Annotated in this window: 56 protein-coding genes (1 of these 56 only partly in view); 7 read left to right on the forward strand and 49 right to left on the reverse strand. The window is 65.5% G+C overall.

The annotated features are described in order from the left end of the window. Nucleotides 1-167 precede the first annotated feature (167 nt). The 3 genes from VGM71_RS12730 to VGM71_RS12740 all read left to right on the forward strand — a co-directional run bounded on the left by VGM71_RS12730 (nt 168) and on the right by VGM71_RS12740 (nt 8,456). Nucleotides 168-2,768 carry a glycosyltransferase gene (locus tag VGM71_RS12730; RefSeq protein WP_331545688.1) on the forward strand — a complete coding sequence of 867 codons (2,601 nt, stop codon included), beginning with the start codon at nt 168-170 and terminating at the stop codon, nt 2,766-2,768. Nucleotides 2,769-2,928: 160 nt separating this feature from the next. After that, entirely contained in the window at nt 2,929-4,695 is a 1,767-nt protein-coding gene (locus tag VGM71_RS12735) for an autotransporter assembly complex family protein (RefSeq protein ID WP_331545690.1), read from the forward strand. An 11-nt stretch (nt 4,696-4,706) separates the two neighbouring features. Further along, nucleotides 4,707-8,456 (forward strand): translocation/assembly module TamB domain-containing protein, encoded by a 3,750-nt coding sequence (locus VGM71_RS12740; protein ID WP_331545692.1) that lies wholly within the window; start codon nt 4,707-4,709, stop codon nt 8,454-8,456. A gap of 59 nt (nt 8,457-8,515) precedes the next feature. On the opposite strand, the gene VGM71_RS12745 is transcribed toward VGM71_RS12740, so the two are convergent. The 49 genes from VGM71_RS12745 to VGM71_RS12985 form a co-directional block, all read right to left on the reverse strand. After that, entirely contained in the window at nt 8,516-9,052 is a 537-nt protein-coding gene (locus tag VGM71_RS12745) for a YaeQ family protein (RefSeq protein WP_331545694.1), read from the reverse strand. An 80-nt stretch (nt 9,053-9,132) separates the two neighbouring features. Next, nucleotides 9,133-9,543, reverse strand: a complete 411-nt coding sequence (locus tag VGM71_RS12750) for a DUF2802 domain-containing protein (RefSeq protein ID WP_331545696.1) — start codon at nt 9,541-9,543, stop codon at nt 9,133-9,135. Between the two features lie 62 nt (nt 9,544-9,605). Then, nucleotides 9,606-10,055, reverse strand: a complete 450-nt coding sequence (locus VGM71_RS12755; protein ID WP_331545698.1) for a chemotaxis protein CheW — start codon at nt 10,053-10,055, stop codon at nt 9,606-9,608. Continuing rightward, complete coding sequence (locus VGM71_RS12760) at nt 10,052-10,615, reverse strand: chemotaxis protein CheW (protein WP_331545700.1); 564 nt, start codon at nt 10,613-10,615, stop codon at nt 10,052-10,054. The genes VGM71_RS12755 and VGM71_RS12760 overlap by 4 nt, the downstream gene beginning before the upstream one ends. An 8-nt stretch (nt 10,616-10,623) precedes the next feature. Further along, nucleotides 10,624-11,412, reverse strand: coding sequence for a ParA family protein (locus tag VGM71_RS12765; RefSeq protein WP_331545702.1), 789 nt, complete (start codon nt 11,410-11,412; stop codon nt 10,624-10,626). Then, nucleotides 11,412-12,314 (reverse strand): flagellar motor protein MotD, encoded by a 903-nt coding sequence (gene motD / locus VGM71_RS12770; protein WP_331545704.1) that lies wholly within the window; start codon nt 12,312-12,314, stop codon nt 11,412-11,414. The genes VGM71_RS12765 and motD overlap by 1 nt, the downstream gene beginning before the upstream one ends. Continuing rightward, entirely contained in the window at nt 12,311-13,051 is a 741-nt protein-coding gene (locus VGM71_RS12775) for a flagellar motor protein (RefSeq protein WP_331545706.1), read from the reverse strand. The genes motD and VGM71_RS12775 overlap by 4 nt, the downstream gene beginning before the upstream one ends. Nucleotide 13,052: 1 nt before the next feature. Next, nucleotides 13,053-15,092 carry a chemotaxis protein CheA gene (locus VGM71_RS12780; protein WP_331545708.1) on the reverse strand — a complete coding sequence of 680 codons (2,040 nt, stop codon included), beginning with the start codon at nt 15,090-15,092 and terminating at the stop codon, nt 13,053-13,055. 7 nt (nt 15,093-15,099) lie between these two features. Further along, entirely contained in the window at nt 15,100-15,741 is a 642-nt protein-coding gene (locus VGM71_RS12785; RefSeq protein ID WP_331545710.1) for a protein phosphatase CheZ, read from the reverse strand. Nucleotides 15,742-15,750: 9 nt separating this feature from the next. Beyond that, the gene (gene cheY / locus VGM71_RS12790; RefSeq protein WP_331545712.1) at nt 15,751-16,152 is read right to left on the reverse strand and encodes a chemotaxis response regulator CheY; all 402 of its coding nucleotides are present in this window, start codon (nt 16,150-16,152) and stop codon (nt 15,751-15,753) included. Between the two features lie 31 nt (nt 16,153-16,183). Further along, the gene (locus tag VGM71_RS12795; RefSeq protein ID WP_331545714.1) at nt 16,184-16,915 is read right to left on the reverse strand and encodes an RNA polymerase sigma factor FliA; all 732 of its coding nucleotides are present in this window, start codon (nt 16,913-16,915) and stop codon (nt 16,184-16,186) included. Further along, nucleotides 16,912-17,787 (reverse strand): MinD/ParA family protein, encoded by an 876-nt coding sequence (locus VGM71_RS12800; RefSeq protein WP_331545716.1) that lies wholly within the window; start codon nt 17,785-17,787, stop codon nt 16,912-16,914. Before VGM71_RS12800 ends, VGM71_RS12795 begins: the two co-directional genes overlap by 4 nt. Before the next feature lie 50 nt (nt 17,788-17,837). After that, a complete protein-coding gene (gene flhF, locus VGM71_RS12805; RefSeq protein WP_331545718.1) occupies nt 17,838-19,175 on the reverse strand; it encodes a flagellar biosynthesis protein FlhF in 1,338 nt (445 codons plus the stop codon). A 90-nt stretch (nt 19,176-19,265) separates the two neighbouring features. Next, on the reverse strand, nt 19,266-21,377 hold the full coding sequence (gene flhA / locus VGM71_RS12810) for a flagellar biosynthesis protein FlhA (RefSeq protein WP_331545720.1): 2,112 nt from the start codon (nt 21,375-21,377) through the stop codon (nt 19,266-19,268). A 2-nt stretch (nt 21,378-21,379) separates the two neighbouring features. Further along, on the reverse strand, nt 21,380-22,522 hold the full coding sequence (flhB, locus tag VGM71_RS12815; protein WP_331545722.1) for a flagellar biosynthesis protein FlhB: 1,143 nt from the start codon (nt 22,520-22,522) through the stop codon (nt 21,380-21,382). A gap of 4 nt (nt 22,523-22,526) precedes the next feature. Beyond that, entirely contained in the window at nt 22,527-23,294 is a 768-nt protein-coding gene (gene fliR, locus VGM71_RS12820; protein WP_331545724.1) for a flagellar biosynthetic protein FliR, read from the reverse strand. Beyond that, entirely contained in the window at nt 23,294-23,563 is a 270-nt protein-coding gene (gene fliQ, locus VGM71_RS12825; RefSeq protein WP_331545726.1) for a flagellar biosynthesis protein FliQ, read from the reverse strand. The genes fliR and fliQ overlap by 1 nt, the downstream gene beginning before the upstream one ends. Further along, on the reverse strand, nt 23,560-24,312 hold the full coding sequence (gene fliP, locus VGM71_RS12830) for a flagellar type III secretion system pore protein FliP (RefSeq protein WP_331545728.1): 753 nt from the start codon (nt 24,310-24,312) through the stop codon (nt 23,560-23,562). The genes fliQ and fliP overlap by 4 nt, the downstream gene beginning before the upstream one ends. Beyond that, nucleotides 24,309-24,725: a flagellar biosynthetic protein FliO gene (fliO, locus tag VGM71_RS12835; RefSeq protein WP_331545730.1), complete on the reverse strand. Its 417-nt coding sequence runs from the start codon at nt 24,723-24,725 to the stop codon at nt 24,309-24,311. Before fliO ends, fliP begins: the two co-directional genes overlap by 4 nt. A 5-nt stretch (nt 24,726-24,730) precedes the next feature. Beyond that, the gene (gene fliN, locus VGM71_RS12840; protein WP_414675127.1) at nt 24,731-25,066 is read right to left on the reverse strand and encodes a flagellar motor switch protein FliN; all 336 of its coding nucleotides are present in this window, start codon (nt 25,064-25,066) and stop codon (nt 24,731-24,733) included. 249 nt (nt 25,067-25,315) lie between these two features. Further along, on the reverse strand, nt 25,316-26,332 hold the full coding sequence (gene fliM, locus VGM71_RS12845; protein ID WP_331545732.1) for a flagellar motor switch protein FliM: 1,017 nt from the start codon (nt 26,330-26,332) through the stop codon (nt 25,316-25,318). 13 nt (nt 26,333-26,345) lie between these two features. Beyond that, complete coding sequence (locus VGM71_RS12850; protein WP_331545733.1) at nt 26,346-26,837, reverse strand: flagellar basal body-associated FliL family protein; 492 nt, start codon at nt 26,835-26,837, stop codon at nt 26,346-26,348. Between the two features lie 96 nt (nt 26,838-26,933). Then, a complete protein-coding gene (locus VGM71_RS12855) occupies nt 26,934-28,049 on the reverse strand; it encodes a flagellar hook-length control protein FliK (protein ID WP_331545735.1) in 1,116 nt (371 codons plus the stop codon). Between the two features lie 52 nt (nt 28,050-28,101). After that, nucleotides 28,102-28,536 (reverse strand): flagellar export protein FliJ, encoded by a 435-nt coding sequence (fliJ, locus tag VGM71_RS12860; protein ID WP_331545737.1) that lies wholly within the window; start codon nt 28,534-28,536, stop codon nt 28,102-28,104. Next, nucleotides 28,536-29,897, reverse strand: a complete 1,362-nt coding sequence (gene fliI / locus VGM71_RS12865; RefSeq protein ID WP_331545739.1) for a flagellar protein export ATPase FliI — start codon at nt 29,895-29,897, stop codon at nt 28,536-28,538. Before fliI ends, fliJ begins: the two co-directional genes overlap by 1 nt. Then, nucleotides 29,894-30,550 (reverse strand): flagellar assembly protein FliH, encoded by a 657-nt coding sequence (locus tag VGM71_RS12870; protein ID WP_331545741.1) that lies wholly within the window; start codon nt 30,548-30,550, stop codon nt 29,894-29,896. The genes fliI and VGM71_RS12870 overlap by 4 nt, the downstream gene beginning before the upstream one ends. Further along, nucleotides 30,550-31,563, reverse strand: coding sequence for a flagellar motor switch protein FliG (fliG, locus tag VGM71_RS12875; RefSeq protein WP_331545743.1), 1,014 nt, complete (start codon nt 31,561-31,563; stop codon nt 30,550-30,552). The genes VGM71_RS12870 and fliG overlap by 1 nt, the downstream gene beginning before the upstream one ends. Next, entirely contained in the window at nt 31,553-33,262 is a 1,710-nt protein-coding gene (gene fliF, locus VGM71_RS12880; protein ID WP_331545745.1) for a flagellar basal-body MS-ring/collar protein FliF, read from the reverse strand. The genes fliG and fliF overlap by 11 nt, the downstream gene beginning before the upstream one ends. A 36-nt stretch (nt 33,263-33,298) precedes the next feature. Beyond that, the gene (gene fliE / locus VGM71_RS12885; RefSeq protein WP_331545747.1) at nt 33,299-33,628 is read right to left on the reverse strand and encodes a flagellar hook-basal body complex protein FliE; all 330 of its coding nucleotides are present in this window, start codon (nt 33,626-33,628) and stop codon (nt 33,299-33,301) included. Between the two features lie 59 nt (nt 33,629-33,687). Then, a complete protein-coding gene (locus tag VGM71_RS12890) occupies nt 33,688-35,106 on the reverse strand; it encodes a sigma-54 dependent transcriptional regulator (RefSeq protein ID WP_331545749.1) in 1,419 nt (472 codons plus the stop codon). Nucleotides 35,107-35,395: 289 nt separating this feature from the next. Further along, complete coding sequence (locus tag VGM71_RS12895) at nt 35,396-35,977, reverse strand: PilZ domain-containing protein (RefSeq protein ID WP_331545751.1); 582 nt, start codon at nt 35,975-35,977, stop codon at nt 35,396-35,398. Between the two features lie 31 nt (nt 35,978-36,008). Beyond that, complete coding sequence (locus VGM71_RS12900) at nt 36,009-36,302, reverse strand: flagellar protein FliT (protein WP_331545753.1); 294 nt, start codon at nt 36,300-36,302, stop codon at nt 36,009-36,011. After that, the gene (gene fliS, locus VGM71_RS12905; RefSeq protein WP_331545755.1) at nt 36,299-36,715 is read right to left on the reverse strand and encodes a flagellar export chaperone FliS; all 417 of its coding nucleotides are present in this window, start codon (nt 36,713-36,715) and stop codon (nt 36,299-36,301) included. Before fliS ends, VGM71_RS12900 begins: the two co-directional genes overlap by 4 nt. 18 nt (nt 36,716-36,733) lie before the next feature. Beyond that, a complete protein-coding gene (gene fliD / locus VGM71_RS12910; RefSeq protein ID WP_331545757.1) occupies nt 36,734-38,113 on the reverse strand; it encodes a flagellar filament capping protein FliD in 1,380 nt (459 codons plus the stop codon). A gap of 138 nt (nt 38,114-38,251) precedes the next feature. Next, a complete protein-coding gene (locus VGM71_RS12915; protein WP_331545759.1) occupies nt 38,252-39,658 on the reverse strand; it encodes a flagellin in 1,407 nt (468 codons plus the stop codon). A 320-nt stretch (nt 39,659-39,978) separates the two neighbouring features. Beyond that, on the reverse strand, nt 39,979-41,307 hold the full coding sequence (locus VGM71_RS12920) for a flagellin (RefSeq protein WP_414675129.1): 1,329 nt from the start codon (nt 41,305-41,307) through the stop codon (nt 39,979-39,981). Nucleotides 41,308-41,493: 186 nt separating this feature from the next. Further along, nucleotides 41,494-42,240: a hypothetical protein gene (locus VGM71_RS12925; protein WP_331545761.1), complete on the reverse strand. Its 747-nt coding sequence runs from the start codon at nt 42,238-42,240 to the stop codon at nt 41,494-41,496. Nucleotides 42,241-42,475: 235 nt separating this feature from the next. Then, nucleotides 42,476-43,675 (reverse strand): flagellar hook-associated protein FlgL, encoded by a 1,200-nt coding sequence (flgL, locus tag VGM71_RS12930; protein WP_331545763.1) that lies wholly within the window; start codon nt 43,673-43,675, stop codon nt 42,476-42,478. Between the two features lie 2 nt (nt 43,676-43,677). Further along, nucleotides 43,678-45,552 (reverse strand): flagellar hook-associated protein FlgK, encoded by a 1,875-nt coding sequence (flgK, locus tag VGM71_RS12935; RefSeq protein ID WP_331545765.1) that lies wholly within the window; start codon nt 45,550-45,552, stop codon nt 43,678-43,680. Nucleotides 45,553-45,589: 37 nt separating this feature from the next. Continuing rightward, nucleotides 45,590-46,540, reverse strand: coding sequence for a flagellar assembly peptidoglycan hydrolase FlgJ (flgJ, locus tag VGM71_RS12940; RefSeq protein WP_331545767.1), 951 nt, complete (start codon nt 46,538-46,540; stop codon nt 45,590-45,592). Between the two features lie 46 nt (nt 46,541-46,586). Next, a complete protein-coding gene (locus VGM71_RS12945) occupies nt 46,587-47,711 on the reverse strand; it encodes a flagellar basal body P-ring protein FlgI (protein ID WP_331545769.1) in 1,125 nt (374 codons plus the stop codon). After that, a complete protein-coding gene (flgH, locus tag VGM71_RS12950; protein WP_331545771.1) occupies nt 47,711-48,391 on the reverse strand; it encodes a flagellar basal body L-ring protein FlgH in 681 nt (226 codons plus the stop codon). Before flgH ends, VGM71_RS12945 begins: the two co-directional genes overlap by 1 nt. Nucleotides 48,392-48,399: 8 nt before the next feature. Further along, nucleotides 48,400-49,185, reverse strand: a complete 786-nt coding sequence (gene flgG, locus VGM71_RS12955) for a flagellar basal-body rod protein FlgG (protein ID WP_331545773.1) — start codon at nt 49,183-49,185, stop codon at nt 48,400-48,402. 63 nt (nt 49,186-49,248) lie between these two features. Then, nucleotides 49,249-49,989 (reverse strand): flagellar basal-body rod protein FlgF, encoded by a 741-nt coding sequence (flgF, locus tag VGM71_RS12960; RefSeq protein WP_331545775.1) that lies wholly within the window; start codon nt 49,987-49,989, stop codon nt 49,249-49,251. A 40-nt stretch (nt 49,990-50,029) separates the two neighbouring features. Beyond that, entirely contained in the window at nt 50,030-51,256 is a 1,227-nt protein-coding gene (gene flgE, locus VGM71_RS12965) for a flagellar hook protein FlgE (RefSeq protein WP_331545777.1), read from the reverse strand. Nucleotides 51,257-51,277: 21 nt separating this feature from the next. After that, nucleotides 51,278-51,925 (reverse strand): flagellar hook assembly protein FlgD, encoded by a 648-nt coding sequence (locus VGM71_RS12970; RefSeq protein ID WP_331545779.1) that lies wholly within the window; start codon nt 51,923-51,925, stop codon nt 51,278-51,280. 10 nt (nt 51,926-51,935) lie between these two features. Further along, nucleotides 51,936-52,349 carry a flagellar basal body rod protein FlgC gene (gene flgC / locus VGM71_RS12975; protein ID WP_331545781.1) on the reverse strand — a complete coding sequence of 138 codons (414 nt, stop codon included), beginning with the start codon at nt 52,347-52,349 and terminating at the stop codon, nt 51,936-51,938. Next, a complete protein-coding gene (gene flgB / locus VGM71_RS12980) occupies nt 52,346-52,765 on the reverse strand; it encodes a flagellar basal body rod protein FlgB (RefSeq protein WP_331545783.1) in 420 nt (139 codons plus the stop codon). Before flgB ends, flgC begins: the two co-directional genes overlap by 4 nt. 183 nt (nt 52,766-52,948) lie before the next feature. Next, the gene (locus tag VGM71_RS12985) at nt 52,949-53,866 is read right to left on the reverse strand and encodes a chemotaxis protein (protein WP_331545785.1); all 918 of its coding nucleotides are present in this window, start codon (nt 53,864-53,866) and stop codon (nt 52,949-52,951) included. A gap of 249 nt (nt 53,867-54,115) precedes the next feature. Here VGM71_RS12985 and VGM71_RS12990 point away from each other — a divergent pair, with 249 nt between their 5' ends. The 4 genes from VGM71_RS12990 to VGM71_RS13005 all read left to right on the forward strand — a co-directional run. Beyond that, nucleotides 54,116-55,423 (forward strand): methyl-accepting chemotaxis protein, encoded by a 1,308-nt coding sequence (locus tag VGM71_RS12990; RefSeq protein WP_331545787.1) that lies wholly within the window; start codon nt 54,116-54,118, stop codon nt 55,421-55,423. A gap of 194 nt (nt 55,424-55,617) precedes the next feature. Continuing rightward, on the forward strand, nt 55,618-56,229 hold the full coding sequence (flgA, locus tag VGM71_RS12995) for a flagellar basal body P-ring formation chaperone FlgA (RefSeq protein WP_414675131.1): 612 nt from the start codon (nt 55,618-55,620) through the stop codon (nt 56,227-56,229). A 104-nt stretch (nt 56,230-56,333) separates the two neighbouring features. Then, nucleotides 56,334-56,642, forward strand: a complete 309-nt coding sequence (gene flgM, locus VGM71_RS13000; RefSeq protein ID WP_331545789.1) for a flagellar biosynthesis anti-sigma factor FlgM — start codon at nt 56,334-56,336, stop codon at nt 56,640-56,642. After that, nucleotides 56,639-56,805, forward strand: partial view of a flagellar protein FlgN gene (locus VGM71_RS13005; RefSeq protein WP_331545791.1) — the 5' portion only. 277 nt of this gene lie beyond the right edge of the window; 167 of the gene's 444 nt are visible here — the first part of the coding sequence; its start codon is at nt 56,639-56,641; its stop codon lies off the right edge, out of view. Before flgM ends, VGM71_RS13005 begins: the two co-directional genes overlap by 4 nt.

Below are 56,805 nucleotides of genomic sequence, written 5' to 3' on the forward strand. Positions count from 1 at the left end.
GCGCCAGGTTGCGGACAGGCGCGAAAACACGTCGCGCGCAGGGCGCGCTCCTACAACCCCTGCTGACCGGCCGACCCGCCGTCCGTTGAGCAGTTACGCCCCGTTCGCTAAGCTCCCCCGGTTACCTCACTGATAGCACACGGGGGCCGACCGGTCCGGGGATTGTTTTGAGCGCTGCCGCCACGACCGAACGAAGCCATCCGATCCTCGCCGCGCTGATCCTTGCGATCCTCGTTGCGGCGCTGAATTTCGGGCTGTGGCTCGTCGCGAACCTGCCCAACGGCCCCGACGACTGGCACGGTCCGGTGCCCGGGTTCGCGTTCACCGCGTACCAGCGCTACCAGAACCCGATCAAGGGCGACGTCTCCACCGACGCGGAAATCGACAGCGACCTGCGCCTGATCAAGCGCTACTCGCCGCGCATCCGTACCTATTCGATGCTGGAGAACCCCCAGGTCATCCGCCTGGCTGACAAGGAAGGTCTCAATGTGATGGCGGGCGCCCTGATCGACGCCCGCCTGGAGAGCAACGAACGCGAGATCGAGGCCCTGATCGCCCAGGCCCACCGCTATCCCAAGACCATCACGCGCGTGATCGTGGGCAACGAGGTGCTGTTCCGCGGCGACCTCAAGCCCGAGCAGATGATGGCCTACCTCGACCGCGTGCGCGCGGCCGTGCGCCAGCCGGTGTCCATCGCCGAGCCGTTCCATATCTGGCTGCAGAACCCGGAACTGGCCAACCACGTCGATTTCATCACCGTCCACCTCTTCCCTTACTGGAACGGCATCGAGGCCCGCGCGGGCGTCAACGACTCCATCCAGAGCTACAAGGCCTTGCGCGCGCAGTTCCCGGGCATGCACGTGTCCATCGGCGAGATCGGCTGGCCCTCGAACGGCGATCGCTACAAGTACGCCTACCCCAGCGTCTCTAACGAGGCGATCTTCCTGCGCACGTTCTTCAACCAGGCCAAGGCCAACGGCATCGACGACTACTATGTCCTCGAAGCCATCGACCAGCCGTGGAAGGAAAACCTGGGCGAAGGCCGCACCGGCGCGTACTGGGGTATGTTCAACGCGGATCGGCAGCTGAAATTTCCCTTCACCGGGCCGGTAACGGAAGACGTGGGCTGGCCGTGGAAGGCCTTCGCCGCCTCCCTGCTCGCTTTCGTGCCCATGCTGTGGTTCGGCATCCGCTTCGGCCGCTTCAAGCTGATGGGCCGCCTGTTCTTCATGGCGCTGATCCAGCTGGCCTGCGGCCTGATCGTCTGGTCGGCCACCCTGCCCTTCAATTTCTACCTCAGCCCGTTCGACTGGGCGATGCTGATCCTGCTGTTCCCGGCACAGATCGCCATCCTGGGCATCCTGCTGATCAACGGATTCGAGTTTACCGAAGTGCTCTGGCGGCGCAGCTGGGTGCGCCACGCGGACATGCTGCCGCCCGATCCGGTGGAGAAGCAGCCCTTCGTGTCCATCCATCTGGCCTGCCACAACGAGCCGCCCGAGATGGTGCGGATCACCCTCGACTCGCTGGCCGCGCTGGATTACGGGAACTACGAAGTCCTGGTGCTGGACAACAACACCAAGGATCCCGCGGTGTGGAAGCCGGTGGAGGAGTATTGCAAGCAGCTGGGCCCGAAGTTCCGCTTCTTCCACCTGGAGCCATGGCCGGGCTACAAGGCGGGTGCGCTCAACTTCGGCCTGACCGCGACGGACGAGCGCGCCGACGTCGTGGCTGTGATCGACGCCGACTACGTGGTGCGCGAAGACTGGCTGTCCTCGCTCACCGGCTACTTCCACGACGCGAAGGTGGCCGTGGTGCAGTGCCCGCAGGCCCACCGCGATTTCGAGAAGAACCGATTCCGCCGCATGACGGCCTGGGAATACGACGGTTTCTTCCGCATCGGCATGCACCACCGCAACGAGCGCAATGCGATCATCCAGCACGGCACCATGACGATGGTGAGGCGGTCGGCGCTGGAAGGCACGGGCGGCTGGTCGGAGTGGACGATCTGCGAGGACGCCGAGCTCGGCCTGCGCCTGATGCATGCCGGCTACGAGCTGGTCTACGTCGACGAGTTGATGGGCAAGGGCCTCACCCCCGCCGACTTCAAGGCGTACAAGAGCCAGCGCTACCGCTGGGCATTCGGCGCCATGCAGATCCTCAAGGGTCGCTGGACCTGGATGACGCGCAAGGGTCCGCTCTCGGCAGGCCAGCGCTTCCACTTCCTCACCGGCTGGTTCAGCTGGTTCGCCGATGCGCTGCATTTCGTGTTCACGATGATGGGCCTGTTGTGGACCGCCGGCATGATCTACGCGCCGGAATACTTCAACCTGCCGATGCAGCTGTTCCTTATTCCGGTCATCGGGTTCTTCTTCGCCAAGGCGATCTTCGGCGTGGTGCTCTACCGTGCACGGGTCCCATGTAGCTGGTACGACACCATCATGGCCTCCGTCGCCAGCATGGGCCTGTCCCACGCCATCGCGCGCGGCATCCTGCACGGCCTGACCCGCGAGAAGACGGCCTTCGTGGTCACGGCCAAGAGCCGGCGCATGGGCGGCAGCAGCTTCGCGGCCTTCGCGCCCGTGCGTGAGGAAGGTCTCATGGCGATCGCCCTGCTGTGCGCGGTCGTCGGCATGGCGCTGCACTACGGCACGAACTACATCGAGAGCGAACTGTGGATGTTCATCCTGGGCGCGCAATCGATTCCCTACGTGTCGGCCCTGGCCGGTGCCTGGATCGCGCACCGCGCCGGCGACGAAGCGGGTTGACCGAAAAAACATAACGAACCTGGCTGCACGTTCACATTCGTGTATCGACCTCGCGCGCCGCGCGCGGTAAGTTACGCCAAGACCTGACGTCCGAGGCTGCGCACCGCCTCCCGCTGTGGCCGCACCCCCGGCCTTGGATCACGAACGGAACGGGACGCTCATGCGCCGAACCAGACGCCATGGACTGCTGCTTCTGCCGTGGTTCCTCCTGCCCACGATCGCCCATGCGGGCGTCGTGCTCCATGTCGACGGCGTGAACGAGAACCTGCAGAACGCGGTTGCCGCCGGCGTCGAGCTGAACCAGTACGCGCATCGCGACGTCACTGCCGCGCAGGTCCGTCGCCTTTACGAGAAGGCGCCGGACGAAGTCCAGGCCGCGCTCCGGCCCTACGGCTACTACGAGGCCACCGCCACCGGCGACCTGAAACAGGTCGGCACGGACTGGCAGGTAAACCTGCACGTGGTGCCGGGACTTCCCGTGACGGTCACCTCGGTGAACGTCGGGATGAACGACGACGCCGGCGAGGTACCGGCGGTACGGCGCGCCATGCGCGGCGTGGACAACCTGAAGGACAAGCCACTCAACGACGGTGCCTACGACGGGGCGCGCGACGCCGTGGGCGGGGCGCTCACCGCCACGGGCTTCCTCGACGCGAAGCTGGTGACCCACACCGTTGAAGTGAATCGCGCAGAACACCGCGCGACGGTGAACCTCACGTGGGAAGCGGGACAGCGTTACCGCTACGGCCGCATCCACTTCAGGAACTCGCAGTTCCGCGGCGGTTTCCTGGACCGCTACGTGCCGTTCAAGAGCGGCGACTACTTCTCGCAAAACCAGCTCCTCGAGCTGCAGCAGGCGCTCAACGGCGCCGATTACTTCGCCGTCGTCAACGTCATCCCCGATACGGATAAGGCGAAGGACGGCACCATCGACATCGACGTGGAACTTGCGCCGGCGAAACGCACGATCTACACCGGCGGCCCGTTCTTCGGCACCGACACGGGCGCGGGCCTGCGCGGCGGCATCGAGAAGCGCTGGATCAACGACCGCGGGCACAAGTGGAAGAACGAGCTGGTGCTCGCACAGCGCCTGAAGACGCTGTCCACGCTGTACCAGATCCCCATGCCGGGCCCCAACCAGCGAAGCTTCAACTTCGGCGCCAACTTCCGCGACGCGGACACCGTCACCTCACAGTCGCGCACGCTGCAACTGGTCGCGAACGAGACGCGGCTGTGGCACGGCTGGCAGCGCACCATCGGCATCAACGCGCTGTCTGGCACGTTCACGGTCGGCAAGCGCGGCGGCGAAGGCGACAATGCGGAAGGCCTCGAGCGTGGTCGCAGCACGCTGCTCTATCCCGAAATCACGCTGAGCAGGAAACGCGGCGACAACCCCACCTTCGTCCGGCGTGGCTGGTCGTTGACGCTGACCGCGCGAAGCACGGCCGGTCCCCTCCTCTCGGACGCCAGCTTCTCCCAGGTGATCGGCGACGTGAAATGGATTCGCCAGTTCTGGGGCAACAACCGCCTGATCCTGCGCGGCAGCGCGGGAAAGATCTGGACCAGCGACTTCAGCGACCTTCCGCCGCAACTGCGTTTCTTCGCCGGTGGCGATCGTTCCGTGCGTGGTTACGACTTCGAGAGCATCGGTCCACGCAACGCGTTCAACCGCGTGATCGGCGGCGAGGGGTTGCTCGTGGGCAGCACCGAGGTCGAGCATTACTTCACTCGCAACTGGGGCATGGCTGCCTTCGTGGATGCCGGCAACGCCTTCACCGGCACCGATTACAGTCCTCGCGTGGGCGCGGGTCTGGGCGTACGCTGGCTGTCGCCCGTCGGCATGATTCGCTTCGACGTGGCGGTGCCGGTCGGCGACAAGAACGAACACGGCATCCACCTGCATGTCGTCATCGGGCCCGATCTATGAGTAGCGCCGGCATGAAATGGACGATCCGCGTCGGTGTGGCACTGGGCGTGCTGCTCCTGGTTATCGTGCTTGCCGTGTGGTGGCTCGTCGGAACGGCGTCGGGACTGCGCTTTGCCCTGGCCCGCGCGCAGGACCTCACGGATAACGCGCTCACCGTCGAGAAGGCGGAAGGCCGGCTCGCGGGGCCGCTCGACCTTGGCGGCCTGCGCTATCGCGACGGGAGGGACATGGACCTCCATGTCGCCACCGCGCACCTGGACTTCTCGTTCGGCTCGCTGCTGCGCAAGCGCGCGCATGTGTACGAACTCTCGGCTGACGGCATCGACGTCGCACTGGGGCCGCCAAAGCCCGAGCCAGAGACACCGTCCGAACCCTTCTCGCTGAAGCCGCCGCTCGATATCGTGCTCGACAAGGTGAAAATCGGCCACGTGCGTGTCACGCAGGAAGGCAAGCCGTTATTCGAATCGAACTCGCTCGACCTCGCCGCGTCCTGGACCGGCAACGGTATCGCCGTGAAATCGCTGGCGCTGCGCGCGCCGGACGGACAGGCGGACCTCGGTGGCACGCTCGCCGTCGGCAAGGGTTACAAGGGCGACGGCAAGGCACGTTTCCGCTGGAAGGTCGGAGAGATCGACTACGCCGGCGAGGTCGAAGCGCATAGCGATGGCGCGAGGGCGCATACCATCGTGAAGCTCACCCTGCCCTTCGTGGTGCAGGTCGACGCGAATCTCGTGCAGAGCGGTGATTACGCCTGGACCGCAACCATCGATGCCCCCCGTTTCGACCCCAAGCCGCTGCTTGGCGAAGGCTCGCTGGAATCGCTGGGACTCGCCTTGCAGGGCAGCGGCGACCGCTATAGTGCCAACCTTGACGGCGACGTCGACCTCAACGATTACCGCGTGCGCCTGTCGCCGATCAAGGCGGCGTTCGATCACGAATACAAGCGCCTCACGCTCGACGACCTCACGGTGGGCTCGCCACAAGTGAAAGGCTCCCTGACCGCGAAAGGCACGGTGGAAATCGCCACCCAGCCGGTAGCGGCCGACCTCGCGCTCCACTGGAAGGATGTGCTGGTCCCCGCGAACGTGGCGGGCCAGGACCTTGCGAGCACGGGCCAACTCACCTTCAAGGGCAGCGCGGATGCTTACCACGCGGAAGGCGACGTCGATATCGGACCGCCCGGCCAGATCGGCAAGTTCTTTCTCGACGTCGACGGCAAGCCAGACCTCATCACCCTGCACAACGTTCAGCTGAAGCAGCCCAAGGGCAGCCTCGCCGCCAGCGGCACGCTCACGTTGCAACCGGCCATGGCATGGAAGCTCGATGTGAAGGGCGAGCGCTTCGACCCCGGCCAGCTATTCGCCGAGTGGCCCGGCACGCTCGACCTCGACCTCGCCACCGAAGGGTACATGGCGCATGACGAGCCGCTCGGCACGCTCGATCTGCGCAAGCTGGACGGCACGCTGCGCAAGAGGCCGCTGCGTGGCGACGGCAAGCTCACGCTGAAGCCGCACGAGGTAATCAACGGCCAGCTCGATCTGGCGTCCGGCGGCAGCACCATCCGGCTGGATGCGCGCGGCGACACATCGAACGACGCCACCCTGAAGCTCGCCATCGCGTCGCTCGGCGACTGGCTGCCCGACGCGGGGGGTCGGATCACCGGCGATATCTCGGCAAAAGGCAACCAGCCGAAGCTGGCGGTGAAGGCAAACCTGCGTGGCAGCGCCATCGTCTATGCCGACCAGAAGATCGACGCGCTAGCGATCGACGCCGACATTCCCGACATCAGCGCACCGGGAGGCAACCTCCATGTCACCGGTGCCGGCGTGGTGAGTGGCGGGCTTGTATTCGACCGCGTAGTCATCGCGGCGGACGGCAACCAGGATCGCCACCAACTGAGCGTCGATGCCAAGGGACGTCAACTTTCGGCCGATCTGCGCCTTTCCGGTTCGATGAAGAACGGCGCATGGAACGGCACGCTGTCCGCGCTGGACATCGACTACCAGGGCATCCCGCCATGGCGCCTGCAGAATCCGAGCCAGCTCGCCTGGAGCACGGGTGCGGCGAGCATGAGCGAACTCTGCCTCACGGCGGGCGATCCGACGCTGTGCGTGGCGGCGAAACAGGACAAGGCCGGCAACCTCGACGCGAGCTACCGCCTGCGCCGCGTTCCCCTCGCCCTGCTGATGACCGTGGCCGAAGCCTCGAACAGCCCCATGCGCGCCGAAGGCATCCTGGAAGGCGACGGCAGCGTACGGCGCACGGCGGCAGGCGCCCTTTCAGGCCAGGCCAACGTCACGTCGGCACGCGGTTCCGTTGCCTATGCGGATCGCAGCGATCATCCGCTGCTCGTGTACGACAACCTCTCTGCCAACGCCCAGCTCTCGCCCGGCAACCAGCGTGTCACTTTACGTGCGTCGCTCAACGACGGCGGCACGCTGGACGGTAATGTCTCCGTCTCGGGGGCGCAGCAGGCGCTCGGTGGCAGTGTATCGCTGCACCTGAAGAACCTTTCGGTCATCGAACTGTTCACCGCGGAACTGGCCGAAGTGAAGGGCGCGCTCGATGCCAACTTCAACCTGGGCGGCACTGTCGCATCGCCTGCCGTCACGGGTCAGGCCGTGGTCGGCGGTTTCGCCGCGGAAGTACCCAGCGCGGGCTTAAAGCTGAAGGATGGACGGATCAGCATCGAAACGAGGGATGCGACCAACTACCTCGTCGACGGCACGATCCGCTCCGGCGAAGGCACCCTGTCGATCAAGGGCAACGCCGCCCTGGGCGCAGGAGCGCAGATGCGTCTTGGCATCGAAGGCTCGAAGTTCACGGCGGTGGATATTCCCGCGGCGAAGGCCGTCATCTCCCCGAATCTCACGATCGTCCAGGATGCGAAGGGCATGAACATCGGCGGCAAGGTCGATGTCGACATGGCCGACGTCGACGTGGAACGGCTGCCCGGCGCCGGTGCGACCAAGGCGTCGCCCGACGTGGTCGTGATCGACGACAAGCAGCGCGAGGCCGCGGAAGAATCGGCCCCGATCACCGCCGACATCAGGGTCGATCTCGGCCACAAAGTGCACCTCGTCGGCTTCGGCATCGATGGCCGCATCACCGGCCAGCTTGATGTGCGCGAACGCCCCGGCCGCGCCACCACCGGCCAGGGCCAGATCGGCGTCGACGGTACCTATAAGGCTTACGGGCAAGATCTGCGCATCGAGCAGGGCCAGCTGCTGTTCGCCAGCACGCCGATCGACAATCCCGGCCTCAACATCCGCGCGGCACGCACGCTCAACCCGAACGCCACCGTCGACGAAGGCCAGAAGGTCGGCCTCTACGTTTCCGGCACCGCGCGCCGCCCGATCCTCACCGTGTTCTCCAACCCTGTGATGGAACAATCCGACGCCCTCTCCTACCTGGTCACCGGCAAGCCGCTCTCGCAGGTAAAAGGTGGCGAAGGCAACATGGTCGGCGCCGCCGCCCAGGCGCTCGGATCCGCCGCGGGCGATCTGCTGGCGAAGAGCGTGGGCTCAAAGATCGGCGTGGACGACATCGGTGTAAGCAACAATGACGCCCTGGGCGGCACCTCGGCATTCACCGTGGGAAAATACCTCTCGCCACGCCTGTATCTCAGCTACGGGGTCGGCCTGTTCGACCCGGGCCAGGTCATCACCCTCCGCTACCTCTTCAGCCGCCGGTGGAACTTCGAGGCACAGAACGCTACGGATTTCAGTCGGGCTAGTTTGAATTATCGGTTGGAGCGGTAGAGTTTTGCTGCAGGCTCATGGTTGCGCTGACAAATCGGTATCCAAAAAGCTTACGTGCTTCAGGCCAGGGTTGTCAGTTCGACGGGTAAGACGGTGTCACCGCTGATGATCTGGGCCTGGCCGTCCTGCACCATGAACTGGATTTGCATCGTGCGTTGCGTGAGCGAGGCCAGCGCTTCGACTGTGGTGGGCGCGATGTCGATGACCGAGACGTTCTTCGTCTTCGCCACGGCAGCGGCGGTTTTCTTCCACCAGACTTCAGCACTGCGCCCGCTGTAGGTGTAGACGATCACCCTGTTGGCCCGGCCGGCGGCGCGGCGAATGCGCTGTTCATCGGGCTGGCCGATCTCGATCCACAAGTCCACCTCGCCGGTCAGCTCCTTGCGCCAAAGGTCCGGTTCGTCGTCGGAACTGATGCCCTTGCCGAAGACCAGCGCCTCGCCCGCGTTCAGCGCAAATGCGAGCACCCGCACCATCATCCGGTCGTCGGTTTCCGACGGATGCTGGGCGATGGTCAGAGCGTGGGACTGGTAGTAATGCCGGTCCATGTCGCTGACCTGCAGATCAGCCTTGAAGACCGTGGATTTGAGGGCCATGAGGTGTCGCTCGAGGTCGATGCCGGCCGCAAAGCGTACACGACGGGACGCCGTAGCGCTGGAAACCGCGGGCGCCGCGCTTACCTCGGCGCGTGAAGGCGATGCAGGAGCTCGGCTTCCGTCAGCGAGATACCGCAGGTTTCTGCAATGTTTTGCGGCGAGGCCCCCTGCCGCGCGAGGCGCTGCGCCAGCGCCAGCGCACGGTCGCTCGCGGCGCCTGGTTCGCTTGTAACAGGCATGGCGGGCTGGCGGCGTACCTGGTCCTCGATGTCGCCCAGGCGATGGTCGAGACGGCGGAGCATGTTGGCGAGGGCATCGGCGGGAACCGTGGCCTCGGCGGGCACCACGGCAGGCTCGGCCCTGGCCGGGCGCTCCGCCACGCTATGCGTTGCCATTGGCGGTGTCGCACCCAGGCGGCGGAACAACAGCAGGAGGCCGGCCAGGTTGAGGATGGCCAGGACGATCAGCACGTATCCAATGGCGGCGGTCATGCGGCAAGGTTCCGTTGGGTCCCGCACACGGTAGCGCAATGCGACAGGAAAAAGGGATGCCGTCAGGTTCGGCAGAGCTTCTGGACGTCCACCAGGGCGATGAAGCCGTCGTCGCGCGTAATGACGCCGCTGACGGGGTCGTCGCGGCGTTCGGCGCGGCCGGGGGGTGGCAGGGCCACGTCGCCGGCCTCGAAGGTGAGCATGTCGCCGATCACGTCGATGCGCATGCCGACCACGCCGCCACTGTCGTCGAAGACGATGACGCGACGGGCATCCTCCGCATCTTCATCGATTCCACTATCGAGACCGAAGCGGCGGCGACCGTCGAGCACCGGCACGATCTGGCCGCGCAGGTTCACGATGCCGAGGACATCGTCGGGCGCGCCCGGCACCGGCGTGATATCGCCGGGGCGGATCACCTCGCGCACGCTGGCGAGCGACACCGCGTAGCGCTGCCCTTTCAGGGAGAAACCGAGCCAGGCGCCGCGCCCGTCGTGTGGGGGTTGGCTCATGGGCCCAGCTCCTTTTCCAGCCATTCGATGAGCGCCGTGGTGTCGACCACGCCGCACTTGGGTTCGGGGGACACACCGGCAAGCCACGGACGCGTCGTAGCACCGCGGCGCCACTGGATCGCGTCAGGCGGCATCTCGACCGGTTCCTCGTCGACCACGCAGGCCAGTGCCCAGGTGCGATCGCGCAAGATCACCAGCGTCACGACAGGCGCGCCGCTCAGGTCGGGCGACAGGACCGCCGCGAGATCCACCACGCGCGCCTCCCCGCTGGGATGGCGCCAACGTCCGAGGCAGATCGGATTACTCGAATTCGGCGGCGTGAGCGGCGGCATCGGTATCACGTGGGTGACGTCCGCCATCGGCACGGCGAGCTTCACGCCCACGGCCACGCATAGCAGGTAGCGGCAGTCCGGTTCGCGTGCAGGCGCCGACGTCGGCGTATTACGCCAGGGTTCGAACGCCACCACCTTTACCTCGGCAGGGGGTACCTGCACGGGTACGGCAACCGGCGTCAGCAGTTCGGCAAGGTAGTCGGCGACGATCTGTTCGGCGTCTTGCATGGCGCGCATCACGCGGCGGCGTCCGTCACGGACGGCACGGGTATGGCCAGCAACTCGTCAAGCAGCTGGCGATAGGCCAGGCCCCCACGGCGTGCGGCCGGCCACGCGGCCAGAGGCACGCCGGCAGCGCTTGCTTCGCGGATCTGGGTGTCGGTGGGAATGACCGACTGGCTCACGTCGTCACCGTACTGCTCACGCAATTGCGTGAGGCAGGCGCGCGATGCGTGCGTGCGTGCGTCGTACAGCGTCGGCACGATCGTGCGCGGCAAAGGCTTGCCGCGCGACCGCTCGATCATCGACAGGCTGCGCAGCATGCGCTCGAGACCGGCCAGCGCCAGCGCCTCCGTCTGCGTCGGCACGAGCAGGCGATCGCTGGCCGCGAGTGCATTGACCATCAGCACGCCGAGCGTCGGCGGGCAGTCGAGCAGCACGTGTTCGAAATCGGATGCCAGTTCCGCCAGTGCCTGGCTGAGGACCAGGCCCATGCCGGGCCGCGTGCCGAGCTGGCGATCCAGCGTGATCATGGCGGCTGACGCCGGCAGCACGCTGAGCCTGTCCCACGCCGTGGCATGGACCAGGGTACGCACCGGCAGCGGATTGCCACCCACGCCAAAAAGGTCGTACACGCTGCCGTGCGCGCCGCCTTCGACGCCAACATAACCGGACAGCGAAGCATGCGGATCCATGTCGACCAGGAGCGTGCGTTTCCCGGCGCCTGCCAGCAGGCTCCCGAGCGCGACCGTGGTCGTCGTCTTGCCGACGCCACCTTTCTGGTTCGACACCGCCCAGACGCGCATCACTGCGCCCCGGCGGCGACGCGATCGGCGTCGCTGTAGAAGCGTGACGGGGCGGCCTTGTCGCTCATCACCACGATCAACACACGGCGATTGCGGTTGCGGCCGTCTTCGGTGGCGTTGTTCGCGGTGGGGCGGAATTCACCCCAGCCGATGATGCCGACACGATGCGGATCGACACCGGTAAGGGTGAGCAGGCGCGCAACAGTGGCCGCGCGCGCGGCCGACAATTCCCAGTTCGACGGAAAAGTGGTCGTCGCGATGGGCGTGTTGTCCGTATAGCCCTCGATGCGCATGGCATTCGGGAAAGGCGCGAGGATACCTGCCAGCTTGCGCAGCACGTCTTCGGCGGGCGCCTGCAACTTCGCCACGCCTACCGGGAAGAGGATGTCCGTCCGCACTTCGATCTCGAGCCAGTCGGGTGTCTGCCGCACGCTGACCAGGCTCTTGTCGATCAGCGGTTTCATCGCCCGCTGCACTTCCTGCGAAATCTGGCTGAGGCTGGCGTCCTCGGTCTTGCCGATCGCCGTGTTCGCCGCAGGCGCCGTATTGACGCTGGTGGATTCCTGGCGCACCGGCGCCGCACCCTCATGCCCGGGCAGCGGCAGGTCACGCGGCGGGAGGGGCACCTCGATCTTCGCGATAGGCGCTGCAGCGGGCGCGCGCGACTGATTCGGCAGCGGGACCTGGGCGGCTGGCGTGGCCTCGCGGATCGGCTCGATCACTTTGCCGGTGCCGTTGAAAGCTTCGTTGATGGACTGCGCCATCACGCGGAATTTGGTCTCGTTCACCGCCGACACCGCGTACATCACCACGAACAAGGCGAGCAGCAAGGTGATCAGGTCCCCATAGGGGATGGCCCAGCGCTCGTGGTTGATGTGTTCTTCGTGGTGGCGCCGCTTCACGACAGGAATCCCTGCAGCTTGCTCTCGATATGCCGGGGGTTGTCACCCTGCGCGATGGAGACCAGGCCTTCCACCAGGATCTCGCGCATCTGCGAACGGCGCCGGGCGAGTCCCTTCAGGCGCGAAGCCATCGGCAGGGCCAGCAGGTTGGCGAGGCCGATGCCGTAGATGGTGGCGACGAAGGCCGCCGCGATGCCGTGGCCGAGCTTGCTCGGATCGGCGAGATTCTGCATCACGGACATGAGGCCCATGACGGCGCCGATGATGCCCATGGTCGGCGAATACGCGCCCGCGTTCTCGAAGACCTTGGCCCCTTCGATATCAGTATGTTCGCGCGCGAACACCTCCACCTCCAGGACGGAACGCATGGCATCGGGTTCGGTACCGTCGACGAGCAGTTGGAGGCCCTTGCGGATGAAGGGATCTTTTTCACGCTCGATCGCGGGTTCCAGGCCGAGCAGGCCGGTGCGCCGCGTGATCTCGCTCCAGCCGACGATGCGGCTGACCAGGTCTTCGGACTCGATATCGGGCGGACGGTAGACCCAGGGCAGCATGCCCCATGCGCGCTTGAGAACGGCACCCGGCGTCTGCACGAGCAGGGCCGCGAAGGTACCGACGAAAACGATGATGAACGCGGCCGGGTTCCACAGGGCGTCGAGGCTGGAGCCCTTGAGGATGGTGCCCAGGATAATGACCACGAAGGCCAGTATCGTTCCGACGACGCTCACGATATCCATATCAGACAGCCATCCTCAAAATAGGCAGGACTTGGCCACCATCGTCGGCAAGGCCGGCAAGATCGAGTACGAGCGAGATCCGGCCGTCGCCGGTGATCGTGGCGCCGGCCACGCCGGGCACGTCCTTCAGGAACGGGCCGAGTGGCTTCGCCATCACATCCTCGCGGCCGAGCACTTCGTCGACGAGGCAACCAAGCGTCTGGTGGCCGATCTGCACCACCACGACGTGACCGCCCTTCCCCGCCGCCCCGGCCCAGCGGCCGAGGTCGGCCAGGGGCAGCGCGCGCTGGCGGTGAGATGCGACGATGCGGCCGTCGAGTTCCTGGATCTGGCCCGGCACGAGTTCGAACACTTCGGCCACGTTGGACAGCGGCAGCGACAGCAGCCGGTTGCCCACGCGCACCATCAGCACACGCAGGATGGCGAGCGTGAGCGGCACGGACAGGCGCACCGTGCTGCCGTGACCCACGCGGGAATCGATCGACAGCGTGCCGCCGAGTTCGACGATCTTGGTCTTGACCACGTCCATGCCGACACCGCGGCCCGAGATGTCGGACACCTGGCTGGCGGTGGAGAAGCCGGGGCGGAAGACGATCTCGTAGCACTCGCGCTCGTCGAGACGCGCGGCCTGCTCCTCGTCCATCAGCCCCTTTTCGACAGCCTTGCGGCGCAGGACCTCGGGGTCCATGCCCTTGCCGTCGTCGGTGACGGTGATGACGATGCGGTCGCCGAACTGACCGGCGGCGAGACGAACCGTACCGGAGCGCGACTTCCCTTCCCGCTCGCGCACCTCGGGCATTTCGATGCCGTGGTCCACGGCGTTACGCAGCAGGTGCACCAGCGGGTCGGCCAGGGCCTCCACCACGGTGCGGTCGATATCGGTGTCCTCGCCTTCCGTGACGAGTTCGATGTCCTTGCCGAGCTGGCGGGCGAGATCGCGGACGATGCGCGGGAAACGCGAGAACAGCTTGCCCACGGGCTGCATGCGCATGCGCAGCACGGCGTTCTGCAGGTCTTCGGCGACGCGCTCCAGTTCGCCGATGGCACGCTCCATCGGGTCGTTGGTGCCGCGCGGCGCGAGGTTGGTCAGGCGGTTGCGGACCAGCACCAGTTCGCCGGCGGCATCGACGAGGCCGTCGAGGCGGAATGTATCGACACGGACGGTGGTGTCGGCGGTGGTGGCGCTGCGCTTTTCGGCGGCCGCTGGTTTCGCCGCTGGTTTTGCCTGTTCGGCCGCAGGCGCGGGGACCGGGGCCAAAGGCGTCGCGGGCAGGCCCGCTCCTACAGGAGTGGCGGCCGTTGTGCCGCCCGGCGCGGCCGTACCGTGCAGGCTGTCGAGCAGTGCTTCGAATTCGTCGTCGCTGATGGCGCTGCCGTCGGCTGGCGGCGCGAAAGGAGCCTCGGCAACGGGCGCGGGCGCGACGTCATCCGTCTCGGCACCGGGCGCGCCGGTGCCATAGAGCGAATCGAGCAGCGCCTCGAACTCGTCGTCGGAAATCGTTCCGGACGGGGCCGGCGCGGGATCGCGCTCGTTGCGCGCGGCGTCGAGCATCGCCTCGAACTCGTCCTCGATGGGATCGTAGGGCCGCGAGGCCACGGGCGCCGCGGCGGAAGCGGCGGCCGACACGGCCAGCGCCATGGGTGGCGCCGAGACGGCTCGGCCGGGAATCAGCAGGCGATCGAGCAGGGAACGCGGCGCGGCATCGATCGGCACGCCGCCATCGGCGGCACGCATCATGTCGTTGAGGAGGTCGAGCGACTCCAGCAGCGCATCCATGAATCCCGCGTTGAGCACGATGGCGCCGTTGCGTGCCTCATTGAGCAGGTCCTCCGCACGATGGCACAGCTCCACCATCGGATTCAGGCCGAGGAAGCCCGCACCGCCCTTCACGGTGTGGAAGGCACGGAACACCGCGTTCAACAGGTCCGCATCGCCCGGCGACGACTCGAGGTCCACGAGCTGTTCGCCCAGGCTCTCGAGCAGTTCGCGTGCTTCGATCAGGAAGACGTTGAGCAGCTCGTTGTCCAGCTCCACGCTCATAGGGTGCTCAGAAACCGAATTCGCTGAGGAGGCGATCCACTTCGTCCTGGCTGACCTTTTCGGCAGCCGGTGCCGTACCGCCCGCGAGGGAGCCGGTCAGGCGTACCAGTTCCACCAGCGAGGACTCGACCTTGGCCATGAAGGCCTCGACCTGCGCCACGCGCTGGCCGGAGAGGTCCTGCCACGACTGTGCCTCGACCATCTCGCCGAAGCCGATGTCGCAGCTCTGCGCGAAGTCGCCCACGCGCAGCGCCAGGGCCGTGGCGTTGGCGCCGAACACCGGATTGGCATGGTCGAGCACCAGCACCTCGTCGGCCTGGCGGGCGAGCGCCTGGGCCTGCGGGCGCAGCTTCTCGCTGAAATCGAGCGTGCGATGGGCGGCCTGCGAACTCATTTCGAGCACGTCGCGCAGGTGCTTGCGCGCGTCGCTCATGTTGCCCGGCACGCCGTCGTGCGAAATGTCGGCGGCAAGCCGTCGCGCGGATTCGTGCAGGTCGCGCGCGAGGTGGCCGAGGGCCAGGAACAGGTGCTGCTCGCGCGTGCGCAACAGGCGATCGAGCGCCTGTTCGAAAGCGGCCGGATCGTCGGCGTCGAGCAGCGCGCGCAATTCGGGTGCCACGTCGTGGCCGGTGGTAAGCATGGTGTTCATCGTCGTTCCTTAGCCCGCGGCCGCTGCGAGACGTTCGAAGATCTTGTCGAGTTTTTCCTTCAGCGTGACCGCGGTGAACGGCTTGACGACATAGCCGTTCACGCCACTCTGCGCGGCGGCGATGATCTGGTCGCGATTGTTCTCCGCCGTGACCATCAGCACCGGCATGGCTTTCAGCGCCGCGTCGGCGCGGATCGCCCGAAGCAGGTCGATGCCGGTCATGTTCGGCATGTTCCAGTCCGTGACCACGAGGTCGAACGGCTGCGCGCGCAGCGACGCGAGGGCGGCATTACCGTCCTCGGCCTCCTGGATCAGGGTGTTGGTGAAACCCAGTTCCACCAGGAGGTTCCTGACGATGCGTCGCATGGTGGAGAAATCGTCCACCACGAGGATCTTCATGTTCTTGTCCAAAACTTCTCTCCGCCTTGCTACTGCGCGTTCGTCAATGCTTGTCTTTCCAACCCGACATGCGTGCGCGGAGGCGAATCAGGGCCTGACCATGGATCTGGCACACCCGCGATTCGCTCACACCCAGCACCGCACCGATTTCCTTCAGGTTGAGTTCTTCATCGTAGTACAGCGACATGACCAGCTTTTCGCGTTCGGGCAGTCCGTCGATGGACTGCGTCAGCGCGTCGCGCAGCCCTTCCTGCTCAAACAATCCGTCCGGACCCGTGGCGTCCGGGTCGGCCACGTCGATCGCCGCGCCCTCGTCGCCTTCCGGCGCCGTGAGGCTCAGCAACCGCGCGCTCGCCGCATCGGCCAGGATCTGGTTGTATTCCATGGCGTCGATGCCCAGCCGCTTCATCACTTCCGCGTCTTCGGCGTCGCCACCCGTCTCGTTCTCGATCTGCCTCGTCACCTCCGCGACCTCGCGCAACTTCCGGTGGACGGAGCGCGGGGTCCAGTCCGTCTTGCGCAGTTCGTCCAGCATGGCGCCACGTATGCGGATGCCCGCATAGGTTTCGAAGCTGGCCGCGCGAGTCGGCGAGTAATTTCTTGCGGCCTCGAGCAGTCCGATCATTCCGGCCTGCATGAGGTCGTTTGCATCCACGCTTGGCGGCAGCCTGCCCATCAGGTGATAGGCGATGCGGCGCACCAGCGGCGCGTGGTTTTTTACCAGTTGATCCGCCGGGATACGCGTGATCTCAAGATATTCCGTCGCGACGCTCACAGTGGCAGTCCTCCTCCCAAGTGGGACCGCTCGGCGAAAAAGCCGATGCGGCCCTGTGCCCGGGGCTCGGGTTCACCCCATGTATCGACCGACCTGGCCAGATTCTTGAATCCGACCGCGGAACGGCTGCTCGGCCACGCATCGACCACGGCCGATTGGCGGCGGATGGCCTGGCGCAGGTATTCGTCGTGCGGAACCATGCCCATGAAGTCCAGGGACACGTCGAGGAAGCGGTTGGCGACGCGGGACAGCTTCTCGAACAGCTGGCGGCCTTCCTGGGCATGACGAACCATGTTGGCCACGATGCGAAAGCGGTTGACCGCGAACTCGCGGCTCATGACCTTGATCAGGGCGTAGGCGTCGGTGAGCGAGGCCGGCTCGTCGCAGACCACCACCACCACCTCGTCGGAAGCCGCCGCGAACATCGACACGCTGTCGGAGATACCTGCCGCCGTGTCGACGATCAGGTATTCGGGCGCCAGCGGGTATTCGTCGAAGGCGCGGATGACCGCCGCATGCTCGATGTTCGGCAACTGCGCCATGCGCCGCGCACCGGAGGTGGCCGGAATCACCTTCAGGCCGTGGGCGGCTTCGAGGATGAGGTCCTCGATCCGGCACTCCCCTTCCAGCATGTGGCCCAGGTGCCGGGTGGGCTGCAGCCCGAGCAGCACGTCGATGTTCGCCATGGCGAGGTCGGCGTCCAGCAGAAGGACATCACGGCCGCCCATCGCGAGCGCCATGCCGAGGTTGACCGCCACCGTGGTTTTGCCCACGCCGCCCTTGCCGCCCGCGATCGCGATGCTGCGGGTGGGGCGACGGTCGGCGAGCCAGTTGAGTCCGGCGGCCTGGGTGGAATCGACGTGTGTGCTCATGAAGGAAGTCACTGCCCGTGTGTATTTCTGTCTGTGTTCCGTGGGGCCGGTCAGGCCAGGGCCGGCACCGCGCCGCCGAAACGTTCGGCAAGCAGGGCGGCGTCGGGTTCTTCGTTACGCTGTTTCAGCAGTTGGGCCGCGAGGCAGACGAGCTTGCGCGCATCAGCCACGGCAATATCCTCGGGCACGCGCTGGCCGTCGGTCGTGTAATCCAGCGCCAGATGGTGGCGAATCAGCGCCGAGAGCGCGCCGCCGATCAGCGGCGCCTCGTCGAGCTTGGTGAGGATGGCGCTCTGCGGCGCCAGCGGAGCGTAGGCCCGGATCGCGCTATCGATCGCCTGGGCTTGCGCATTGGCGGCCAGAACGAGGCAGACGCGCACGTCGGATGTGGCCCGCAACGTCTCGAACTGCTGCTGCAGCTTCGGATCGTTACCGGACAAGCCGGCTGTATCCACCAGCACGGTATGTTTGCCGCGCAGTTGGAGCAGCAGATTGCGCAGGCTGGTGGCATCGTGCGCATTGAACACCCGCACGCCGAGAAGGCGGCCGTAGTGCTCGAGTTGCGCGCCGGCGCCGATACGGTACTGGTCGGCGCTGATCAGCGCCACGTTCGAGGCGCCATGGCGCAGCACGGCGCGCGCGGCGAGCTTGGCGATCGTGGTGGTCTTGCCCACGCCGGTCATGCCGACCAGCGCCGTGACGCCGCCGCCGACGGTATCGAAGTTGCGTCCGCTGGTGCGGATGTTGCGCGAGAGCAGGCCCAGCGGCAGGTAGCGTGCCTGGTCCGGCGTCATGCCTGGCGGCAGTTCGGCGCAAAGCGCGCGGGCCACGTCGCCGTCGATGCCCAGGCGGGTCATCTCGCGCAGCACGCGGGCGCGCAGCGGCTGCTCGCGATCCATCTGGTTCCACGCGAGGGTGGAGAGCTGGACTTCGAGCATCTCGCGAAGATTGTTGATCTCGGCGCGCACGCCGTTCACGGCGGCGTCGTTGTTCGGCACGACGGTGGCGGCACGGACCACGTCGGCAACGCTGGCGGCCAGGGCGGCGCTGGACTGGCGCTGCGGTGCACTTGCGTTGGCGTTGGCCGGCATGCCCGACTTGGCAGCGCGCTCCACGGCGGCGGCCGTGGCGGCGCGTGCCTGGTCGATGCGCGCGGCACGATCGGCCTCGTCGCGGACGGCCCGCATGGGGGCTTCTTCGCGCCTGGGCGGCTCAAGGCCGAAGCCGGCCTCGCGCACCAGGGCCTCGTCATAGTCGAGGGCGGCGATGATCTCGATGCCGTCGTCCATACGGCGCGTGGACAGGATCACGGCGTCCGGGCCCTGCTCGTCCCGAACCTGACGCATGGCCTGACGCATGTCCGGGGCAACGAATCGTTTGATCTTCATGCTTCTATCCTTTCCTCGTCCTGGCGCCCTCATCCCGGAACGCCGCCTGTTCGCTTTAGGTCCGCGCCCGATCCGCGCGGTGTTTCGGATTTATCGCCCGAGGGCCGTCACCAGCTTGACGCGTCGGTTGTCCGGTACCTCGTTGTAAGCAAGTACATGCAGGTTTTGGGCCACATGACGGGTGAAACGCGAAAGCCAGGGACGAAGCGCCGGAGAGACCAGCAAGACCGCCGGTTCGCCGGCCGCTTCCTGGCGCCGCGCCGCGTCGGCGACGCTCTGCTGCAGGCGATCGGCGAGGCCCGGCTCGACGGCCGCGCCGGCGGGACCGCCACCTTGTAGGGATTGCAGCAGGATCTGCTCCAGTTCCGGCGCCAAAGTAATGACGGGAACTTCCGTTCCGAGGCCGGCGATTTCCTGGACGATCTGTCGGCCGAGGGTGACGCGCACCGCCGCGGCGAGGACGCCAGGATCCTGGCTCTGGCCCGCATGCTCGGCCAGCGACTCGACGATGCCGCGGAAGTTGCGGATCGGCACGCGCTCGGCCAGCAGGTTCTGCAGCACCTTGACCACTGCGCCGAGCGACAGGCGCTTGGGCACCAGGTCTTCCACCAGCTTCGGCGTCTGCTGGGCCAGGCGGTCGAGCAGCTGCTGTACGTCCTGGTGGCCGATGAGTTCGTGGGCGTGGTTCTGCAGGATGTGCGAAAGATGCGTGGCGATTACCGTGGCGGGATCGACCACCGTGTACCCAAGGGTCTGCGCGTGCTCGCGCATGCCCGGCTCGATCCAGACGGCGTCCAGGCCGAAGGCCGGGTCGCGCGTGGCGATGCCGTTGATCGTCCCGTGCACACGGCCCGGATCGATCGCCAGCATGCGCTCGGTGTGGATCTCCGCCTCGCCCATCGGCACGCCCATCAGAGAGATGCGATAGCCATGAGGAGCGAGGTCGAGGTTGTCGCGGATGTGCACCGACGGCACCAGGAAGCCCAGCTCCTGCGAGAGCTTGCGGCGCACGGACTTGATCCGCGCCATCAGCTCGCCGCCCTGCGTCTTGTCCACGAGCGGAATGAGGCGGTAGCCCACTTCCAGGCCGATAGTGTCGACCTGGGCCACGTCTTCCCAGGACAACTCCAGGCGCTCGGCGGGCGGCGCGGATTCCAGCGCCAGCTCGGTACCCGGCGCGGCCGTACCGGAAGCGACGCCGGCGGCGGCGTCCATCTGGTGCTGATGCAGTTTCCAGGCGGCGAAGCCGGCAATGCCCGCCAGGAGGAGGAACGGAAGGTTCGGCATGCCCGGGATGAGACCCATCGTGCCGAGCACGGCGGCCGCGACGGCCAGCGCCTTCGGCTGGCCGAACAGCTGGCCCATCACGTGCTTGCCCATTTCCTGCGACTTCGACACGCGGGTGACGATCACCGCCGTGGCAATTGACAGCATCAGGCCTGGCACCTGGGCCACGAGGCCGTCGCCGATGGTCAGCAGCGTATACGTGCGCGCGGCTTCCGCGGCCGAGAGACCGTGCTGGAGCATGCCGATGAAGAAGCCGCCGATGATGTTGATGGCGAGGATCAGCATGCCGGCGGTGGCGTCGCCGCGGACGAATTTGGACGCGCCGTCCATCGAACCGTAGAAGTCCGCTTCCTCGCGCACTTCCTGGCGCCTCTCGCGCGCCTGCTCCTGCGTGAGCAGGCCGGCATTGAGGTCGGCGTCGATGGCCATCTGCTTGCCGGGCATGGCGTCGAGGGTGAAGCGCGCGGTGACTTCGGACACGCGGGTCGCACCCTTGGTCACCACCACGAAGTTGATGATGGTGAGGATGGCGAACACGACGAAGCCGACGGCGAAATTGCCGCCGATGACGAACTCGCCGAAGGCCTCGATGACCTTGCCCGCGGCCCCCGGGCCGTTATGGCCATGCAGCAGCACGACGCGGGTCGATGCGATGTTCAGCGCCAGGCGGAGCAACGTGGCAAACAGCACCACGGTGGGAAACGAGGCCAGTTCCAACGGCCGCATCACGTACATCGTCGCCAGCAGGATCACCAGCGACAGCGCAATGTTGAAGGTGAACAGCAGGTCCAGCACGAACGGCGGCAGGGGCAGCATCATCATGCCGAGCATGATCAGCATCGCCACCGGCGCCGCGATGCCGCGGCGGCCGATCTGGCGGAACGTGCCCATGAGAGTGGTGGTGCTGGCTGCCATCGTCAGTTGTCCATGCGGTAGGGACCCATGAGATCGGGGTCGATGTCCTGCGTCGGTAGATCGGGCGGGAGATCGCCCACGGCGATCGCCTGCTTCAGCCGGAACACGTAAGCCAGGATCTGGGCCACGGCGATGTAGAGCGCCGAGGGGATTTCGCGTCCGATTTCCGTCGTGTGATACAAGGCGCGTGCCAACGGCGGGGCTTCGACCACCGGCACCTTCGCGCCGCCGGCCACGTCGCGGATCTGCTGGGCGATCACGTCCACGCCCTTGGCCACCACGCGCGGCGCGCCCATGCGGTCTTCGTCGTATTTCAGGGCCACGGCGAAGTGGGTCGGATTGGTCACGATCACATCCGCCGTCGGAACGTCTTCCATCATTCGCCGACGCGCCATCTGGTGCTGCATCTGACGGATTTTCGACTTCAGTTCCGGGCTGCCCTCGTTTTCCTTGTGCTCGTCCTTCACTTCCTGCTTGGTCATCTTCATCTTCTTGGTGAAGCTGAATTTCTGCCAGGGCGCATCGACGAGGGCGATGGCGCCGAGGGCACAGGCGAAGACGAGGGCGGCGTGACCGAGAATGCCCAGGGCATGGAAGATGCCATTGGCCACCGGACCGGTGCCGGCGCCATACATCTCCTGTGTGGAGCGGTTGAGGAACCAGACCAGGGCGCCGCCGATCAGGACCAGCTTGAGCAGCGACTTGCCCAGTTCGACCAGGCCGTTCACCGAGACGAGTCGCGAGAGGCCCTTGATAGGGTCCAGCCGGTCGAATTTAGGAATGAGCGCCTGGCCGGAGAAGTTGAGTCCGCCCATCAGGGTGGGCGCCGCGATGGCGGCTACCATGGTCACGCTGAACAGTGGGCCCAGCAGCCGCAGGCCTTCCACTGCGGCCGTCATCAGCGCGTGGTTCAGGCCATTCGCGGCAAACAGGTCCCCCCTCGAATAACGCAGTCCCACGTGCATGATGTTGGCGGCATGCGCGGCCATCTGCTCGCGCGAGGCGAGGATCGTGGTCACGCCCGACAGCACCACCACGGCCGTGGAAAGGTCGCGCGAACGCGGAAGGTCGCCCTTCTCGCGGGCTTCGCGAAGGCGTTTGTCGCTAGGGGCTTCGGTGCGGTCTTCCTTATCGGTCTCGCTCACGCGCCTACCTCCCGATAAGCCCGCGCATGGTTTCCCACGCGTCGGTCTGCAAGGAATCGAACGCGCCCGGCAACGCGTGCAGTGCGAGCCATACGGCCAGCACGCCCAGGCTGATGCTGATGGGGAAGCCCACCGCGAACAGGTTCATCGACGGCGCCGAGCGGCTGATGGCACCGAACCCGAGGTTCACCACCAGCGTGGAGGTAAGCGCCGGCAGCGCTACGCGCACCGCACCGGTGAAAAGGTGGCCGGCGAAGCCCAGCACGCCCCATACGCCATCCGCGCCGACGCCCTGCGCTCCGACTGGCAGAGTGCGGAAGCTGTCGGCGAGCAGCGCGATGAGCTGCAGGTGGCCATTCATCACCAGGAACAGGAGGGTCACCAGCGTCGCGTAGAACTGGCTCAGCACCGGCGTGGTACCGCCGATGCCCGGGTTCACGGTTTCCGCGAAGCCGAGGCTCATTGCCTGGGACACGAGTTGGCCGCCGAACGACACGGCCTCGAACACCAGCTTGAGGATGAAGCCGAGCGAGGCGCCAACCAGCACCTCCTGGGCCAGCGTCGCCACGCCCTGCGCTGACAGCGGGCGCATGTCCAGCGGCGCCAGCGGCGCCAACGCCATCGTCAGCAGCAAGGCCAGGCCGATGCGGATCCGTGCCGGGATCATCGTGGCTCCCAGCACGGGCGCCACGAGCAGAAGGCCAGAGACACGCGCCAACGCCCAGCATGCGCTTCCAACCCAGGCTTCGAGCTGGCCGAGGTCGATCGGCATCAACGCACCGCCTGGGGCAGGTTCTCGATGAGCGTGCGGGTGAATTCCACCAGCGTGCGCAGCATCCAGGGACCGGCGATGATCATCACCAGCGCCATGGAAATGAGCTTAGGGATGAAACTCAAGGTCTGTTCGTTGATCTGCGTGGCCGCCTGCACCATGCCGATGATGAGGCCCACCGCCAGCGCCGTCAGGAGCAACGGTGCGCCGACCAGCATCGCGATGTGCAGGGCCTGCTGGCCGAAACCGATGACCGATTCGGGCGTCACTGGAAGAAGCTCCCCGCCAGGGTGCCGAGCAGCAGGGTCCAGCCGTCGACCAGCACGAACAGCATGATCTTGAACGGCAGCGAGATGATCATGGGCGAGACCATCATCATGCCCATCGACATCAGCACCGAAGCCACGACGAGGTCGATGATGAGAAAGGGAATGAACAGCAGGAAGCCCATCTGGAATGCGGTCTTCAGTTCGCTGGTCACGAAGGCCGGGAGTGCGACGCGATACGGCACGGCGTCCTTGTCGGCATAGGGCTGCTCGCCGGCCAGCTTCGTGAAGAGCTGCAAGTCCGGCTCGCGCGTTTGTTCGAGCATGAAGTGGCGGAACGGCGAGGCGGCCAGCGGCAGGGCGTCCTGCACGCTCATCGTGCCGTCCATGTAGGGTTTGATGCCCGCGTCGTATGCCTTGTTCAGCACCGGTGTCATCACGAACAGCGTGAGGAACAGCGACAGGCCGAGGATCACCTGGTTCGGCGGCGTGCTGTTCGTGCCCAGCGCCTGGCGCAGGAAGCCCAGCACGATGACGATGCGAGTGAACGAGGTCATCATCAGCAGGATCGCCGGCAGTGCGGTCAGCGCTGTCATCAGCGCCAGCATCTGGATCGACAGGGACCAGGTCTGCCCGCCGTTCGCGCCAGGCTGCACGTTCAGCACCGGAATGCCCGGCGGCGGCTCGGCGGCGAAGCCGACGATGGGAAGGAGCAGGAGCAACGGGAAAACCAGCCAGGCCCAGCGCCTCATGGGCGCTTCCACTGACCGAGCACGTCGCGGAAGCCGCGCATGGCCGGCACCGGCGACGAGGCGGACGGATCGTCCTGCACCGGGGTGTCCAGGACGTGCAGCGTACGCAGGCCACCCGTCGGCGAGGCGCCGACCAGGAGTTGCGTGCCGCCGACTTCGAGCAGGATCACCTTTTCCTTGATGCCCACCGGCATCGACTCGATGACGCGAATCTTCCGTCCGCCCGGACGCACGTGCGCCTGGGCACGACGGCTCAACCAGCCAACGAAGAAGATGAGGGCCACGACCCCGAGCAGGCTGATCAGCACGCGGATCAGTTCCGCGCCCGAATCGACAGCCGGTACGGCGGCCGGGGCCGCCATCAGGGCGCAGGGAAGGAAGCCACCGGCGAAGGCGGCGACGGTACGGTGCATGGGAATCACCGCAGCTTGCGGACGCGCTCGGCCGGGCTGATCACGTCGGTCAGCCGGATACCGAATTTCTCGTTGATGACGACGACTTCGCCATGGGCGACCAGGGTGCCGTTGACGAACACGTCGAGGGGCTCGCCGGCCGCGCGGTCGAGCTCGACCACCGAACCCTGGTTGAGCTGGAGCAGGTTGCGGATGCTGATCTTGGTCCGGCCGACTTCCATGGCCATGGTGACCGGCACGTCGAGGATGACGTCGAGGTTCACTTCGCTGCCGAGACCGATGGAGGACGCCAGGGCCGCGTCGCTACCGGCTTCCAGTTCTTCGAGGGTGATTTCGTTCATGTCCGTTCCAGATAAGGCCAATGCTGGGTGCAAAGTCTCTGAAGCAAGCGGCGTGCCATGGAATCGGAACGATGTGACGGCGCGATTTTCTCGCCGTATCAGCCACTTGGGACTGCCGCCGGACGCGGAAGAAAAAGATGACGCGGGAGGGCAGACGTAAACCTGACGCTTGACGGCAGTTAGTCACCGCGACGGGTCATTGACAGATGCCCGGTGGAGCCGAGCCGACTCTGTCGGCGCAAAGCTGCCTCAGGCCAGTTCTGGAATCGGCTTCGTCGGCACGGTCGTCGAGCGCGGAGCGGTCCGCCGGAGCAGCGATTCGAACTGGATCGCCTTGTTGCCGTTCGAATTCGCCATGCGTCCACGGAAGATCGGCACGTCCTCGGCGAAGACCGTGGCAGTTTCCGGCAGGTTGATGGGAATCACGTCGCCCTTGCGCAGATGCAGGAAGTCACCGATGGTGAGCCGCGCCTCGGCCAGCATCGAGGTGATCTCCACCTCCGCATCGAGGAGCTCCTCGTGCAGGTTCTGGATCCAGCGCTCGTCGCGCTCGGCACGGTCACTCTGCACGCCCGCGTCGAGCAGCTCGCGGATCGGCTCGACCATCGAATACGGAAGGGTCAGGTGAACTTCGCCGCCACCGCCGTCCAGCTCGATATGGAAGCGGGACACGACCACGGTTTCGGTGGGGCTCACGATATTCGCGAACTGTGGATTGATTTCCGAGTTCACGAACTCGAAGTGCATCTTCAGAACGGGCGCCCAGGCCTCCGCCATCGCGCCAAAAGCTTCCTGCAGCACGATCTGGATCACGCGGTTTTCGGTGGGCGTGAAGTCGCGGCCCTCGATACGCGCGTGGTACCGGCCATCGCCGCCGAAGAAGTTGTCGATGACTGTGAAGACCAGGCGCGGCTCGAACACCATCAGCGCGGTGCCGCGCAGCGGCTTTATACGGATGAGGTTGAGGTTGCTCGGCACCGCCAGCGAGTGCACGTACTCGTTGAACTTGGTCATCTTCACGCCGAGGACCGACACCTCGCATGCCTTGCGCAGCACATTGAACAGGTTGGCGCGGAAGTACCGCGCGAAACGGTCGTTGACCATTTCCAGCGTGGGCAGGCGACCGCGGACAATGCGGTCCTGCTGGGTAAAATCGTAGTCCAGGATGCCGCCGGGTGGCGGAAGCTCGATCTCGGTCTCGACCGCGCCACCTTCGACGCCCGCCAGCAGCGCATCGATTTCTTCCTGGGTGAGGATGTCGCTCATGGCCGTCCGCCCGTCACTGCATGATGAAGCTGGTGAAATAGACGGCGTCGATGCCGGGCCGGCCGATCTTTTCCTTCAGCACGCGCTGGATCTCGGCCAGTGCGGCCGCCTGGAGTTTCAGCTTGCCCTTCACATCGGAGAGGCTCTTCATGTCCTGCGCCGAGAACAGTATGAGCAGCGCGTTACGGATTTCCGGATCGGCTTGCTTCGCGGCGGCTATCGCTTCCGGGTCGTGCGACATGACATTCACGCCTACCTGGAGAAAGCGGAGCGCGGCGGCGTCCTGGAAGTTGACGACGAAAGCGGGATCGAGCTGGAGGTAGAGGGCGGGCTTCGACCTGGCCGCGTCCGCGGCGCTTTCCGGGCCACCCTTTCCGCCTTTCATCAGGACCCAGCCACCCGCGCCGCCGGCCACGAGCACGACGAGCGCGCCGACGAGCAGGAGGCTGCCCTTCTTTTTCTTTTTGGGGGTGCCTTCGGCGGTGTCTTTCGGTGCTGCGGCCATGCGGGGTAAACCTCTTGCGAATTCGTCGATGCGTGGAGCTTACAGATGACGTGCAATCGTCGTGCCAGATTTAACGTCGGAAGTTTGACGACCAGGTCAGGCGACTTCGTCGACAAGGCCGCGCGAGACCCGCGAGGTGACCACCGTTTCCACACCGGCCGTACCTGCATCGCCGGACTGGCCCGATGCATTGCCGTTGCCGCCGTCCGCGCCTTGCTCCGCCTGGCGCTGGCCGACGTCGGCCTGGCCGAGCGACAGGCCGTGATGGGCCAGCATGCTGTCGAGCTGCGACAGCGTCTGCTGCACCGCGTGCACCGCCGCCGGATGCTGGGCCATGACGGCCACGTTGACCTTGCTGCCATCCAGGCTGACGCGAACGTCCATGCTGCCGAGCTCTTCCGGATGCAGCTTGATCCGCGCTTCCTTCACCTGGCCCGAGCCCATCCACGCGATCTGCTCGCCAAGCTCGTGGGCAAACTGCGGCGACGTGGCCGGCTGCGTGGCCTGCAGTTGCATCACGGACGTGCTGCCCTGCCCGATACCCTGGGCGTGCGCGAACGGCATGGGACTGCCGTTGGCGGCATCGACGGTGGAACCGTCGTCCTTCGCCCCTTTCGCGTCGTCCTGGGTCGCCAGCAAGACGGCGAACGATGCCGGCGTGACGGCAGCGCCTGCAAGGGTTCCTGCCGGTAGCGCAGAGGACGTCGTGTTCAACGATGCCGCAGTCGCGTCCTGAAGGCCTGCCGCCGCATCGGCCTCGGCGGCCGCGGCGCCGGGAAGAAGGCCGGCGAGCGACGCCGCCGCGCCGAGCGCGGATCCTGCCCCGGGCACGTCGGCAGCGCTTGCGTCCTTCACGGCACCCAGCGCCTTGGCGGCGACGTCTGCCACGCTCGGTGGCACGCCGATCAGCGAGAGCATCGTCGTCGCGATCGAGGTGCCGTCGCCGGCCTCATCGTCCTTTTTCGCAGGCTTGTCGTCCTGCCTGGCGGTTACCTTCGCATCATCTGCCTTGGCTGGCGACGGAGCGGCATCCTTGGCCTTCGTGACGGCCTCGGGCTGCTTGTGCGGTGCGCGTGCGTCGGCGTGCGCGGCATCCAGCGCGGCGTCGAACCGCCTGGAAGGCTGCGTGTCGTCCTGCGCATGCCCCACCACCGGTGGCTTGGTCGGTGCGGAGGGACGGGCGACGTTGAGAGCGAGGGTGGCGTTGTTCATGCGATTTACCCGATTCGATTCGTTCGTCTGGAGATGCCGGCGTTCGGACACGTCAGCTCTCGCTTCTTGGCGGACGGCGGTATTGCGAGCGCTCGTCGGCCTGCTCCTGCTCGCGGCGATCCTGCGTCTTGCGTTCCTGCTCGCGATATTTCGTGGTTACCGTGTCCAGCGCCTTCGCGCGGCCGCGAGCGTCGGTCCAGTCCTTGCGGGCGCGATCGAGGGCGCTTTCTCGGCGCTGGACCTCGCTGAGCTGCTGGACGATGGCCATGTCGATCTTCAGCAGGAACTGCTGCCGGTTCAGCAACGCGCCGACGCCGATGCCGCTCGGCATTTCGGCGTACTCGTTGCGGTAGCGGCGCAACTCCACGAGCTGGTGTTCGGCATCGGCCAGCGCGCGCTGCTGCGTAGCGAGCGCGCGCGTGGCGTCCTTGGCCTTCTCGGCGGCAAGGTCCACGACGGGTTGCAGGCGGTCGGCGCGCGAGGGCATCAGGTCACCCGCGTGGATTCGGCGAGACCGGCCTCGGCATCCTCGAGGGTCACCGGCTCGTCGGTTTCCTGCTGGAGGAAGGCCGATAGACGCGGATGGAGCGCGATCGCCTCATCGGTACGTGGGTCGCTGCCCTTCTGGTAGGCACCCACGGCGATGAGGTCGCGCTGCTGCCGGTAGGCCGAGTAGACCTGGCGGAAGCGCTGCGCCGAACGCATGTGTTCCTTCGTCACCACGGCAGGCATGACGCGGCTGATCGAAGCTTCGATGTCGATGGCCGGGTAATGACCGGCCTCGGCCAGGTCGCGCGAAAGCACGATATGGCCGTCGAGGATCGCGCGCGCCGAATCGGCGATCGGATCATGGCGGTAATCATCGCCCTCGGTCAGCACGGTGTAGAAGGCGGTGATGGAGCCCCGGCCTTCCGCATCGTTACCGGCGCGCTCGACCAGCGCGGGCAGCATCGCAAAGACAGACGGCGGGTAGCCCTTCGTCGCCGGCGGTTCGCCGATGGCCAGCGCGATCTCGCGCTGCGCCTGGGCATACCGCGTAAGCGAATCCATCAACAGCAGCACGCGCTTGCCCTGGTCGCGAAAATGCTCGGCCACGGCGGTAGCCACCTGCGCACCGCGCAGGCGCGACAACGGCGGCGCGTCGGCCGGCGCGGCGATGACGACCGCGCGGCGTCGGCCTTCCTCGCCCAGCGTATGGTCGACGAATTCCTTCACTTCGCGGCCGCGCTCGCCGATCAACCCCACGACCACGACGTCCGCGTTGGTGAAGCGCGTCATCATGCCCATGAGGGTGGACTTGCCGACGCCGGAGCCGGCGAACAGGCCGATGCGCTGGCCGCGTCCTACCGTGAGAAGGGCGTTGATCGCACGCACGCCGGTGTCCAGCGGGGTGTCGATCGGCTGGCGCATCATGGGATTGATCGGCTCGCGGCGCAGCGGCACGCGCTCGCGCGCCAGCAACGGCCCCTGGCCGTCGAGCGGCACGCCATCGGACCCGATCACACGACCCAACAGGGAATCGCCCACCGGAATACCGGAAACAGCGGCTACCGGGGTGACGCGGGCGTTCGGCAGCACGCCGTGCATTTCTCCGGTAGGCATCAATAGAAGACGGCCGTCCGAAAAACCGACGACTTCAGTCTCGAGTTGTTTGCCGTCAGCACCGGCAACCATGCAGCGCGCGCCCACAGGCGCTTCGCATCCCACGGCTTCGAGCGTCAGCCCGACGACTCGACGCAACTTGCCTTCGGCCTGCAGCGGCCTGACGTGTTCCGCGTTCGCACGCTGCGCGGCGAGGGCTTCACGCCAGTGCGCATTGCGCGCTGACACGTGGTTTTCGGCGCTCACGGCGCCTCCGCCTCACCGTCCTGGAAACCGTCACGCCCCTGCAGCACGCTGTCGATCACGGCGACCAGGCGCGTTCGCACACGTGCATCGAGACGGGAGTGCTCGCTTTCCAGACGCACGTCGCCGCGTTCCAGCGCCGGATCGTCGACGACCGTGCCTTCGTGATCGAGCGAAGAACGATGCTCGCGAACGATGCCGGCATCGGCGGGATGGAGATGAATTTTCAGGTGACGGGTGGCAGCTGGCAGCGCGTCGACAGCCTGCCGTACCACCTCGAGGATCTTCTCGGGCCGGGTGACCAGTTCGTAGCCGAGCACGCGCTCGGCAATGGTGGTCGCCAGCAGCGCGAGATCGCCGGCAACATCGTTGTCCAGATCGGCAAAAGGCCGCTCCACGGCGGCAAACAAGGCCTCGAGCCGGGCCACCTGGGCCGCCAGTTCGCGCTTCGCCATCGCCCTGCCCTCGTTGAGGCCGGCGTTGAAGCCTTCCTCGCGAGCCTGCCGCTCGATCGACTCGATCTCGGCGACCGTCGGCCGCTGCGGGCCCTCGTCCGGCACGTCGGCGGCGCGCGTCTCGGCCGCCCCGACGACGGGCAATTCCCAACGTTCGAACTGGGCGACACGCTCCCGCGCGAGGATCGAGGTGAGACTCATCAGACGAACTCTTCCCCGCCGCCGGCGAGATTGATCTGGCCCGCGTCAGCCAGACGGCGCGCCGTGGCAAGCACTTCCTTCTGCGCCGCATCCACCTCGGAGAGGCGAACCGGTCCCTTGACCTCCAGGTCGTCGCGCAGCATGTCGGCAGCACGCTTGGACATGTTCGCGAATATTTTCTCGCGGATGGCGCTTTCCGCGCCCTTCAGCGCGGTGATGAGGCGCGCCGACGGCACTTCGCGCAGCAACGTCTGCATGCTGCGGTCATCGAGCTCGGCAAGGTCGTCGAAGACGAACATCAGTTCTTCGATGCGTTCACCCAGGCCGGAATCGATGCCGCGGATGGAAGCCATCAGCTCGACCTCACGTGAGGTTTCCATGGCATTAAGGATGTCCGCCGCGGCCTTGAGTCCACCCACGGTGGCCGACTTCAGCTTGGTGGAGTTGCCGGAGAACTGGCGCTCCATGATTTCGTCCAGCTCGTTCAGCGCATGCGGCTGCACGCCGTCGAGCGTTGCGATGCGCATGACGACGTCGCTGCGCGTGCGCGCGGGCAGGTAGCCGATCACTTCCGCAGCCTGGTCCGATTCGAGGTGGGCCAACACCAGCGCGATGATCTGCGGGTGCTCCTGGCCGATCATCTCGGAGATGGCGCGACTCTCCATCCACTTCAGCGATTCCAGGCCCTTGCTGCTGCGGCCGAGAAGAATGCGGTCGATGAGGCCGCCCGCCTTGTTCTCGCCCAGTGCGTTGACCAGGATCCGGCGGATGTATTCCTCGGTGCCGACGCCGATGGAGGTGTGCTGGCCCACGTCTTCCTGGAGCTTGGTAAGCACCTGGTCGACCTGCTCCTTGCTGACGTTCTTCAGCGCGGCCATCGCCGTGCCCACGGCCTGCACGTCGCGCGCGCCGAGATGCTTCAGGATGGACGCCGCGTCCTCCTCACCCAGGGTGAGGAGAAGGATCGCCGCCTTCTGTGCGCCCGTAAGGGCCTCTTTCTGTTCAGCCGCCATCGTCGGATACCCAGCTCTTCACAACCTGCGCCACCTGTTTCGGATTTTCGGCCGCCATGCGCTTGGCAAGGCCGACCTTCTGTTCGTAAGCCAACAGCGCGGGGGAACCGAGCTGGGCCTGCGAGGTGGACACGCGGTCCGGTGTCATGTCGTCGTCGTCCACCAGCACCGACACCGTCGGCATCGGGCCGGCGAGCGCGACGTTGTTCATGGCCAGCGGCGCCGGCTTCAGCAGGCCCTTCAGGATGGGGCGCAGCACGAAGAAGCCCACGATCAGCGCGATCATCACGCCGAGGCCCTGCTTGATGAGGTCGAGCATGCCCGGACGTTCCCAGAACGGCGTGCCCTGCGGCGTGTCCTCGGCGATATTTCCGCGGAACGGCTCGTTGATGACGCTGACGCTGTCTCCGCGCGCGGCGCTGAAGCCCACGGCGTTCTTGGTGAGTTCGGTCAGGCGCGACAGTTCTTCCGGCGTGAACGGCACGCTCTTCATCTTGCCGTCCTTGTCGGGCACCTGCTTGTTGTCGACCACCACGGCCACCGACAAGCGCGAGACCTTGCCCGCCGGATCGGTCACGTGGCTCACCGTGCGATCAAGCTCGTAGTTACGCGTGGCGTTTTCGGTCTTCTGCGTCGGGGTCTGCCGGGAGGTCTGCGTGGTGGACGCCTGCGCGCCGGGCTTGCCACCCGCGGCCGGGTTCGCCGCCGTGGCATTGGCGCCGGTGTTCGGCGGCTGGTTGCTGAGCGCGCCCGGCACGCCGCCATTAGTCGCCGGCTCGGTACGCGTGTCGCTGCTGGTCTGCTCGCTGCGCAGCGCCGGGTTGTCGTGGTTGAAGGTTTCGCTGGCCTTTTCGGTCTGCGAGAAATCGAGATCGGCGAAGACCTGGGCGCGCACCTTGCCTGCGCCGACGAGAGGCGTGAGCAGGTCTTCCACGCGCTGCGTATAGGTGGCCTCTATGCGGTTGGACAGGCGCAGGCGATTATCGCCGATGGCCTGTGCACTATCCGGATCGCTGACGGTAAGCAGGTTGCCGCCCTGGTCGATCACCGACACCTGGCGGGTATCGAGCCCCGGCACGCTGGCCGCGATGAGATGGACGATGGCGGCGACCTGGCCCTGGTCAAGCTGGCGGCCGGGATACAGCGTGACGACCACCGACGCGCTGGCCGGTTTGTTGTCGCGGATGAAGGCGGAGGGCTTGGGCAGGGCCAGGTGCACGCGGGCGGCACGCACCGACTGCAGGCCGGCGATGGTGTTCGAGAGATCGCTCTCGAGCATCGACTGGTAGTGGCTGCGCTCGGCCATGTCGCTCATGCCGAACGGCGAATCCACCTGCGGCACCGCGCTGGCGGCGCTGCCCTGCGGAAGGCCCTGACCGGCAAGTTTCAGGCGGATGCCCGCCACGTCGGCGGCGGGAACGAAGATCGAGCCGCCGTCGGCGCTCAGCGTGTACTGGGTATTGCCGGCCTGCAATGCCTGGGTGACGGCGGCGGCGTCCCTCTGCTCCAGGCCGCCGTAAAGCAGCCCGTAGTTCGGCGCACGCGACCACATCACCGCGGCGATGCCGATGGCGACGGCGGCAGCGATTCCCGCGAGCATGAAGAGCTGACGCGCCGCGGGCGTCTGCGCCAGCGACTTCAGCGAGTGCATGCGCGAAGCCGCGTTGCTGTCCGTGGTGACGACGCCGTTATCTGCCATGGTTCGACTCGAATCCTGTCATTGCGCTCACGTCGATCAGATCGACATGTTCATGATTTCTTTGTAGGCATCGACCATCTTGTTGCGCACTTCGGTCATCGCGCGAAACGAAAGATCGGCCTTCTGTCCCTGGATCATGACCTGGGCCAGATCGATGCCCGGGTCGCCGCGCTCGAACGCGGAAGCCATCTTCGCCGCCTTGCCCTGGCTCTCCGCCACACCTTCGATCGACTGCTTCAGCAGGTCGCCGAACGCACCCTTCTGCGCCGGAGCCGCCTCCCCGACGCCACGCAGCGCGGGCATCTCGGTCTGCGCGCTGATGCGGCGCATCTGGAGCAGGAGGCTGTTGACGTCGATCGTGGTCATGACGGTTTTCCAACGCGTTATCGGGTTTCAGACACCCGATGCACGTCCTGTGCCAACGATCAGCCTGCCTGGACGGTCTCGGAAAGGCCGTACTTGCGCAGCTTCTCCACCAGCGTGGTGCGCTGGACGCGAAGCAGCTTGGCCGCGTGGGCGACGACGCCGTTGGCCGAATTCAGTGCCTGACGGATCAGGCCGATCTCGATGCCCGCGAGGTGGTCCTTCAGGTCCAGGCCACCGTGCGGCAGAACGGAGGGATCGCCCTCCCCCACATAACCGAAGGACTCGGTGACTTCCGGCTCGGCTTCCATCATGGCGATGAGCGCGGCCCCGGAAACTTCTTCCACCGGCAGCGCGCCGCGGTACTTCTCCGGCAGGTCGGCGGCGCGGACTTCGCCGTGCGGCATGAGGATGGCCATGCGCTCGACCAGGTTCGACAGTTCGCGCACGTTGCCCGGCCAGCCATGGCGGCAGAGGGCGCCCATGGCGCTGGGCGTGAAACGGACGGACGACAGGCCGCGCTGAACCAGGCGCTGGTTGAACTCGCCGATGAGCGCCGGCAGGTCTTCCAGGCGCTGGCGCAACGGCGGCATTTCCAGGGGGAACACGCTGAGGCGGTAGAACAGGTCTTCGCGGAAGCTGCCCCGCTCGATCGCGCTCTCGAGATCGCGATGGGTCGCGGCGATGATGCGTACGTCACAGCGCTGCGGGCGGTTGCCGCCGACACGCTCGAACACGCGCTCCTGCAGCACGCGGAGGAGCTTTACCTGCATCGGCAGGCTCATGTCGCCGATCTCGTCCAGGAACAGCGTGCCGCCCTCGGCCATCTCGAAACGGCCCTTGCGGGTGTTGATGGCGCCGGTGAACGCACCTTTTTCGTGGCCGAACAGTTCGCTTTCGAGCAGCTCGGCGGGAATGGCGCCGCAGTTGATCGCGACGAACGGCTTGTCACGGCGCGGCGAGCAGTCGTGAATGGTGCGGGCAACCAGTTCCTTGCCGCTGCCGGATTCGCCAAGCACGAGCACGCTGGAATCGAACGGTGCGACCTGGCGGATCAGCCCGTTCACCCGTTGCATGGGACCGGATTGGCCGACGAAACGGCGGCTGGAGTGCACCGGCTCCATGCGCGACTGCAGGGCACGCAGGGCTTCGGAAAGACGCTCGTAGCGAAGCGGCATGTCGATCAGTTCGACACTGTTGCTGCGCGTGTCGTCGGCGATCAGTGAGGTGGCCAGCGGCGAATCCGCGGCGACCAGCATCGGCAGGTTCTTTACACCGCGACCGATGGCGGCGAGGAAGCCTTCCAGTTCGTTCTCGTCCTCTACCGAGCCGACGTACACGCCGCGCCAGTTCTCGGCGATCTCCGCCGGCTGCAGGCGGCTGGCGAGTACCGGGCGGTAGCCCAGGAAAGCGAGCGCGGAAACGACGCTTTCGGCGCGGGAGGCGTCGGACTCGACAACGAGAAACTGGGAAGACTTCACCGGGAACACCTCGCGTTAGCGTTTGGATCGAAGGGCTCGAGCGGGGGTCCGCGCTGGAATCCCGTCGGCTTCGTTGCAAGGTATCAATCAAGGAGCGTGCCAACGCCGGAATTCCGACGCACACAATCGGAAATTGACGTGGTGACGCGGTGTTCAGGCGTGTGGGGTAAACCGCTCCGGAAATCAGCCGAGCCCTGGCCGGACGTCGGCTCCGTCAGGCGTGACGGACGGCGTCACGAATGTGACGCGGGACGCCACGCGACGTTCTTACGTCACGTGACGTAAAAGGTCACATCGCTTCGGAACCGCCTTCCATGGGGCGCGCCTGCGCCCGTGCCTCGGCGACCTGGCGCCGGTGCTGGCGGAAAACCAGGCGTTCGATACCGTCGCGAACGGCTTCGGAAAGCCCTTCGAAGCCGACGAAACCCTTGCCGTCGGTGGGCCCGGCGAGGCGCATGCCCGGAAGCTCCAGGGGCAAAGCCTGGCAGGTATCGAAGTGGATATTCAGCATGACGGACTGGCCGACCGGCGGCAGACCGGCCCAGGGCAGCACGGCCCCGGCGGCGTTGAAACGAAGCGGGATCCGCGGCGGCAGGCCGGACTGAGGAAGCAGCAGTCGGTTCACGATCTCCATCAGGACATTGAGCTTCGCGTCCAGCCGGGCCACTTCGTGGGAAAGCGGACTGTCGTCTTCGGCGCTGTCGGCGCGACGCTCCATGAGTGCCGAGACGGCGACCAGTACGCTGGCATTACGGTCGTTGATAAGCGCCAGCGCGGCGGCATCGGGCCGGGACGCGGCTTCGCAGGTGGCATGGAACGCGGCGTCCCACGCGACCCGATCGGAGAATGCCTTCCAGCCTTCGTCGCTCATGCGCCCACTCCCCACAGCAGAAGGTTACCGCTCAGAACGAACTATACGCGGCCACGGCGCGGCGCACGCGACGGGACGCGTCCCATGCCACCGCCGCTTCGTCGCGGGCGACGGACACGAGGTCCTTGATGAGGCCATCAAGCAGCATGATGGACTTCAGCGATTCCAGTGTTTCTGGTGCCGGTCGCATGGCGCCGCTGCGAAGGATCGGTTCGCGTACGGACTCGAGCGCGGCGAGTTCGTCCCAGCGGCCTTCGCTGGCGGCGGCGTGCATCGACTCGGTCAGGTCCAGCACCCGGTCGAGGTCGCACCAGGCGTCCGTCACGCCCCGGCTCCCACCGGCTGGCGGGCCTCGGCAGGAATGGCCACCCAGCTCTCGCGGATCTGGCTGAGCAGGCGGCTCACCTCATCGATGGCCTCGCTGTCGCTGTGCAGATTGGCGTGGAGCAGGCGACGGGTCATGTAGTCGTAAAGAGCCGCCAGCCGATCGACGAGCGATGTCGCCACGTCGGGGTTCAGCGAGGCCTGCAAGGCGCCGACGATCTCGATGGCCTTGGAAATGGCCTCGCCCTTGCCCGCGATGTTGCCGGTTGCGATGCAGCCGCGGGCAAAGCGCATGCGCTCAAGTGCGCCGTCCATGAGCATGGTGATGAGGCCGTGCGGGTCGGCCGTCTCGACGCTGCCCTGCGTGCGGACCTGCTGGTAGGCGCCTGCGCCCTGGGAATATCCGAGTGCCATGTCTCTCTTGGACCTCTGTTATTTGCTGGCCGTGAGCGCGTCGAACTGCTGCTGGAGGTAGCTGCTGGTGCCGGCGAGCTTGGTCATCATCGCGTCGAGCGCCGTGTACTGCTTGGTCAGCTGATCGGTGTAATCCTGCATCCGCAGATCGAGGTCGGCCGCCTGGTCCTGAAGGTCTTTCGTCTTCTGATTCAGGTTGTTGGAGCGCTGGGTGAGGATACCCGTGCTGGATGTCCAGCTGGTGATCAGCTTGTCCAGCTTTGGCGCGATGCCGTTATCCCCGCTGAGCAGGTTCTGGGTTTCCCTGGGGTTGTCGGCCAGCGCCTTGTTGAGCTTGGTGGTATCCAGCTTGAGCGAGCCGTCGACCTGGAAGGACACGCCGAGGTCACTCAGGGAAGTGGGACCGCTGGCGTTACCGGTGAACTTCGAGCCGACAAGGGTGGACACCTGGCTCTTGATCGAGTTGATCGTGGCGTCGCCGATCAGCGCCCCTACCTGCTGGTTGGTGGCGTCGTACTTGGTCAGCTGCTGGTATGTCGAGATGAAGGCGTTATAGGCGGTCACCAGGGAACCCAGCGCACCGGAGACGGCGCTGGTGTCGTTGGTGATGGTGACGGTGGTGGGGTTGACGCTGCCGTCGGGGTTTTTAGAGACCTTGGACAGCGTCAGGGTCACGCCGTCGATCGCCTTCGTGACGACATTCGTCGGACTGCTCGCGGGCAAGTTGTCGATCGTGAACAGGGCGTCCTGCGCCTTGACCGTCGGCGTACCCGTCGCCGGATCGAAATCCAGCTGGGAAAGCTTGCCATCGCCCCCGCTGGTGACGACCTTGAAGGCGTTGTCCTTGCCGGTGACCGAGGACGTGAGCACCAGGTGCGCGCCATCGGTGCCGGTGACAATGCTGGCGGTGACGCCCGGATTGTCCTTGGACTTGTTGATGATGTCGCGGATGGTTTCCAGCGAATTCGCGCCGTCCGCGATGTCCACGCTCATCGACTTGTCGCCGATGGAGATGGTGATGTTGCCCGTGCCGAGCGCGGCCTTGCTGTCGGGAAACGCGCCGGACGTTGTCTTCTGCGATGTTGCCAGCTGGTTGACGACGACGTTGTAGACGTTGGGCTGCGCGGTGCTGTCGGCCGCGGCGGAGAGGATCGTCGAATCGCCTACCGAGGTCTTCGTCGTCGTGAACGCGCTGCCGCTGGTCAGCGCCTTGATCGCGCTCTGCAGGCTCGTGAGTGACGAAGTGAAATTGCCGACCGCCGAAATCTGGGTGGCATTGGTTTGCTTATCGGCCGCGATCTTCGCGTCCGGCGCGCTGCGCTTATTGGCGACGAGGTTGCTGACGATCGACGCGACGTCGATGGAACTGGAACCGAGGTTGACGGGATTCGTGGCCATGAAGCTCTCCTTGAAGACGCCTCACTGCCTCGGGCGCCAATTTGTCGACGGCTGGCGCCCTCGCGAGCGCCAGCCGTGACAACTAAGCAATTACCCTGCCAAGACCCGGAAAGCCCGGGTCTGGCGGTCTCACATCGGTTACTGGAGCAGCTTCTGGACGATCTGCTGGCTCTGGTTCGCCTGGGCGAGGACCGAGACGCCGGCCTGCTGCAGGATCTGGGCCGAAGACATGTTGGCCGTTTCCTGGGCGAAATCCGCATCCGTGATGGCCGAACGCGAGGCCGTCAGGTTCTGCGAGATGTTCTGCAGGTTGGAGATCGTGGACTCGAAACGGTTCTGCACGGCGCCGAGATCCGAACGGAGGTCCGAGATCGACTGCAGGGCGGCATCGACGCGGTTGATGGTGTCGTTGGCGCCGTCGACCGACTTAACGCTGGAATCGGCCAAGGTACTCGCGGTTACCGCTATGTCGCCCGTTGCGAAGCCGAGGTCTTCGGCCGTGCTGCCGGCAGCGGCCGTGACCGTGAAAGCCTGGGCCGACGACAGCTTCAGCGCGCCATCGGTACCGACGTAAGCGGTGATACCTTCCGACGACTTGGCGTTGATCGCATCCGCGACATCCTGCGTGGTCTTGAACGTGCCAGAGATATTGAACTCGGCGCCATCGCCCACCTTGATCTTGAGGTCGCCGTCGGCGATGGTTACTGGAGCCGCGGTGCCCGTGGCGGCCACGGCGGTAGCGACACCCGTGGAGGTGGCGGTGCCGGTGGTGGCGGCGAGAGAGCCTGCCAGGCCCAAGCCGGCGGCTGCGTTACCACCGACCGCGATGGCGGCGGCGGACGTGTTGGTAAGCTTTACTTCACCGCCGACAACCGAGGCAAGGCCGCCAGAGGCGACGTTGATGGCGTCGGCAAGGTCCTGCGCGGTCGTGAAGTTGCCGACGACATCCGTGCCACCGATGCTGAGGTCGCCGGCGGCCAGGGTGAGACCGTCTTGCGCAAAGGACGTGGTCACCGAGGTGGTGGCCAGTTCGCCGATCTGGTTGGCCTTCACACCCTTGTCGAGACCCACGGTGATGACCTCACCGACGTTCGCACCGACCTGGAAGCTGAGGTTCTTCGACGAACCGTCGAGGACCTTCATGCCGTTGAAGTTGGTCTGCGTGGCGATACGGGTCACTTCCGACAGACGCTGCTGCACTTCGGCGTCGAGCGCGGCGCGGTCGCTGGAGGAGTTCGACGCGTTGGTCGACTGCACGGCGAGTTCGCGGATGCGCTGCAGGTTGTTCGTGACTTCGTCCAGCGCCGACTCGGTGGTCTGCGACAGCGAGATACCGTCGTTGGCATTGCGGGTAGCCTGGGTCAGACCGTTGATCTGCGTCGTGAAGCGGGTCGAAATGGCGAGGCCGGCGGCGTCGTCCTTCGCGCTGTTGATGCGGTTACCCGACGACAGGCGCTCGATCGCCGACGACAGCTTCGTCTGCGAGGTGGTCAGGTTGCGCTGAGCGTTCAGCGACATGATGTTGGTGTTGATGGTCAGAGCCATGGGTCTTGATCCTTTGTAAGCGGAACCGAATTGCCGGAGGTTGTGCGGCGTAGTCCGGCGGGGTTCCGTTAGGGAAGCCTTCCGCCTCATGGAGGTTTACGGCACGCCGGGTAGAAACTTAAGGACTATTTCTTCCTGTCAACAACTTTCTTGATCAGGGCCGCGTAGGCGTGATGCCCGTGGCTCTGTCCGGGAAGTTATCGGCCGCTCCCGCGCCGGGTTTAGGACCCATTTCACACTTCTGAATGGAAGGCTGAAGAAAGGGAAAAGGGGCCATCGGCCCCTTTTCCCTTTCCTGGTCGACTGGACCCGCGAGAGCGCTATTCAAGCAGTTTCAGGACCAGCTGTTGCGAAGCATTGGCCTGCGCGAGAACGGACATGCCGGACTGCTGGAGGATCATCGCCATGGCCTTCTCAGCGCTCTCCTCTGCCATGTCCGCTTCCCTGATGGACGTCCGGGACTCAGTCAGGTTTCCCCGGATGTTGTCGAGGTTACGGATCGTCGACTCAAGGCGGTTCTGTACAGCGCCGAGCTTGGAGCGCACACCACTCACGGATTCAAGGCTGGCATCGATGCGCGCAATGAGCGCATTGGCATCGTCCTTGGTAAGTACCGAGCCGTCCGCCAGCGAGGCCGACGTATCCACCTTGTAATCGGCCTGAAAACCCAAGGCCGCTGCCTGCGCACCCGAGACGGTTACATCAGAGCGGGAATTGAAACGCAGTTGTCCATCCGTTCCTACAAACGCGGAAAGTCCGATGCGGGAATTCGCGTTCAGTATATTGGCGACTTCCTGGACAGTGCGGAAGGAGCCCTCGACATTCACCTTCTCGCCATCGGCAGTCGCGAAGCTGAGGTCATCCTTGCCTAGCCTCAATCGTTTCCCAACGCTTTCGATATCGAGATCCTGACCGTTGACGGCCACCTTATAGCCGGCGCCCAGCTTGCCCTGGAGGAAGTTCCGCGCATCGTCCACGGTACTGCCTTTGTAAGCTTTCCAGTCGACCTTGACGCCCTCATAAGTCTGTTCGTCCAGCCCTTGCCCCCCGGCGTCCGTCCAGTCCGTCTGGGGTAGCTGCTTCTGCTGGAAAACCTTGAAGTGGGACTCAAGGTCCACGGCGCCGCCGGCTACATGACCGACCTGATCGGCGCGCATCCCCTGATCTATCTGCATCTCGATGATGTCGCCGACGTTAGCCCCCACCTGGAAGGACAGCCGGGCACCGCTGCCATCAAGCACCTTCATGCCATTGAAGTTGGTCTGCGTCGCGATACGGCTGATTTCCGCAAGCCGCACGACCACCTCGTCGTTCAGGGCGCCGCGGTCCTTCGCAGAATTAGAGCTATTGAGAGATTGCAGGGCCAGCTGGCGTATCCGCTGGAGGTTGTCCGTCATCTCGTTCAGTGCACCTTCGCTGGTCTGCGCCACCGAAATTCCGTCATTCGCGTTTCGCTTGCCCTGGGCGAGACCATTGATCTGTGTAGTGAATCGCGTCGAGATGGCAAGGCCTGCCGCATCGTCTTTCGCACTGTTGATGCGAAAACCGGAGCCAAGCCGCTGATAACTCGTCGCAAGCCTGCCCTGCGTAAGCCCGAGCGAGCGCTGCGCGTTGAACGACGCCATATTGGTATTGATGGTAAACGCCATGTCGATGTCCTTCCTTCTCTCGTGGCGGACACACCGCATGAATGCGACGGCGATGCATGTCCGCGGCTGTGTGATTTGCCGTAAGAGGTAATCGACCGAAAGTCGGCACGTTGGTGAAGGCGAGAGACGACATTTGCGTCGGCGGCGCCATCGGCCGAGCGTAAGCGTTCGACTTGAGACGTCAGGCTAGGGAGAACAAGACGTCCCTTCCAGAGGGAGCGAGCCAGCGTTCGAGACACCCTTGTTCCGATGAGTCATGAAGTTGAAGTCTTGACCAATCCTTTTTCGCAACTGACTGGCGTAGTTCTCCGGGTATCGCGCCTTCTCGATGGCGGGTAAGCGTTCGTAGTGATTCAGAACTTCGGTGAAGAAGTTGGTGAGTTTGCCGGTGCGGTTGTATTCATCCATAGCCCGTTGAACGGCATCCCGCCTCCATGCTTCTTCCTGGGAATATGCCTCGGACCACGCCGCGTTGCGCTCATTGACAGTGAAAGCGCCACCTTCGTCATAGGCAATCAAGGCAAGCTGATCTTGCGACATGCCCGCGAAAGGATTACTGGATTTCCCATTTACGAAATCCGTGGCGCATCTGGCCCGTTCCAGCAGAGCAGGGTCGTCAGTTTCGGGCACTTCGGCATCATGCTTAGTCTTGTTTGCCGAATAGGTACTACCGACAATGTGGTCAACGATCACTGCGGCTTGTGAACTGAGCATCTTGTGACTCATGCCGTCACGCGGAGCGTCGCGGGAAGCTGATTCGCTCAACTGACGCGCCATTGTGGAGACGTTGCTCCTTCCACACCCCAAAGAAGAAGCAACATTTTTTTTGGCGCCAGCGGCCTCAGCCTTGCTAATGGTGCAGGTACTGACAGACCGATGGACGTCGGGTGGGATATGACTACTGGTCGAAATCAACGATTTATTCATCTTCATGATCGACTCTCTCCTGGGCGATACGACTTCCAACAGATAATCGACGGAATGGCGGCGATTTGTTGACGGCGGTGGATGAGCTCGGTGTCGGCGATGATGGATGTGCATGTGCGCGATTTCACTGGCCGAAATGCAAAAAAAAAGGCGACCCGGAGGCCGCCTTTGATGCATCGTTGTTGCTGGCACCCACTACCTCTGAAGCGGCCACTCACATCCGCTTCCTACATCAGCTTTCTTATTTGAGATAGTTGAACAGGGTCAGGTTTTGCATTTTTACGTAGGCCTGCTGCGCGGCAGTCAGAGCCGTCTGCTGCTGCATGAACTGGCTCGTGGCGCTGGCGTAGTCGAGGTCTTGCAGGTTGGAAAGCGTCGTCTTGTACTGCAGTTTTACGTCGTCGCCGATCTGCGCCTGCTGGTCGAGCGTGTTCATGCGTGCGCCGATTTTCGTGCGCGTATTGAGGAAGCTCGTCGATGCCTGATCCAGGTTCTGCAGCTGCGCATTGATCTGGTTGTTCATCGGCGCGCCGCCACCCGGGGCCTCGAACGCGTTGATGATGCCCGCGACCGTGGAAAAGACGTCCTGCGAAGACGACGGTCCCACGGCGAAGGTGTCACCCGCGGCCGGCGTGCCGGTGATATTGAGCTGCGCACCCTTGAAATTGATGGTGCCGGTCTCGCCGGTATACGTACCGGTGCCGATCGGCGGGTCCGTCGGAAGCGCAGACGCGTCGCGGATCTCGTAATCCGTAGCCGTGGTGAAGGTGATCGTATAGTTGCCGCCATCCCAGGCGGAGGCATCGGTGACCGACGTGGAACCGACCACGGCCGTGCCGGTATTGGCGCCGCCCGCGGTTGTGACAAAGGTACCGTTGCCGCCGCGGATGGCCATGAAGACATCCGACCCACTGTCGCCGGTGGCAACTTGTAGCCCTGCGGCTGCCGCGACCATGCGCTGGTCCTGGTCGCCGCCGTAGCTCACCGCGAGGCCATCTATGGTGAATGGCTGCGTCGTCGTACGACTGCCTGCGAAAATATATTCGCCCTGCCCGTCCCTCGTATTGCCGAGAGCCACCAGCTGCTTGAGCGTCTGGCGCAGTTCGGTGGCGATCGACCCGCGCGACTCGTCGGTCTGGGTGCCGTTCACGCCTTCCAGCGTGAGCGAGCGTATGCGGTCGAGGATGTCGCTCGCCGCGTTGAGCGTCGTCTCCTCCACGGAGAGGCGCGTCGTCGCGGATTGGATGTTGCGCGTGTACTGGTCGTTCTGGTTACTGGCGGAGTTCGTGTCGACCGCGCGCGCCGCGGCGGAAGGATTGTCCGCCGGCGTCTGGATCGCCTTGCCGTTGCCGAGTGAAAGCTGGGTCTGCGACAGCTGGTACTGCCTGTCCAGCATGGAATTGACGGCCTGTTGCTGGCCCCATGAAGTGGAGATACGCATGATCAGCCTCGCACCGCGCTCATAAGGGAATCGAAAATCGTGTTCGCCGCGTTGATGACCTGCGCGGATGCCGCGTATGCCTGCTGGAAACGCAACAGGTTGGATGCTTCCTCATCCATGTTCACTCCGGACAGGCTCTGCTGCGATGCCATGGCCTGGTCGAGGATGCTCTGCTGCGCGTCGAGCGCGGTGTTCGCCTGGGCGCCCGCCGTACCCACCTGGGCGATAAGCTGGCTGTAGGACTTGCCTACCGTGGTGACGCCGTTGTCGAGCACGCCCTTATTGGCGACATCCGCCAGGGCGAGCGCGTTTCCGTTGTCACCGCTGGACGATCCCGCCGGCTTCACGCTGAAGGTATCGTTAGCGGCAGGCACGCCGGAAAGCTTGAGCGTCCAGCCGTTCCCGGTGATCGTGTCGCCATCCGTATAGGTCTGCGGCGGACCACCGCCGACCGTGTACGTCGTGGGCGACGTAAAGACGATATCGACCGGCGTGTTGAACGCCGGGTCGGCCGGGTCGGTAACTGTCAGGTTGCCGAGGGTGCCCTTGCCCGTGTTCGTCGCGCCCTTGCTGGCCGCCAGCGGGCCAGAGGCGGCGATCTTGTTCGTGTCGCTGATCGCCACGCCCATGGTGGAGGCGGCATTGCGCGTCGGCTGGATCTGGAAGCTGTCCCCGGCCTGGGGTGTACCCGACGGAACGGTGATGGCCAGGCCGTCGATCAGGATCGGATCGGTCGCGGTGCCGGTGCCGGTGGACGGCACCGTGACGCCGGCCGTGGTCGTGACCGACCAGGCCATGCCATCAAAACGCATGACGTAATCGGACGGACCCAGCTTGCCCACGTCGGTGACCTTGGCCGTGACCTGAGCGTTGCCGGTATTGCCGGTACTGTTGAAGACGGCCGGATCGCCGATATTGAAAAATTTGCCGCCGGCGTCGCCATTGAGGTCGATGCCCTGCGCGTGCTGCTTGTTGAAGGCATCAGTCAGGGCGATGGCCGCGCGACCGAGCTGGTTGCGCGCCGGGTCGAGCACGTTGGTGCGAAAATCGAAGGTTGCGCCGAGGGAACCGGAACCGAACTGGCCGCTGATGATCGATCCGCTCGGTCCGGCAATTTCGAGGCGGGAGGCATCGTACGCGTTCGCAACGGTAGACAGCTGCGTGGCGTCGGTACCGTTAACCAGTGGCTGGCCGTTGCCGATCGAAATCGTGACGGTGTTGTCGCTGCCCTGGCTGACGTTCACGCCGACGATCTGCGACAGCTGCGAGATGGCCTGGTCACGCGAGTCGAGAAGATCGTTCGGCACCGCGCCGCCCACGGATGCCCTCTGGATCTGCGAATTGAGGTCCGCGATGCTTTTTGCCAGGCTATTGATGCTGTCGACCGCGTTGCTGACCTCCTGATTCGTCTGCTGGTCGATCTGCTGGAACTGCGAGGACAGCGAGCGGAACGTGGATACGAGGGAGTTCGCCTTGCCGATCAGTGCCTGCCGGCTGGCGGTATCCACCGGCGCATTGGCCACATCGTTCACAGACCCGAAGAAGCCATCGAGCGCTGATTGCAGGTTGGCCGAGCCACTGACCGCATTATTGGCCGCCGCGGTGAGACCGGCGTACTGCAAGGCCCGGCTCTGTCCGGAGTTGGCCGACCACACCGACTGGGTGAGGAACTGGCTATAGGCACGCTGGACGCTGACGGCGTCGGCGCCCTGTCCGATGTAGTACCCGCCACTGAACTGAGGGGCGCGCGCGTTGAACGTCGTCGTCTGCCGCGTATAGCCGGCGGTGTTGACGTTGCTGATGTTGTGGCCCACGGTCGACAGGCCGACTTGCGAGGCAAGCAGACCCGAAATACCTGTGGAAAGCAGATCGGCCATCGTCGTTTCCTTTTCTAATCCTTCGTTGGCCCGTTACTCAAAGCCCGGCCGCGATGTGCTTCAGCGCGGAGAGCGCCTGCTGCATGACGGGACCATTGGCGATATCGGTGAGTTTCTTCGCGTAGCTGGGATCGGTGGCATAGCCACCCTTGACGAGGGCATGGGCGAACCCCGCCACATCGTCGCCGCGTCCAACCGCCGCCGCATAGCGGGGGCTGCTTGAAACCATGTCGGCATAATCCTTGAACGAGTCGGACGGTGAATCGTAGGCGCGGAAGCTGTCTTTCCTGCGCACCGCCACGCCGCCTTCGTATTCGAGCGTGGGCACGTTCACGCGCTTGCCGTCCCAGCTGTTGCCAGCCTTGATGCCGAACATGTTGAAGCTGGATGTGTGGCCCTGCGCGGGCATGTGCTTGCCCCAGCCTGTCTCGAGGGCGGCCTGGGCCAGCAGTGCGCGTACGGAGACACCGAGCTTCTTCGCGGCCTCGATGGCATGGGGCGCAAGTTTCTGTACGAACTCCTCCGGACTGGACAGCTTTCCGACCGCACCCACAACGGTGTCGGCACCCTCGCCCACGGCCCGTCCGGCGCTGCCGAGCATGCGCTCGAGCGAATCCATGAGGCCACTGTCATGGTCCGATGGCGACGACACGGCGGCGACGGTACCGGCGTCACCCGTGACGTCGGCGAACGGATCGTTGGGTGCCGGGCTCTTTGCCGGGGCGCCCCCAAGCTGGCGCACGAGCATGTCGGCGATGCCGATACCCCTGCCCTGCGAAAGCGTCAGCGAAAGCTGGTGGTCGAACATGTCGCGGTACGCGTTGCCCGCCTGCGACCCCATGATGTCATCACCGAGTGCCGAGCTGGCGTCACGCATGGACTTCAGCATCATCTGGGTGAAGATCGATTCGAACTGCTTCGCGACGGTCGGCAGGGCCGTCTTGGAATCCTTTTGCGCGGCCGCACGCAGGCCGGCGAACGCGGACATGTCTGTGTAGGTGCCGAGCCTCTGGGTATCGACTGGCGCGGCCATCTCAGATCACCACCAGCTCGGCATGCAATGCGCCGGATTCCTTCAGCGCCTGCAGGATGGAGATCAGGTCGCTCGGCGACGCGCCCACCTGGTTCACCGCACGCACGATGGCGTCCAGGCTGGTACCCGGACCGAACTTGAACATGTGGCCACCTTCCTCGCTCACGGCGACCTGGCTGTTCGGCACGACGGCCGTCTGGCCGCGGCTGAACGGTGCCGGCTGGCTTACCTGCGGCTGCTCGCTGATGGTGACCTGGATGGCGCCATGCGCCACCGCGGCCGCACCGACCTTCACGTCGGAACCGATCACGACCGTCCCCGTGCGCGAATTCACGATGATCCGCGCCGGGGCGTCGCCTGGCGTGACTTCCAGCGCCTGGATCGTCGACAGCCAGGCCACGCGCTGGGAAGGGTCCTGCGGCGCGCGTACGGCGACCGACGCCGAGTCGATGGCGTTAGCTGTCCCGGCTCCGAAATTCTGATTCACCGCCTGCGCGATACGCGCGGCGGTCGTGAAATCGGCGGTATTGAGGTTGAGCATGAGGTCGCCACCCTTGTCGAAGGACGACGCCACGCTGCGCTCGATGCTTGCGCCGCCGGGAATGCGGCCGCTGGCGGAAATGTTCACCTGCACGCTCGAGCCGCTCTTGCCCTGCGCGCTCACGCCGCCCACGACGACGCTACCCTGCGCGATGGCATACACCTGCCCGTCGGCGCCCTTCAGCGGCGACATCAGCAGTTCACCACCACGGATACTCTTCGCGTTACTGATCGAAGCGACGGTCACATCGATGCGCTGGCCTGGCTTGGCGAACGGCGGCAGTTCGGCCGTGATCGTTACCGCTGCGGCGTTCTTCAGCTGCGGACGTACGTTGGGCGGCACGTTCACGCCGAACTGCTGGAGCATGTTCTCCAGGCTCTGCGTAGTGAACGGCGACTGGCTGGTCTGGTCGCCGCTGCCGTCGAGCCCGACGACGAGGCCATACCCGATCAGCTGGTTGCTGCGTACGCCACCGACCTGCACAAGGTCGCGGATGCGGTCAGCGTACGCGGGCAGGATGGCGCCGAGCGCCAGCACGGCGATGGAAGCCTGGAGGATGCGGCGAAGGGAACCGAAAGCGTTCATCAGAACGGCATCCACTTCGAGTCGAAGAAGCGCGACAGCCAGCCACGCGTGTTCGAATCGGCCAGCGTGCCCTTGCCCACGTATTCGATACGGGCATCGGCGACGCGGCTGGACGGCACGATGTTGTCGTTGCCGATGTCCTGCGGACGGACGATGCCGGAGATGCGCACCAGCTCCTCGCCCTGGTTGATCGTGAGCCACTTCTCGCCGCGCACGACCAGCGCGCCGTTGGACAGGCGCTGCGCCACCGTGACGGTGATCTCGCCGGTGAGCTGGTTGCTCTGGCTGGACGAGCCGTCGCCGTCGAAGGCGTTGTTGCTGGCGAGCGAGCTGTCGGCGGCCTTGCCGCCGATGCGCAGGCCCTGGCCCAGGATCGTCGGCGACGTGATGGTGTTGCCGTTCTTCTTGCTGGTGCTGGTCGCCGCCTTCTTGCTGGCCTGGGTGGCCTCGACGAGCGTGATTGTCAGGATGTCGCCGATGCGATGCGCACGCGGATCGGCGAACAGTTCCATCGACTGCTGGTCGGCGTAGATGGAACCCGTGGCCTGCGGCTGAGCAGCCGGCTCCACCGGCAGCGTGGCCGTGTACATGGGCTTCGGCGCAGGCGGCACGATGGCGCATCCGCCGAGCGCGAGAAGCGGCAGCGCGGCGACAAGGAAGCGGGTGGAGAGACGATTCATGGGCTGTCTCAGGTCTTGTTGGAGATGAACTGCAGCATCTGGTCGGCTGCCGAGATAGCCTTCGTGTTCATCTCGTAGGCGCGCTGGGTCTCGATCATGTTCACCATTTCCTCGACGACGTTGACGTTCGACGTTTCGAGGGAATTCTGTTCGATGGAGCCGAGCCCGTTGAGCCCGGCGGTTCCGGTCTGCGGCGCGCCGCTTGCTGCCGTCTCCAGGTACAGGTTTTCGCCCCGGGGCTCCAGCCCCGCGGGATTGACGAAGTCGGCGAGCTGGATGGTGCCGATCTGCTGAGACGCCGCGCTCGCCGCCGTGGTCACGCTGACCGTGCCGTCCGTGCCGATGCTGATCGTTTTTGCATTCGCGGGAATCGTGATCGCCGGCTCCAGCGGGTAACCGTCGTTGGTGACGATCTGACCGTCCTGGTCCTGCTTGAGGGCGCCATCGCGCGTATAGCCCACCGTGCCGTCCGGTAGCGTCACCTGGAGGAAGCCACGGCCGTCCACGCGCATGTCCAGCGGGTTGTCCGACTGCTGCACGCCACCCTGCTCGAACATCTTCTGCGTGCCCACCACCCGCACACCGGTGCCGATCATGAAGCCGGTGGGCGACTGGGTCTGTTCGGTCGTCTGCGCGCCGGCCTGGCCGCGGTTCTGGTAGGTCAGGTCCTCGAACTCCGCACGCGAGCGCTTGAAGGCGGTGGTGTTCGTGTTGGCCAGGTTGTTCGACACGACGTCCATGCGCGTCTGCTGCGCATCGAGGCCGGTCTTGGCGATCCAGAGGGACGAGAACATCGTTGACTCCTGCGCGCGGGGCGCTTTACATGCCGGCGACGGTTTTTCGTCGCGTGGCGGCGGTTACCCCACCTGTAGCAATTTCGATGCCGACTGGGCGTTCTCGTCGGCGGCCTTGATCGAACGGACCTGCATCTCGAACTCGCGGGAGAGCGAAATCATCTTCACCAGTACGTCGGACGGGTTGACGTTGCTCGATTCCAGCGCACCGGCATCCACCCGCACGTTCGCGTCCGCGGGTGCCTGGGTACCGTCTTTCATGTGCATCAGGCCATCGCTGGCATAACTCAGCTGGTCGTTGCCCGGGTTGACGAGCTTGATCCGGTCCGTGGTGGCCACGGTGGCCGGCGACTCGCCGAGCGGCACGACGGATATCGTGCCGTCCGAGCCGATCTTCACGCTGGACGCCTGGGGAATCGTAATCGGGCCACCGCCTCCCAACACCGCGTTGCCACGCATGTCTGTCAACAAACCGTCGGCGTCGATGCGCAGGTTACCGGCACGCGTATAGCCCTCGGTGCCGTCCGCTGTCTGCACGGCGATCCAGCCATCGCCCTGCACCGAAATATCCAGATCGTTACCGGTCTGCATGTGGTTGCCGGGAGTGGTATCCCAACCGGTGCCCTGGGCCACGCCGTTGATTCGCGTCTGCAGGCCGTCACCCTGCACGGGCAGGCTCTGGAACGCCGACAGTTCCGCCTTGAAGCCGGCGGTGTTGGCGTTGGCGAGGTTGTGTGCGACTTCGGCCTGCGCACGCATGATCTGCGTGGCGCCCGTCATCGCGACATATACGGAACGGTCCATGGCGGGATCCTCGGGAATCGTCGGGCGTGGACGCGGCGACTTAATTACGGATGTTGATGATGGTCTGTGTCAGCGTGTTGTCGGTCGAGATGACCTGGGCATTCGCCTGGTAGTTGCGCTGTGCCTTGATCATGTTGACCAGCTGGGCGGTCAGGTCGGCCGTGTTCGAGGCCTCGAGCGAACCTGCCTGCACCGTGCCTACGTCACCGGAATTGGCGACGCCACGAACCGGCTGGCCCGATTCGGACGACGGCACCCAGTTGGTATCGTTGAGCTGCCGCAGACCCTGGTTGTTGGCGAACGTGGCGATTGCCAGTTGACCCAGCTTGACGTTCTCGCCATTGGAATAGACAGCCGTCACCGTACCGTCCTTGGCCACGTCGATGTTGGAAAACTTGCCGGCGGCATAACCGTCGGTAGGCGCCGCCGTGGTCGCGTACTTGTCGCCGAACTGGGTGACCTTGCTGACGTCGACGGTCACGTTCAATGGCGCGGCACCGGGATTGGGCGAGACCGTGCCGAAGGCGAGCTTGCCGTTCGCCGGGACGGTGATCGCACCGCCCGAACTGAACGAAATCTGCTGCTGGCCTCCCACCTGCGTGCCGTCGATCGTCATATAGGCGGCCCACGTGTTCGGATCGGTCGCGTCCTTCACGTAATACACGTTGGTCGTATGCGTGGCGCCGAGCGAGTCGTATGACTGGAACGTCGAGGAGTAGTTGTAGGTCTTGTCGTCGGTAGGATCGAACACGCCGCCGGTCGGTGGCGTGTCGCTGGACGAGAGGTTGGCCGTGAGATTGACGACGGTCGTGGCCTTGGCCGGGCTCGATCCGGTGGTGATCTTCAGGTCCGCCAGGGCGCTGGTGTCGAAAGCCCCCGACGCCGTGGGCGGATATGCCTGCACGAACTGGCCGGTGGCATTGACGATGTTGCCGTCGGGATCCGGATGGAAGTTACCGGCGCGCGAATAGGAGTAGCCGGCGCCGTCGCGGAGGGTGAAAAACCCCGCGCCGCTCAGGGCGAAATCGTAGGAGTTACCGGTCTGCGTGGAATCGCCGTCGCTGAACTGCTGGGCGATGTTGGTCAGGCGCACACCGCTGCCGGCGGCATTGGCGGAGAGGTTGTCCCCTGCCACCGAATAGACCTGGGAAAACTCGGCACGCGAACCCTTGAAGCCGACAGTATTCACGTTGGCGATGTTGTTCGCGGTGACTTCCAGATCGGTGGACGCCGCGTTGAGCCCGCTGAGGGCGATATCGAATGGCATGGTGATTGTCCTTGCTGGGGCTTACAGGATTTGCGCGATCTGACTGAGCAGGGCGCCGCCGTAGCCGGCCACCTGCAGATACGTACCGTCTGTGCCCGAGGCACCGACGCCTTCCACTTTTCCGCGAACGAAGGTATCGACCGCGTCGCCGCCGGAAGTGGCGGAAATCTGGTACACGCCGTCGTCAAGCTGCGTGCCGTCGTCGGATTTACCGTCCCAGGAAAACTGGACAAGCCCGGCATCCGGCTGGCCGAGCGGGATGGTGCGAACCACGGTGCCGCTCGAATCCTTGATCTGCACGTTCACGTAGGTGCCCGAAGTGCCGACGTTCACGGCACCGTTGAGTTCGCCTTCGGTGAGCTTGCCCGCCGCGGACGGCACGAGTACTTCCTTTCCGACCAGCGCGGAGGCGCGCACGAACTGGTCGCCGGTGAGGTTGGAGGCGAGCGAGTCGAACGACTGCTGCAGTTCCTGGGTGGCGGCCACCTGCGAGAACTGCGCCATCTGGGCCACCATCTGCGTGGAGTCCATCGGCTTGGTCGGATCCTGGTTGGTCATCTGCGTGACCATGAGCTTCAGGAAATCCGACTGGCTCAGCGTTTGCTGCTGCAGCTGGCTGGAAGAAGACTGCTGGGAGGAGGAATTGCCGTTGACGGAATCGACTGCCATGGGAGGGCCCTTACTTGCCGAGGTCCAGCGTCTTCTGCATGAGCGTCTTGGCGCTGTTCATGACTTCGACGTTGTTCTGATAGGAGCGCGACGCGGAGATCATGTTGACCAGTTCGTCGACCGGGTTGACGTTGCTCGAGTACACATAGCCATCGGCGTCCGCGAGCGGATTGGACGGTTCGTAGCGCGACTGGATGGGCGCCTGGCTTTCCGTCACGCCAAGCGCGCGCACGCCGGCGTTTTCCATCTGCCCGTTGACCTGCTGCTGCACCGCCGAGAACAGCGGTTGCTTCGCGTGGTACGCCGCCGCCTCGCTGCTGGCGAGGCTGTCGGCGTTGGCCATGTTGCTGGCGGTGGTGTTTAGGCGCGCGGACTGCGCGGCCATGCCGGAACCGGCGACGTCGAAAATCCTGAGCAGGCTCATGAGGCGGATCCGGTGATGGCCAGGCGCATGGTGTGGATCTGGCCATTGATGAAGCCGAGCGACGCCTGGTAGTGGATGGCGTTGGCGGCAAACTGGGCCTGCTCGACCTGGGAATCGACCGTGTTGCCGTCCATCGTCGGCTGGGTCTGTGCCCGGTAGGCAAGCGTGTCGGCATCGGCCAGGGCGGCCGCGGGATTGCCCCCGATATGGCCTGGCTCGGTGGCCGTCATCGGCAACGCATTGCCTTCTGTCGCGCCCGTGGCGGCCTGCATGACCTTGCGGAAATCGAGGTCGCGGGCCAGAAATCCCGGGGTGTCGGCATTGGCGAGGTTCGAGGAAATCACCTCGGCACGGCGCTGCCACAGGCCGAGGGCCTGCGCGTGGACGCCGAACAATGCATCGGGTTTGTCGATCATGGGCCCTACCCCCTTGTGACCTTGGCGAGGGGGTTCGAGCAATTCGCGTGCCATGCCTCGGGCACGAACGTGAAATGGCGGCGTGGCGCCGTTTCAGGCGGTGGGCAGCTAGCGAAAGCGCGCAGGCGCCGGAAATCCGACGCGCATGGAAGTCACCGGGCGACGGGGAACCGCCGCACCATGTCAGGCCGGCAGAAGGTCGAGGACGGCGGTTGCCAGCACGTCCGGCTGGAATTTCGCGATGAAGCGGTCCGCTCCGACGCGCGCCACCATCGCCTCATTGAATACACCGCTCAGGGAACTGTGCAGAAGGACCTTCAGGTGGCGCAGCTGGGCGTCCTCGCGGATGGCGCGGGTAAGCGCGTAGCCATCCATCAAGGGCATCTCGATATCGGAAACCACGAGGGCGACCCGATCGGCGACGGGGCCCATCGTCAACGTGCGTAGAACGTCGAGACCTTCGCTGCCATCCTTCGCCACGACGCATTCCAGGTCCAGCTTGCGGAACAGGTCGACCAGCTGGGTACGCGCCACCATGGAGTCGTCCACCACCAGCAGCCGCCGGTTGCCCGTTTGCTGGATCTGGGCTGCCTGCTGCACGCGGTCGGAAATCTCCACGGCCCGCGGATCGACGCTGGCCAGCACCTGCTCCACGTCGACGATGGCGAGCAGGTCGCCGTCGAGGCGGGTCACGGCATTCACACGGGTTCCATAGCCGAGGGCCGACGGTGGCGCCGCCATCTGCACGCCGTCCACGTGCACTATGCGGTCCACGTCGGAGACCAGGAAGCCCTGCACCGACCGATTGAACTCGGTGACGATGAGGTGCGCCGTGTCCACGGCAGCCAGCGGCGGGTAGCCCATGGCGGCGGCGAGGTCGATCACCGGGATGGTGTTGCCGCGGTAGTCGAAACTGCCCGAGACCAGTTCGTGCATGCTGGGCATCCGCTCCATGGGCGGCCGGCGCAGCACCTCCCGCACTTTGAAGACGTTGATGCCGAAGGCCTGCTTGTCGCCCAGCCGGAACAGCAGCATGGCCACGCGGTTGTGGCCGGCCAGCCGGGTGAAGGTATCCACGGTGTCGAGGAGCGGTCGGGCCATGGGCTGCACGTGCGTCGAAGAAGGTGTCGCGAACCGTATCGGCCACTAACGCCATACCTGTAGGAGCGCGCCTTGCGCGCGACAGGTTGTCGCCAGGAGCAACAGGCCCTTTGACTCACGGCCCCAAACGCTGTCGCGCGCAAGGCGCGCTCCTACGGTTGGGCAGGTGGCACATGGATTGCATGATTCAAGAAACAGCGCGCCCGACCGATCTATTAGGCCGACCATCCGTAGAGCGATAGCGAAATCATGACCCTCCTCTGGAGCCAGCACGTCCGCCTCCTCGCCCATGCCGCCGCCTGTGGCGACGCGGCGCGGGTCCGCTCGTTGGCCGCACAGTATCCTGCCGCCGCCAGCGCGCTGGGCGCCTTGCTCAAGCCCGCGGAGCCGCGCGCGGTGGCGGCCACGACGATCCAGGCCATCGAACAGCAGGGCATGGCGCTGATCAATACGCAGGCGCTCGGCACGACACTCCTTGAACTAGGCACCGCCGTCGAAGGCGCTCGCGATACCGCCGGACGTTTGACGGAGGCCAGCGCCAGGATTTCGACGGCGCTCGACCATGCCCATGCCAGCGTTGCCGGTGTGGCGGATGCGGGAAGCCAGGGCCAGGCGACTTCATCCGAACTCGACGGCCAGCTACGCCTCCTGCGCAGCGCGCTCTCCGGCATGAGCCGCAACCACGCCCAGTTTTCCGAATACTTCACCGCCATCCGCAAGCTCACGGCCACGGTGCAGGACATCGCGCACCAGACCAACCTCGTGGCGCTCAACGCCGCCATCGAAGCCGCACGCGCCGGCGAAGCCGGCCGCGGTTTCGCGGTGGTGGCCGACGAAGTAAAGCAACTGGCCGAAAAGACCACCCAGGCCACCGCCGAAATCGACCAGGTCACGCAAGCCGTGGGCGAATTCTCCGGCCACCTCGACGATGCCGTGCAGACCAGCCTCCGCCGCCTCGAACAGTCGCATTCCGGCATCGCCGGGATGCAGGCCTCGCTCGGAAAGGTGGACGACGCCGTGCGCGGCGCGCGCGGCAGCCTCGACGCGGCACGTGAAGGCATCGGCGCGCTGCAGGGCCGGGTTGCCGCCATCCAGGCCACCCAGTCCACGCTGGGACGCGTGAGCAACGAGGCACGCCGCCAGGCCGACGCCTCGGCGCGTGCGGTGGTGCTCGCCCATCGCCTCGGTCTTTCCCGCCTGGAAACCGAGGGCAACCTCGACGCCGCCAGCCTCAGCCAGATGATCCGCGAAGCCAGCCAGGGCCTGCGTTACGCACTGGAACTCGCTTCGCGCGACCCGTCCGGCCTCGATCGCCGCTGGCTCGACACCACGCCGATGATGCGCTGCATCGACCAACTCCGTGCGCTCCGTCCGGACGGCTCGGCGGACGCCGTGCGCGCCGCGGGCGAATGCTTCTCGTCGCTCGCCTCCCAATACGCCATCACCCTCGGCGAAGGCCGGCACGCGGATGCGAGTCACATGCTCCCGGGCCTCACCCGCGAGCTGGACGCCATCACGCAAGGGCTCTCCGCTTCCATGGCAGAGCGAGCCGCGTGAATCCGGCAAGCCGCCTCTCGCCGATATGTAGGAGCGCGCCTCGCGCGCGACCGCCTTTCGCTTCCGTCATCCAGCTGGCGCGCCAGCTCCGCGGCACGGCGCCAAAACATGTCGCGCGCAAGGCGCGCTCCTACATAGGTTGGGCGCTGTTCGTCAGCGCGTTTCCCGCGGCGGCGACACAGTCGCTCGAGGCCGTGCGCGCGACAGCGGTGGACTGGCTTCAGCAACACCGGACCTTGCCAGGGGGACGCATGACGGCCGAAGCCTCGCCGCTGGACAGCCGCCTGCAACTGGCCGACTGCGCAGCGCCGCTGGAGGTCTCGATGCCCGGCAATCGCCGTCTCACCGCGCGCGTCAGTGTCAGCGTCCATTGCCCGGTCACCGGCGGCTGGACGGTGCGCGTGCCGGTCCGCCTGAAGATGCTCACCAACGTGCTGGTCACCAGCCGCCCGCTCGCTCGCGGCGACGGCATCGGCGCGGCCGACGTCCATGTCGAGGAACGGGACGTCGCCGGCCTCGCGTATGGCTATGTGGCCGCGCTCGACCAGGTCGACGGCCGCTCGCCCGCCCGCCCGCTCAACGCGGGCACCGTGCTCACCCCCGGGATGCTTGCCGGCCGCCAGGCCGTGCGCACCGGCGACTCGGTGAGCATGGAGGCCAGCGTGGAGGGCGTCACCATCCATGCCGATGGCGTGGCCATGGGCGCCGGCGATACCGGGTCGAGGATCAAGGTTCGCAACGCGTCGTCGGGCAAGGTGCTCGACGCCATCGTCAGCGGCCCGGGCACGGTCGCCGTCCTGCCATGAACGAAAACGACTCCTGTTACATTCCGCGGCCTAGGGCCGGTTAAAGTTCGCCGGCGGACCGCCGATATAGGGTCTGACGGAACAAAGCTCCGAGGGATATACCCATGACGAACACCATCAAACCCGGCCTCCAGGCGCCGCAGCCGCAGGTTCAGCTGCGCACCCAGAACCCCGCCGCCGGCTCGACCGGCTCCGCGCAGGGCGCGGGCACGGTGCGTCCGAGCGACGACAGCGTCAAGATCACCGATTCGGCCAAGGCGCTCGACGCCGCCAGCCGTGGCGACGGCATCGACACGAAGCGCGTGGGAGAAATCCGCTCCCGCCTCGCCGATGGCACCTACAAGCCGGATGCCCAGGCCATCGCCAGCAAGTTTCTTGCGCTGGAAGGCCAGATCGGTGGCGGCAAGGCATGAGCCAGCCGCTGGGCCGGGACTTCGACACGGCGCTGGTCGCCGTCATGGGCGAACTCGCCGGTGAGGTCGATGCCCTGCATGCCAGCCTGATCGACGAGCGCATGGCGCTCGACCAGAGCGATACCAAGGCACTGGAAACCGCGGGCCGTGCCAAGGGCGACCT

The organism is Luteibacter sp. (assembly GCF_036499525.1).
GTDB lineage: Bacteria > Pseudomonadota > Gammaproteobacteria > Xanthomonadales > Rhodanobacteraceae > Luteibacter.

What these genes read in the sequence shown, in the direction of transcription:
- VGM71_RS12735 (WP_331545690.1), top strand. Translation starts at nt 2,929, where the DNA reads ATGCGCCGAACCAGACGCCATGGACTGCTGCTTCTGCCGTGGTTCCTC.
- VGM71_RS12740 (WP_331545692.1), top strand. Translation starts at nt 4,707, where the DNA reads ATGAAATGGACGATCCGCGTCGGTGTGGCACTGGGCGTGCTGCTCCTG.
- VGM71_RS12745 (WP_331545694.1), bottom strand. Translation starts at nt 9,052, where the DNA reads ATGGCCCTCAAATCCACGGTCTTCAAGGCTGATCTGCAGGTCAGCGAC.
- VGM71_RS12750 (WP_331545696.1), bottom strand. Translation starts at nt 9,543, where the DNA reads ATGACCGCCGCCATTGGATACGTGCTGATCGTCCTGGCCATCCTCAAC.
- VGM71_RS12755 (WP_331545698.1), bottom strand. Translation starts at nt 10,055, where the DNA reads ATGAGCCAACCCCCACACGACGGGCGCGGCGCCTGGCTCGGTTTCTCC.
- VGM71_RS12760 (WP_331545700.1), bottom strand. Translation starts at nt 10,615, where the DNA reads ATGCAAGACGCCGAACAGATCGTCGCCGACTACCTTGCCGAACTGCTG.
- VGM71_RS12765 (WP_331545702.1), bottom strand. Translation starts at nt 11,412, where the DNA reads ATGCGCGTCTGGGCGGTGTCGAACCAGAAAGGTGGCGTCGGCAAGACG.
- VGM71_RS12775 (WP_331545706.1), bottom strand. Translation starts at nt 13,051, where the DNA reads ATGGATATCGTGAGCGTCGTCGGAACGATACTGGCCTTCGTGGTCATT.
- VGM71_RS12780 (WP_331545708.1), bottom strand. Translation starts at nt 15,092, where the DNA reads ATGAGCGTGGAGCTGGACAACGAGCTGCTCAACGTCTTCCTGATCGAA.
- VGM71_RS12785 (WP_331545710.1), bottom strand. Translation starts at nt 15,741, where the DNA reads ATGAACACCATGCTTACCACCGGCCACGACGTGGCACCCGAATTGCGC.
- VGM71_RS12800 (WP_331545716.1), bottom strand. Translation starts at nt 17,787, where the DNA reads ATGAGCACACACGTCGATTCCACCCAGGCCGCCGGACTCAACTGGCTC.
- flhF (WP_331545718.1), bottom strand. Translation starts at nt 19,175, where the DNA reads ATGAAGATCAAACGATTCGTTGCCCCGGACATGCGTCAGGCCATGCGT.
- flhA (WP_331545720.1), bottom strand. Translation starts at nt 21,377, where the DNA reads ATGGCAGCCAGCACCACCACTCTCATGGGCACGTTCCGCCAGATCGGC.
- fliR (WP_331545724.1), bottom strand. Translation starts at nt 23,294, where the DNA reads ATGCCGATCGACCTCGGCCAGCTCGAAGCCTGGGTTGGAAGCGCATGC.
- fliP (WP_331545728.1), bottom strand. Translation starts at nt 24,312, where the DNA reads ATGAGGCGCTGGGCCTGGCTGGTTTTCCCGTTGCTCCTGCTCCTTCCC.
- fliO (WP_331545730.1), bottom strand. Translation starts at nt 24,725, where the DNA reads ATGCACCGTACCGTCGCCGCCTTCGCCGGTGGCTTCCTTCCCTGCGCC.
- fliN (WP_414675127.1), bottom strand. Translation starts at nt 25,066, where the DNA reads ATGAACGAAATCACCCTCGAAGAACTGGAAGCCGGTAGCGACGCGGCC.
- fliM (WP_331545732.1), bottom strand. Translation starts at nt 26,332, where the DNA reads ATGAGCGACATCCTCACCCAGGAAGAAATCGATGCGCTGCTGGCGGGC.
- VGM71_RS12850 (WP_331545733.1), bottom strand. Translation starts at nt 26,837, where the DNA reads ATGGCCGCAGCACCGAAAGACACCGCCGAAGGCACCCCCAAAAAGAAA.
- VGM71_RS12855 (WP_331545735.1), bottom strand. Translation starts at nt 28,049, where the DNA reads ATGAACAACGCCACCCTCGCTCTCAACGTCGCCCGTCCCTCCGCACCG.
- fliJ (WP_331545737.1), bottom strand. Translation starts at nt 28,536, where the DNA reads ATGCCCTCGCGCGCCGACCGCCTGCAACCCGTCGTGGACCTTGCCGCC.
- VGM71_RS12870 (WP_331545741.1), bottom strand. Translation starts at nt 30,550, where the DNA reads ATGAGTCTCACCTCGATCCTCGCGCGGGAGCGTGTCGCCCAGTTCGAA.
- fliG (WP_331545743.1), bottom strand. Translation starts at nt 31,563, where the DNA reads ATGGCGGCTGAACAGAAAGAGGCCCTTACGGGCGCACAGAAGGCGGCG.
- fliF (WP_331545745.1), bottom strand. Translation starts at nt 33,262, where the DNA reads ATGGCAGATAACGGCGTCGTCACCACGGACAGCAACGCGGCTTCGCGC.
- fliE (WP_331545747.1), bottom strand. Translation starts at nt 33,628, where the DNA reads ATGACCACGATCGACGTCAACAGCCTCCTGCTCCAGATGCGCCGCATC.
- VGM71_RS12895 (WP_331545751.1), bottom strand. Translation starts at nt 35,977, where the DNA reads ATGAGCGACGAAGGCTGGAAGGCATTCTCCGATCGGGTCGCGTGGGAC.
- fliS (WP_331545755.1), bottom strand. Translation starts at nt 36,715, where the DNA reads ATGGCACTCGGATATTCCCAGGGCGCAGGCGCCTACCAGCAGGTCCGC.
- fliD (WP_331545757.1), bottom strand. Translation starts at nt 38,113, where the DNA reads ATGGCCACGAATCCCGTCAACCTCGGTTCCAGTTCCATCGACGTCGCG.
- VGM71_RS12915 (WP_331545759.1), bottom strand. Translation starts at nt 39,658, where the DNA reads ATGGCTCTGACCATCAACACCAACATCATGTCGCTGAACGCTCAGCGC.
- VGM71_RS12920 (WP_414675129.1), bottom strand. Translation starts at nt 41,307, where the DNA reads ATGGCGTTTACCATCAATACCAATATGGCGTCGTTCAACGCGCAGCGC.
- VGM71_RS12925 (WP_331545761.1), bottom strand. Translation starts at nt 42,240, where the DNA reads ATGAAGATGAATAAATCGTTGATTTCGACCAGTAGTCATATCCCACCC.
- flgL (WP_331545763.1), bottom strand. Translation starts at nt 43,675, where the DNA reads ATGCGTATCTCCACTTCATGGGGCCAGCAACAGGCCGTCAATTCCATG.
- flgK (WP_331545765.1), bottom strand. Translation starts at nt 45,552, where the DNA reads ATGGCCGATCTGCTTTCCACAGGTATTTCGGGTCTGCTTGCCTCGCAA.
- flgJ (WP_331545767.1), bottom strand. Translation starts at nt 46,540, where the DNA reads ATGTCCGCGTTCGCCGGCCTGCGTGCGGCCGCGCAAAAGGATTCCAAG.
- VGM71_RS12945 (WP_331545769.1), bottom strand. Translation starts at nt 47,711, where the DNA reads ATGAACGCTTTCGGTTCCCTTCGCCGCATCCTCCAGGCTTCCATCGCC.
- flgH (WP_331545771.1), bottom strand. Translation starts at nt 48,391, where the DNA reads ATGAATCGTCTCTCCACCCGCTTCCTTGTCGCCGCGCTGCCGCTTCTC.
- flgG (WP_331545773.1), bottom strand. Translation starts at nt 49,185, where the DNA reads ATGTTCTCGTCCCTCTGGATCGCCAAGACCGGCCTCGATGCGCAGCAG.
- flgF (WP_331545775.1), bottom strand. Translation starts at nt 49,989, where the DNA reads ATGGACCGTTCCGTATATGTCGCGATGACGGGCGCCACGCAGATCATG.
- flgE (WP_331545777.1), bottom strand. Translation starts at nt 51,256, where the DNA reads ATGCCATTCGATATCGCCCTCAGCGGGCTCAACGCGGCGTCCACCGAT.
- VGM71_RS12970 (WP_331545779.1), bottom strand. Translation starts at nt 51,925, where the DNA reads ATGGCAGTCGATTCCGTCAACGGCAATTCCTCCTCCCAGCAGTCTTCT.
- flgC (WP_331545781.1), bottom strand. Translation starts at nt 52,349, where the DNA reads ATGAGCCTGCTCAGGATTTTCGACGTCGCCGGTTCCGGCATGGCCGCG.
- flgB (WP_331545783.1), bottom strand. Translation starts at nt 52,765, where the DNA reads ATGATCGACAAACCCGATGCATTGTTCGGCGTCCACGCGCAGGCCCTC.
- VGM71_RS12985 (WP_331545785.1), bottom strand. Translation starts at nt 53,866, where the DNA reads ATGGCCCGACCGCTCCTCGACACCGTGGATACCTTCACCCGGCTGGCC.
- VGM71_RS12990 (WP_331545787.1), top strand. Translation starts at nt 54,116, where the DNA reads ATGACCCTCCTCTGGAGCCAGCACGTCCGCCTCCTCGCCCATGCCGCC.
- flgM (WP_331545789.1), top strand. Translation starts at nt 56,334, where the DNA reads ATGACGAACACCATCAAACCCGGCCTCCAGGCGCCGCAGCCGCAGGTT.